The organism is Dyadobacter sp. HNCC25DJ187 (assembly GCF_056895255.1).
In genome coordinates this window covers 2,593,974-2,641,619 of the sequence record NZ_JBXHAT010000001.1, presented here as the reverse complement: position 1 = coordinate 2,641,619, position 47,646 = coordinate 2,593,974, and the positions used below count along the sequence as shown (strand labels likewise).

Annotated in this window: 42 protein-coding genes (1 of these 42 cut by a window edge); 11 read left to right on the top strand and 31 right to left on the bottom strand. The window is 41.6% G+C overall.

What is annotated here, in order from left to right:
* Nucleotides 1-195: 195 nt before the first annotated feature.
* The 3 genes from AC1XUE_RS10990 to AC1XUE_RS10980 form a co-directional block, all read right to left on the bottom strand.
* Nucleotides 196-897: a 2-C-methyl-D-erythritol 4-phosphate cytidylyltransferase gene (locus AC1XUE_RS10990; protein ID WP_483355981.1), complete on the bottom strand. Its 702-nt coding sequence runs from the start codon at nucleotides 895-897 to the stop codon at nucleotides 196-198.
* 101 nt (nucleotides 898-998) lie between these two features.
* Nucleotides 999-2,048: a tRNA preQ1(34) S-adenosylmethionine ribosyltransferase-isomerase QueA gene (queA, locus tag AC1XUE_RS10985; protein WP_483355980.1), complete on the bottom strand. Its 1,050-nt coding sequence runs from the start codon at nucleotides 2,046-2,048 to the stop codon at nucleotides 999-1,001.
* Nucleotides 2,049-2,316: 268 nt separating this feature from the next.
* Nucleotides 2,317-3,822, bottom strand: a complete 1,506-nt coding sequence (locus AC1XUE_RS10980) for an acetyl-CoA carboxylase biotin carboxylase subunit (RefSeq protein ID WP_483355979.1) — start codon at nucleotides 3,820-3,822, stop codon at nucleotides 2,317-2,319.
* A 185-nt stretch (nucleotides 3,823-4,007) separates the two neighbouring features.
* On the opposite strand from AC1XUE_RS10980, the gene AC1XUE_RS10975 reads away from it, so the two are divergent.
* Nucleotides 4,008-5,282 (top strand): aminotransferase class I/II-fold pyridoxal phosphate-dependent enzyme, encoded by a 1,275-nt coding sequence (locus AC1XUE_RS10975; RefSeq protein WP_483355978.1) that lies wholly within the window; start codon nucleotides 4,008-4,010, stop codon nucleotides 5,280-5,282.
* A 259-nt stretch (nucleotides 5,283-5,541) separates the two neighbouring features.
* A complete protein-coding gene (locus AC1XUE_RS10970; RefSeq protein ID WP_131960147.1) occupies nucleotides 5,542-5,721 on the top strand; it encodes a histone H1 in 180 nt (59 codons plus the stop codon).
* A 60-nt stretch (nucleotides 5,722-5,781) separates the two neighbouring features.
* Here the strand turns inward: AC1XUE_RS10970 and AC1XUE_RS10965 are convergent, their stop codons facing one another.
* The 3 genes from AC1XUE_RS10965 to AC1XUE_RS10955 form a co-directional block, all read right to left on the bottom strand.
* Nucleotides 5,782-6,195 carry a MaoC family dehydratase gene (locus AC1XUE_RS10965; RefSeq protein WP_483355977.1) on the bottom strand — a complete coding sequence of 138 codons (414 nt, stop codon included), beginning with the start codon at nucleotides 6,193-6,195 and terminating at the stop codon, nucleotides 5,782-5,784.
* Nucleotides 6,196-6,322: 127 nt separating this feature from the next.
* Nucleotides 6,323-6,703 (bottom strand): HPF/RaiA family ribosome-associated protein, encoded by a 381-nt coding sequence (locus AC1XUE_RS10960; protein WP_483355976.1) that lies wholly within the window; start codon nucleotides 6,701-6,703, stop codon nucleotides 6,323-6,325.
* 228 nt (nucleotides 6,704-6,931) lie between these two features.
* The gene (locus tag AC1XUE_RS10955; protein ID WP_483355975.1) at nucleotides 6,932-7,234 is read right to left on the bottom strand and encodes a DUF4286 family protein; all 303 of its coding nucleotides are present in this window, start codon (nucleotides 7,232-7,234) and stop codon (nucleotides 6,932-6,934) included.
* A 161-nt stretch (nucleotides 7,235-7,395) separates the two neighbouring features.
* Between AC1XUE_RS10955 and AC1XUE_RS10950 the strand changes: the two genes are divergently transcribed.
* Nucleotides 7,396-7,815, top strand: a complete 420-nt coding sequence (locus AC1XUE_RS10950) for a cytochrome B (protein ID WP_483355974.1) — start codon at nucleotides 7,396-7,398, stop codon at nucleotides 7,813-7,815.
* A gap of 113 nt (nucleotides 7,816-7,928) precedes the next feature.
* Here the strand turns inward: AC1XUE_RS10950 and cysM are convergent, their stop codons facing one another.
* The 13 genes from cysM to AC1XUE_RS10885 form a co-directional block, all read right to left on the bottom strand.
* Nucleotides 7,929-8,801 carry a cysteine synthase CysM gene (gene cysM / locus AC1XUE_RS10945; RefSeq protein ID WP_483355973.1) on the bottom strand — a complete coding sequence of 291 codons (873 nt, stop codon included), beginning with the start codon at nucleotides 8,799-8,801 and terminating at the stop codon, nucleotides 7,929-7,931.
* Between the two features lie 195 nt (nucleotides 8,802-8,996).
* Entirely contained in the window at nucleotides 8,997-10,250 is a 1,254-nt protein-coding gene (locus AC1XUE_RS10940; RefSeq protein ID WP_483355972.1) for an alpha/beta hydrolase family protein, read from the bottom strand.
* 46 nt (nucleotides 10,251-10,296) lie between these two features.
* A complete protein-coding gene (locus tag AC1XUE_RS10935) occupies nucleotides 10,297-11,037 on the bottom strand; it encodes an alpha/beta fold hydrolase (protein WP_483355971.1) in 741 nt (246 codons plus the stop codon).
* Between the two features lie 179 nt (nucleotides 11,038-11,216).
* Nucleotides 11,217-12,935 carry an AMP-binding protein gene (locus AC1XUE_RS10930; protein ID WP_483355970.1) on the bottom strand — a complete coding sequence of 573 codons (1,719 nt, stop codon included), beginning with the start codon at nucleotides 12,933-12,935 and terminating at the stop codon, nucleotides 11,217-11,219.
* 119 nt (nucleotides 12,936-13,054) lie between these two features.
* Nucleotides 13,055-13,573 (bottom strand): GNAT family N-acetyltransferase, encoded by a 519-nt coding sequence (locus AC1XUE_RS10925; RefSeq protein ID WP_483355969.1) that lies wholly within the window; start codon nucleotides 13,571-13,573, stop codon nucleotides 13,055-13,057.
* Nucleotides 13,574-13,619: 46 nt separating this feature from the next.
* On the bottom strand, nucleotides 13,620-15,014 hold the full coding sequence (locus tag AC1XUE_RS10920) for a hypothetical protein (RefSeq protein WP_483355968.1): 1,395 nt from the start codon (nucleotides 15,012-15,014) through the stop codon (nucleotides 13,620-13,622).
* A gap of 39 nt (nucleotides 15,015-15,053) precedes the next feature.
* Nucleotides 15,054-16,166, bottom strand: a complete 1,113-nt coding sequence (locus AC1XUE_RS10915) for a hypothetical protein (protein WP_483355967.1) — start codon at nucleotides 16,164-16,166, stop codon at nucleotides 15,054-15,056.
* Nucleotides 16,167-16,321: 155 nt separating this feature from the next.
* Nucleotides 16,322-16,951: a hypothetical protein gene (locus AC1XUE_RS10910; RefSeq protein ID WP_483355966.1), complete on the bottom strand. Its 630-nt coding sequence runs from the start codon at nucleotides 16,949-16,951 to the stop codon at nucleotides 16,322-16,324.
* Nucleotides 16,915-17,472, bottom strand: a complete 558-nt coding sequence (locus tag AC1XUE_RS10905; protein ID WP_483355965.1) for a thermonuclease family protein — start codon at nucleotides 17,470-17,472, stop codon at nucleotides 16,915-16,917. The genes AC1XUE_RS10910 and AC1XUE_RS10905 overlap by 37 nt, the downstream gene beginning before the upstream one ends.
* A 71-nt stretch (nucleotides 17,473-17,543) precedes the next feature.
* Nucleotides 17,544-17,945 (bottom strand): hypothetical protein, encoded by a 402-nt coding sequence (locus tag AC1XUE_RS10900; protein ID WP_483355964.1) that lies wholly within the window; start codon nucleotides 17,943-17,945, stop codon nucleotides 17,544-17,546.
* A 35-nt stretch (nucleotides 17,946-17,980) separates the two neighbouring features.
* Nucleotides 17,981-19,213, bottom strand: a complete 1,233-nt coding sequence (locus tag AC1XUE_RS10895; RefSeq protein WP_483355963.1) for a sulfite oxidase — start codon at nucleotides 19,211-19,213, stop codon at nucleotides 17,981-17,983.
* 209 nt (nucleotides 19,214-19,422) lie between these two features.
* Nucleotides 19,423-20,214 carry a ferritin-like domain-containing protein gene (locus AC1XUE_RS10890; RefSeq protein WP_483355962.1) on the bottom strand — a complete coding sequence of 264 codons (792 nt, stop codon included), beginning with the start codon at nucleotides 20,212-20,214 and terminating at the stop codon, nucleotides 19,423-19,425.
* Between the two features lie 28 nt (nucleotides 20,215-20,242).
* Nucleotides 20,243-20,968 (bottom strand): ferritin-like domain-containing protein, encoded by a 726-nt coding sequence (locus tag AC1XUE_RS10885; protein WP_483355961.1) that lies wholly within the window; start codon nucleotides 20,966-20,968, stop codon nucleotides 20,243-20,245.
* Between the two features lie 702 nt (nucleotides 20,969-21,670).
* Here AC1XUE_RS10885 and AC1XUE_RS10880 point away from each other — a divergent pair.
* Both AC1XUE_RS10880 and AC1XUE_RS10875 read left to right on the top strand, forming a co-directional pair.
* Nucleotides 21,671-21,976 carry a hypothetical protein gene (locus tag AC1XUE_RS10880; protein ID WP_483355960.1) on the top strand — a complete coding sequence of 102 codons (306 nt, stop codon included), beginning with the start codon at nucleotides 21,671-21,673 and terminating at the stop codon, nucleotides 21,974-21,976.
* Between the two features lie 133 nt (nucleotides 21,977-22,109).
* A complete protein-coding gene (locus AC1XUE_RS10875; RefSeq protein WP_483355959.1) occupies nucleotides 22,110-23,486 on the top strand; it encodes a sigma-54-dependent transcriptional regulator in 1,377 nt (458 codons plus the stop codon).
* Here the strand turns inward: AC1XUE_RS10875 and AC1XUE_RS10870 are convergent.
* The 8 genes from AC1XUE_RS10870 to AC1XUE_RS10835 form a co-directional block, all read right to left on the bottom strand.
* Complete coding sequence (locus AC1XUE_RS10870; RefSeq protein WP_483355958.1) at nucleotides 23,474-26,020, bottom strand: ATP-binding protein; 2,547 nt, start codon at nucleotides 26,018-26,020, stop codon at nucleotides 23,474-23,476. The two genes, AC1XUE_RS10875 and AC1XUE_RS10870, sit on opposite strands and share 13 nt — an antisense overlap.
* A 59-nt stretch (nucleotides 26,021-26,079) precedes the next feature.
* Complete coding sequence (locus AC1XUE_RS10865; RefSeq protein WP_483355957.1) at nucleotides 26,080-26,502, bottom strand: type II toxin-antitoxin system VapC family toxin; 423 nt, start codon at nucleotides 26,500-26,502, stop codon at nucleotides 26,080-26,082.
* Nucleotides 26,481-26,696, bottom strand: a complete 216-nt coding sequence (locus tag AC1XUE_RS10860; RefSeq protein WP_483355956.1) for a hypothetical protein — start codon at nucleotides 26,694-26,696, stop codon at nucleotides 26,481-26,483. The genes AC1XUE_RS10865 and AC1XUE_RS10860 overlap by 22 nt, the downstream gene beginning before the upstream one ends.
* 132 nt (nucleotides 26,697-26,828) lie before the next feature.
* Nucleotides 26,829-28,775: a c-type cytochrome gene (locus AC1XUE_RS10855; RefSeq protein ID WP_483355955.1), complete on the bottom strand. Its 1,947-nt coding sequence runs from the start codon at nucleotides 28,773-28,775 to the stop codon at nucleotides 26,829-26,831.
* Between the two features lie 55 nt (nucleotides 28,776-28,830).
* Nucleotides 28,831-30,681 (bottom strand): 3-keto-alpha-glucoside-1,2-lyase-like domain-containing protein, encoded by a 1,851-nt coding sequence (locus AC1XUE_RS10850; RefSeq protein ID WP_483355954.1) that lies wholly within the window; start codon nucleotides 30,679-30,681, stop codon nucleotides 28,831-28,833.
* 218 nt (nucleotides 30,682-30,899) lie between these two features.
* Nucleotides 30,900-32,546 (bottom strand): RagB/SusD family nutrient uptake outer membrane protein, encoded by a 1,647-nt coding sequence (locus AC1XUE_RS10845; protein WP_483355953.1) that lies wholly within the window; start codon nucleotides 32,544-32,546, stop codon nucleotides 30,900-30,902.
* An 11-nt stretch (nucleotides 32,547-32,557) separates the two neighbouring features.
* Nucleotides 32,558-35,635 carry a SusC/RagA family TonB-linked outer membrane protein gene (locus AC1XUE_RS10840; RefSeq protein WP_483355952.1) on the bottom strand — a complete coding sequence of 1,026 codons (3,078 nt, stop codon included), beginning with the start codon at nucleotides 35,633-35,635 and terminating at the stop codon, nucleotides 32,558-32,560.
* 349 nt (nucleotides 35,636-35,984) lie between these two features.
* Nucleotides 35,985-37,046 carry a LacI family DNA-binding transcriptional regulator gene (locus tag AC1XUE_RS10835; RefSeq protein ID WP_483355951.1) on the bottom strand — a complete coding sequence of 354 codons (1,062 nt, stop codon included), beginning with the start codon at nucleotides 37,044-37,046 and terminating at the stop codon, nucleotides 35,985-35,987.
* 332 nt (nucleotides 37,047-37,378) lie between these two features.
* Here AC1XUE_RS10835 and AC1XUE_RS10830 point away from each other — a divergent pair, with 332 nt between their 5' ends.
* The 4 genes from AC1XUE_RS10830 to glgP all read left to right on the top strand — a co-directional run bounded on the left by AC1XUE_RS10830 (nucleotide 37,379) and on the right by glgP (nucleotide 41,791).
* Nucleotides 37,379-38,143 (top strand): 3-keto-disaccharide hydrolase, encoded by a 765-nt coding sequence (locus AC1XUE_RS10830; protein WP_483355950.1) that lies wholly within the window; start codon nucleotides 37,379-37,381, stop codon nucleotides 38,141-38,143.
* A gap of 126 nt (nucleotides 38,144-38,269) precedes the next feature.
* A complete protein-coding gene (locus AC1XUE_RS10825; RefSeq protein ID WP_483355949.1) occupies nucleotides 38,270-38,836 on the top strand; it encodes a hypothetical protein in 567 nt (188 codons plus the stop codon).
* Nucleotides 38,837-38,929: 93 nt separating this feature from the next.
* Nucleotides 38,930-39,997 carry a hypothetical protein gene (locus AC1XUE_RS10820; protein ID WP_483355948.1) on the top strand — a complete coding sequence of 356 codons (1,068 nt, stop codon included), beginning with the start codon at nucleotides 38,930-38,932 and terminating at the stop codon, nucleotides 39,995-39,997.
* Between the two features lie 147 nt (nucleotides 39,998-40,144).
* Nucleotides 40,145-41,791, top strand: coding sequence for an alpha-glucan family phosphorylase (gene glgP, locus AC1XUE_RS10815; RefSeq protein ID WP_483355947.1), 1,647 nt, complete (start codon nucleotides 40,145-40,147; stop codon nucleotides 41,789-41,791).
* Between the two features lie 47 nt (nucleotides 41,792-41,838).
* On the opposite strand, the gene AC1XUE_RS10810 is transcribed toward glgP, so the two are convergent.
* From AC1XUE_RS10810 to AC1XUE_RS10795, 4 genes are all read right to left on the bottom strand, one after another.
* Entirely contained in the window at nucleotides 41,839-42,741 is a 903-nt protein-coding gene (locus AC1XUE_RS10810) for an SDR family oxidoreductase (protein WP_483355946.1), read from the bottom strand.
* A gap of 28 nt (nucleotides 42,742-42,769) precedes the next feature.
* Entirely contained in the window at nucleotides 42,770-43,477 is a 708-nt protein-coding gene (locus AC1XUE_RS10805; RefSeq protein WP_483355945.1) for a peptidylprolyl isomerase, read from the bottom strand.
* Between the two features lie 61 nt (nucleotides 43,478-43,538).
* On the bottom strand, nucleotides 43,539-44,162 hold the full coding sequence (locus AC1XUE_RS10800) for a hypothetical protein (protein WP_483355944.1): 624 nt from the start codon (nucleotides 44,160-44,162) through the stop codon (nucleotides 43,539-43,541).
* A 202-nt stretch (nucleotides 44,163-44,364) separates the two neighbouring features.
* On the bottom strand, nucleotides 44,365-45,792 hold the full coding sequence (locus AC1XUE_RS10795; protein WP_483355943.1) for a BamA/TamA family outer membrane protein: 1,428 nt from the start codon (nucleotides 45,790-45,792) through the stop codon (nucleotides 44,365-44,367).
* A gap of 237 nt (nucleotides 45,793-46,029) precedes the next feature.
* Here AC1XUE_RS10795 and AC1XUE_RS10790 point away from each other — a divergent pair, with 237 nt between their 5' ends.
* Nucleotides 46,030-46,212 carry a hypothetical protein gene (locus tag AC1XUE_RS10790; RefSeq protein WP_483355942.1) on the top strand — a complete coding sequence of 61 codons (183 nt, stop codon included), beginning with the start codon at nucleotides 46,030-46,032 and terminating at the stop codon, nucleotides 46,210-46,212.
* 149 nt (nucleotides 46,213-46,361) lie between these two features.
* On the top strand, nucleotides 46,362-47,646 hold the 5' end (the start) of the coding sequence (locus tag AC1XUE_RS10785) for a SusC/RagA family TonB-linked outer membrane protein (protein WP_483355941.1). 2,027 nt of this gene lie beyond the right edge of the window; the window shows 1,285 of its 3,312 coding nt (coding positions 1-1,285); it begins with the start codon at nucleotides 46,362-46,364; its stop codon lies beyond the right edge, outside the window.

The following is a 47,646-nucleotide window of genomic DNA, read 5'->3' as shown; positions in this document are numbered from 1 at the left end:
TAGGACTTTCACGCGCCGCGTTGGCTTTATACAAATCTTCCCAAACCGCCCCCGTCGTGTGCAACTTCAACCAAACAGAGAAGTTACATACGACGGGGGCAGATGGGGATCGCGCTACAAAAAGATGACACTCTCTTTTTTGTTTTGACGATTCGCCGGGCTGAAGGAGACTAAGAAATGGTCTTTTATGTAATACTATTTTAAAACAGCTACATTCTGATTTTGATCAGGTAAATACATGGCTGCCCATTGTAAATCCTCTGGCGTGGTGATTTTGATGTTTTCATATGATCCGTCTATCAGCTTGACGGTGTATCCTGCTGATTCCAGTACACTGGCACAATCTGTAAACTGAGTATTATAAGGTTGTGAAAATGCATTTCTCATCCAGTCCGAGCGAAATGTCTGAGGAGTTTGTATCAACCGAAGAGACGAACGATCCAAGGCTTTATTAAGCCCCGTTTCGGTGTTAACTATTCTGACAGAATCTTTAACAAGAACCGAAGCAATAGCAGTTCCGTGTATTGCTGCTGTTTTAAAGCCCTCTGAGATAATTTCGCAGGTAATCACGGGTCTTACTCCATCATGAACAGAAATCAATGCTTCTTTATTAGAAATGGATAAAAGACCATTTCGTACTGAATGAAATCTTGTTTCTCCTCCCTTGACAATTTGATGTTTGATCTCAAATCTATACTTCCGGCATAATTCTTCCCAGAAATTGATTTGCTGCTCAGGTAGAACAAGGATAATATGGATATCCGATGCGTAGTTTCTAAATGCCTTTAACGTGTGCATTAAAATTGGCAGCCCATTTACAGCGATAAATTGTTTTGGTATCTCGCTTTTCATGCGGCTACCATTACCCCCCGCAACGAGAATGACAAATTCCTTCATTATTATAAGTAGTATAAATATAAAAATCGCTTACCGATCAATTTTCCATAGAGGATGAACTGAATTCGATAAGCGACAAAAATATGTTATTTCCAAACTAATCAGATAATTAGCATAGCATCACCGTATGTGAAGAACTTATACTTTTCTTTTATTGCAAGTTCATATGCCTTCATGACAAGATCAAATCCACCAAATGCACATGCAGACATCAGCAATATGGATTCTGGTAGTTGGAAATTTGAGAGCATAGCATTGGCTATTTTGAAGTCGTAGGGTGGAAACACGAATTTATCGGTCCATCCTTCCACTGCTTTTAAATGTCCGCTTGCTGAAACCGATGATTCAATTGCTTTTAAAGATGTGGTTCCTACTGCGCAAACGCGTTTCTTAGCATCGATCGATGCATTGACGATATCTGCGCTAGTCTGGGTTATCTTATAGTTTTCAGAATCGGTTTTGTGTTTAGTAAGATCTTCTACATCTACTGTACGGAATGTACCAAGACCTACGTGAAGCGTCACAGGAGCAAAGTTAATACCTTTAATCTCCAGCCTTTTCATCATGGCTTTGGTGAAGTGCAGACCGGCTGTCGGAGCGGCAACGGCGCCAACATTTTCAGCAAATATTGTTTGAAAACGATCTCTGTCAGCACTCTCTACTTTACGGCGGGATATAATTTCGGGTGGAAGTGGCGTCTCACCAAGTTCATCCACTAATTTCATGAATTCGTCATTATTGCCATCGTAAAGAAAGCGGATCGTTCTTCCACGTGAAGTGGTGTTATCTATTACTTCAGCTACCAGATCACTATCGCCAAAATAAAGTTTGTTTCCAACACGAATCTTGCGAGCAGGATCAACCAGAACATCCCATAAACGCATTTCACGGTTAAGTTCACGAAGCAAGAATACTTCGATTTTGGCACCTGTCTTTTCTTTTTGACCGTATAAACGGGCAGGGAACACTTTGGTATCATTAATAGCCATCACATCACCGTCATCAAAATAATTGATCAGGTCTGCAAACATTTTGTGTTCGATTTCTCCTGTTTTACGATGTACTACCATTAAGCGGGATTCGCCACGGTCTGAAGGATGAAGTGCAATAAGGCTTTGAGGTAAGTCAAATTTAAATTCGGATAGCTTCATAGATGCTTAGTCAGTGAAAGTCGATAACTGTGATGACATTGAGTTGATCGCAATCAGACAGTATATTGGTTAAATTTTTTATAATCTTTTCTGAAAATCATGCCCGGATTAACTCACAATGCTGTTATAACAAAGAACAAAAGCAGTAAGGAATACTTACTAACAATAGCTCCTTTTATTAAAAGGGCGTAGCTACCGGAATTTGCAAAAAATTAAGATTGCGAAATTAGGTAAGTTTACCAAAGAATCCTAGGGAATGAGCGCCTTTTTAGGTATCGTACCGACGATTTTTCCATGGTGAACGCTGCGATATGGTAACTGTAACTTTTTGCGGTTCAACAAGTACAGGTGACTTTTCATGAAGCATTGCCGCGAATAGCGCTGCGAGCGCATCTTGTTCAAAATGCTGGTTTTCGGGAAGATCTTCAGGTTTGAAGTAATTGGTAACAAAATTAGTATCAAATGTACCGTTTTGAAACGATTCATGTTGCATCACGAATTTGCAAAAACCAAGCGTAGTTTTAACACCGAAAATTTGATATTCATCAATGGCACGTATCATTTTATCAAGAGCCTCCTTTCTGGTTGCACCGAAAGTAATCAGTTTGGCTATCATGGGATCGTAAAACAGAGGGATGTCCATGCCTTGTTCAAATCCATCGTCTACTCTAACTCCGTTTCCTTGTGGTAATTTATAGGTTTTCAGGTTTCCAACGTCCGGCAGAAAGCCATTTTGAGGATCTTCAGCATAAACTCTTGCTTCAATAGCATGCCCACGGATTGAAAGTTCTTCCTGCTTTAATGTAAGGTGGTTGCCTTCAGCTATAGCAATCATCTGTTTTACCAGGTCAACCCCGGTTATCTGTTCGGTAACAGGATGTTCGACTTGCAGACGTGTATTCATTTCCAGGAAATAGTAATTCTGCTGTTCATCCAGTATAAATTCAACTGTACCAGCACCATAATAATTACAGGCTCTGGCAACATGAATAGCACACTTTCCCATTGCTTCCCTGATTTCAGGAGTAATAGAAATGGAAGGAGCCTCTTCTATCACTTTTTGGTGGCGTCTTTGAATAGAACATTCCCGTTCAAACAAGTGAATAATGTTTCCATGATGATCTCCGAGAATTTGTATTTCTATATGTTTCGGAGAAGTAATATATTTTTCTAGGAAAACAGAGCCGTCGCCAAATGATGAATGGGCTTCACTAACAGCTCTTTCCATTTGCTCATTGAATTCATCTTCGCATTTAACGATCCGCATCCCTTTACCTCCTCCACCCGCACTGGCTTTAATCAGTACAGGATAACCGATAGATGCAGCCAGTTCTTTAGATGCTGTAATGTCGGTAATAGCACTTGAACTTCCGGGTACCATTGGTACGTCGTACTTTGCCGCAGCTTGCTTTGCGGCTAGTTTACTTCCCATTATTTCAATTGATTCTGGAGAAGGGCCGATAAATATAATTCCTGCCTGAATCACTTCCCTGGCAAAGTCAGCATTTTCAGATAGGAAACCATATCCCGGATGGATTGCATCCACATATAAATCTTTACATACAGATATAATTTTATCGCCACGCAAATAGGATTCAGATGACGGCCCTTCGCCTATACAAACTGCTTCGTCGGCATACCTTACGTGTGGCGATTTTCGATCTGCTTCGCTATAGATCGCAACGGTACATATGCCCATTTCGCGGGCAGACCGCATTATTCTCAATGCTATTTCTCCACGGTTAGCAACTAGTATTTTCTGAATAGAGCGCATGCTAAAGATTGGGTTGAGAATATGAAATTCGGAAAATATACAATACCAGGGTTCTATTTTATTGCTATTTTCTCAATTTACAAAGTGCTTGAAGACGAAGGGATTATTAAGGTAATGTAATTTTTTTTATTTTTGCATTTATCTAACATATATAATAATAAGGTACTCATATAAATTAGAAGCGAGTGGATATTTTTGAGAAACTGCATAACAACTCAGGGCCAATCGGTAATCCGGCTAAAGAGCTGAAAAGCCATCATTATTTTTCATTTCCAATGTTGGAAGGAGAACTGGGTCCTCGGATGCGTTTTATGGGACGGGAAGTGCTAAACTGGAGTCTGAATAATTATCTTGGGTTGGCTAACCATCCTGAGGTAAGAAAAGCGGATGCAGATGCTGCTGCCAAGTGGGGATTGGCCTATCCTATGGGTGCAAGAATGATGTCAGGTAATTCGACTCAACATGAAGAATTTGAGAAAGAATTAGCGGAGTTTGTTGGTAAAAAGGATGCATTTCTTCTGAATTATGGATACCAGGGGATTATGTCTGCGATTGAATGTATCTGTGACCACCGTGATGTAATCGTTTATGACGCGGAATCTCATGCATGTATCATAGACGGTATCAGGTTACATAAGGCTAAACTTGGAGAATATTACAAGTTCAACCATAATGATATGGATAGCCTGGAAAAAAATCTGAAACGTGCAACCAAGCTTGCCAACGAAAAAGGCGGTGGTGTTCTGGTGATTACTGAGGGTGTGTTCGGAATGTCTGGTAAAGTGGGTAATCTCAAAGCGATTGTGGAACTGAAGCAGAAATATGAATTCCGCCTGATGGTTGACGATGCACACGGATTTGGAACGATGGGAGAAACCGGTGCCGGAGTAGGTGAGCTTTTAGGCGTACAAAAAGAAATAGATCTGTATTTCTCAACCTTTGCTAAGTCTATGGCTGCTATCGGTGCATTTATTGCTGCCGATGACCCGCAAATCATCATGTACTTAAAATATAACATGCGTTCTCAGACTTATGCAAAGGCTTTACCGATGCCTTACGTTGAAGCAGGACGCAAAAGACTTGAGCTATTAAAAGCGAATCCTGAGCTGAGAGCAAAGCTCTGGGAGAATGTAAATGCGATGCAGAATGGTTTGAGAAGCAGAGGGTTTAATATAGGTACGACAGAATCTCCTGTAACTCCTGTTTTCCTTCACAGTGAAGGTGGGGTACCTGAGGTAACCAGGATGGTGCGCGATCTTCGTGAAAACATGGGTGTATTTTGCTCTATCGTAGTTTATCCTGTAGTACCTAAGGGACAGATTATGCTGAGAATTATCCCGACAGCTGCTCACACATTGGATGATGTTGAATATACATTGAATGCCTTCACAACTTTAGCAGAAAAACTTAAAAATCGGGTTTATCAATCTGATGAAGTTAACCAGGAAGTAGTAGAATAGATAAAAAGGCATTTTTAAGGTTCCAGAGGGCATTTTTTTATAAAATGCCCTCTTTTTTTATGACATAATATAAAATATTTATTTCTCATAAAATGCTGATTTATAAACATTTATCTACTATGCTGAGAATAAATTGGACTTTAAAGCTCTTTTTTTTTGTTTTTTGAGTTGGAGTAAAACTTTTAATTATTAAATTTCGGTCTAAACATGTGTTTTTAGCTTGTTTAGGGCATTTTTTAACTAAAAAAACAGATAAGACATGGCACGATTTGATGAAGTAAAAGATCTGATTCTTTCTTTAGAAGGAGATTTCGATAAGTTTTACAACAAAGAGAATCAGGCAGCTGGAACTCGCGTTCGTAAAGGCATGCAGGATTTGAAAACTTTGGCTCAAGAAATTCGTTCAGAAGTTCAAAACAAAAAGAACGCAGCTGAGTAATTGAAAGGCACACGAAAGAAATTAAGAACCCGGTCCCATTGAGCCGGGTTTTTTATTTGCCTAGAATTTTTGGTCATTAATCATCGTTGCAATACCTCGTGTAACTACTTTTTTTGTGTTAATGTCCACAATATCAGTCGCAATTTCTGCGATGTGTTTTTCGGGTTGTATTGATTTTATTGTAAATACTGCCTTGTATTCTGTATCTACGTACATCGGACGGAGAAATTCAACGGTTTGCTTGAGATAAATAGATCCGAAGCCCGGAAACTGTGTGCCTAACACCTTGGTGAATACAGTTGCTCCTAACATACCATGAATAATGGGTCGCTTAAAATTAGTAGTTGCAGCGTAGGCTGCATCCAGGTGAAGCGGATTGTTGTCACCGGTAAGTTCCGCAAAACGAATTACCTGGTCTTGTGTGAAGCTGAAAAAATGTTCAAATGAGGCATTGATAACTGGCTCGATATCCATTACAATAATATAAGTTATAGTTAATTGGTCAAAATTCGGTTAAATAGGAGAACTACACAACCGGTAGTTGCATAAAAAAAGAAGCTGCGTTTGAGCGCAGCTTCTTTTTAAGATTTTTCTATAAAATCTATTCTTCTATATCCTCAGCAATAAGAGCAATTTCGCCGTCGTCTTCGACAGTGCCATCAAGAGGCTTGTTTACACGTGCATTACTACGCTTATTCTTGAATTTTTTAACCTGCATTTTGAGTGTATCAACAGCAAGGTCAGTAGCTTCTTCGAATGTGGTTCCTTTTTCCGTTACAAACATAGTACCGCCTGGTACATATAGTTTTACTTCAAGGAGTTTTGTATGTGTTTTGGCGCTTTCGCTTTTGTCCAGTTTTAAAAATACCTCACCACTTGTGATCTTATCATAAAATGTGTCCAGTTTATCCAGCTTCTGCTGTATAAAAGACAACAATTTAGGATCAGCGTCAAAGTGAATTGCTTGCATCTGCAGTCTCATAAGCACTTAGGTTTAAGGTAAAACATTACTTTGTACCAAACGTCATATCGTTTAACTCTAACGATCCTCAAATATATCCGACTCAGGAAAAAGTACAAATGCGCCGTTTTCTGAGCTAATCTGATAACGAATGGTTAACTAAATAAAGACAATTAATCCCTTAATGTCAAGCCAAAAACAAGGTTTATTATAATTTATTTCAGATCGTTTCTAATATCTTCATTATCCTTATGCTTCTTCCAGCAGTGTCCGGAATGATACATATTGTCCATTGAAAAGTTCATGATGTTTGTTCTGAAGACCGGCTTGGTGGTGAGTCTGATAAGCGAGGAAATCTTCCATAGTTCTGAAAGAAAACTGAGAAGTGTACGTAGATCCTTCGTTCTCTATCTCGGTAAGTAATCGAAGCAGTTTTATTTCTGTAGGTAAGCCTGTAGCTATGATTTCAGGTATATGTGTTTCCTTCATATAGGAAAGCCATTCTTTTTCAGCTGCGTAGCTGATGTTAACTGTGATATTGAAAATGATCATTGGAGACATGTTTTATCGATACTTTTTACAAATATCGTAATTAATCCTGACTGCTCAGAAATCTATATTTTAGTCTGATGTGGAAGTGTAAATATTTTGGATAAGGTCGTTTCAGCGTTACCTTTGCCCATATTACAAATTCACCGTAACTTGTTTTTTCTATGAATATTCTACTACGTGCCCACTCCGGCCTGCGTTATGTTGTGTTGGCATTGCTTCTCGCCGCTATTTTCGCAGCCTATTCCAACTGGAAGAGTAATAAGCAGGGCGACAGCAAGATTTATCTTTTTGCATTGATTGCTACACATACCCAATTACTTATTGGTCTTGCATTGTATTTCATGAGCCCAAAAGTGAACTTCAGCCTGATTAGTGAAAAGGTTTTCCGATTCTATTCTATTGAACACGTTTTCATGATGCTCATTGCTATCGTATTGATTACTGTAGGAAGAGTTCGTTCCAAGAAAGTGGAAGGTGCAGATAAGCATAGAACGGTGCTTTATTTTTATGCTTTGGCGCTGATCATCATTTTAGCTGCGATTCCGTGGCCATTTCGTAATTTGGGATCTGGTTGGTTCTGAACGAAAACCAAGCCTATATAAATCAAAGAATGGCCATCAGGATATCAACCTGATAGCCATTCTTATTTATACAGCTTAATTCGGTACAACTTTATTCAAAGTGATACAGATGGTCAGCTGAAAAGATCGCTGGATAAATACCTGTCTCCGCGGTCACATACGATAAATACAATCACACCGGATTTAATCTCTTTGGCCAGTTGCACTGCAGCCCAAGCCGCTCCACCACTACTCATTCCTGCAAAAACAGCCTCCTGATTAGCAAGGGCCCGGGTTGTGTTAACTGCGTTAGCTTCTGTCACCTCAATGACTCTGTCTACGCGATGGCTGTCAAATATTTTCGGTAGATATTCCTCTGGCCACTTCCTGATTCCAGGTATGCTTGCACCATCTGTTGGCTGGCAACCGACAATCTGAATTTCAGGATTCTGTTCTTTCAGAAAACGAGAAACGCCCATGATGGTACCGGTTGTTCCCATAGATGATACAAAATGGGTAATTTCATGGTTGGTGTCCCTCCATATTTCGGGTCCTGTTGTGTTGTAATGTGCTTTCCAGTTATCAGGATTTGCAAACTGGTTGAGCATCAGATAACCATTTTTAGAAGCTTTGTCTTCCGCATAATCCCGTGCCCCTTCCATGGTTTCGGTAAGCGTCACTTTAGCGCCAAAAGCTTCCATAGTCAGTACCCGTTCGCGGGTAGAATTCTGAGGCATAATCAGCTCAATTTCTACATTAAAAAGGCGGGCAATCATAGCCAAGGCAATGCCAGTATTACCGCTGGTAGCCTCAATCAATTTGGTTCCTTCTTTTATTTCACCGCGATCCAATGCTCCTTTGATCATGCTATACGCCGCCCTGTCTTTCACGCTCCCTCCGGGATTGTTACCTTCCAGTTTGCCATATAATTTTACATGAGGATTCGGATTTATATTTTTTAATTCAACAAGCGGTGTATTGCCGACCAGTTCAAGAAGTGATGACATTTTTTAATTGGAGAAAAGTACATTGATTTGTTTGACTGCATACCTGAAGCAGAGCGGCTTATGCCAATCTGAATTTCAATTAACATCGCAGGCTACACTGTTTTCCTGATCCTTCAACAAAAATGAAATCACATGATATTTGCAAAAACATATTTACTCTATTTGTTTACTGGGTAACAAATATAGGGATAGTATTTAGTTGGTGGAAACAAAGAAGGTAAATGTTCCTAACAGATAAGGGGTGATAGAAGTGACATGGGTTCCCTTATCAATCGTAATCAACTCTACGTTAGTTGCACCAAGTCCTTTCATTGCATTAGCAGCATTCACTGAGTTAAAATAAAACACAAGCGGATCCTCATTACCATGATACAATTTTGTAGGTGTTTTCGGTTTCCAGTTGTACACATTGTTATCCGCAACAGCATTGATAAATGCTGCGTCAGTACCGTCGTTTAGCGCTTTTTTAAAGTCGTCGGTGAGGATGGTATTGAAGCTTCTGTCAATTACTATTTTAGACGGATCTCCGTTGGCTGCTGCAATCTGAGTAGCCCAAGGCTCCTTGAAATAGTAAGTGGCAGGTTTGTTAAGTTTATAAATGCGGTCGTAAGTAAGTAAAACCCACAGATACAATTTGTTATAGGCGGAAGTTCCGTGTGTAGTATTATTCACGATCTCTTTCATAAAAGCTGTTTTATCATAGGCGCCTGCACCACAGCTTGATGCTATCAAATTAAATTCAGAAGGAGCTTCCTCCTCTATTTTCTTTTGCAGCGACATCGTTGCGTATCCTCCTTCCGAATAGCCGCCGATATACAGTTTTTCATTCCATTTTACTTCATTCTGACGAGCAATAAATTCTCTCGAAGCCCTTAGCATATCAAGTGAAGCCGAAGCCAGACTCGCACGGTGTTCATACGGATGTGGTAAATTACCGGATGCTCCATAACCGATATAATCAGGATAGGAAATAATGTAGCCCACAGCCCCAAACAGCGTTCCCATGGTAGCACTTTCTGTACCGGCTCCGAAATTAGAAGGAGCTTCAGCATCAGTAGTGATCGTTCCGTGTTGAATACTGATCATCGATACCGGCTGATCTGTATCGGGAATGATCAAGGCACCAGATGCGGTGATCTCCTGTCCGTCGGTGTTCTTTGTTTTGTAGGTAAGTTTATAAACCTGAACACCATTTTTCACATATAATGCTGCAAATGCTTTTAATCGAGGATCATTGGAGCCTGCGTTCTGAATGACTGTTTCTTTGGAAATAGTAGTAACCAGAGAGGAGCTTACAAGGTATTGATCTTCTTCCGGATTTGTTGATTCGTCCTTATCACAGGATGCCAGAAAAAGCAGGAAGAAAACGAATAACAGAGGAATTTTAGATTTTAGCGGATTCGGGAAATGTTTTCGCATGACGTTCAAATAGAATGAGTTGGTATTCATTCATTACTAACGAATACCAACTCATTTTAGGTCAATAAAATAGGACTTATAAGGAGGAAATTTTATTCATATACCAGCTGATCATTCTTGAAGTAGCATCAGGACGTTCTACCATGCCCATGTGACCAGCTTCCGCCAGGATAAATGGGTAACTTTGTTTAGGGTATTCAGACAAAGCAATAGAGCTCTCAAATTCAATAAGCTTATCCTGCATACCAAAGATAAATAATACCGGAAACGGCATTTGAGCTAATATAGATGTGCGGTCCGGTCGTTGGATCATCGCTGTCATACCTGCGATAAGAGCCTTAGCCGGTAGTTTGCCATAGCGTTCACTGTGTGCGCGCACCTTATCAGGAAACAATTCCTTAAACCTATCCCCGAACATATTTGGTGTGGTATTCTTGATATATGCTTCCGTACCGTAATTTTTTAACAATTCGATGCTTTGCAAGCGCTGCTGCTTTTTGGCTTCATCGTCTTCGTATGCTGTAGAATGAACCAGTCCGAAACCTTCCAGCATTTCGGGATACTTCTCAGCGAAAGCCAGCGCGATATATCCACCCATTGAATGTCCTATCAGGGTCAGTTTTGTAATACCGGCACTGGTAAGAAAGCGGTGAAGTTCTTCGGCATATTCTTCAACAGTCTGCGATGAAGTGTAAAGAGAAAGGTTCGGCCTGACTATCGTAAAGTAATCATTGAGCGTTGCATCCAGATAGTCCCAAATGGTATCATCCATGCCATGCCCATGCAACAGAACCAGTGTTTTTTTGTATAAATTCATAGTTTTTAACTTTCAAAGTTGAGGAATTGTTTTACTTAATTTATTCAATCCTTATTCTAAAATAGGGGTTTTAGTTGAGATGGTCACATTTTCCGTGTAGAAAAGTGATTATGTATATAAACAAAAGATGCCTGCCAGAGTGTTCCGACAGGCATCTTTAAGGCACAAAATCAGAGCCATTATTTAGCTGATTTTGCTAGTTCTTCATCCCTTAGGGCGCGCCGTAATATTTTTCCTACATTGGTTTTAGGAAGCTCCTCTCGGAATTCAATCTGTTTTGGACATTTATAAGCGGTCAGATTTTCTTTGCTAAAAGTTTTTACCTGTTGCTCTGTAAGCGCAGGATCTTTTTTTACGATAAACACTTTTACCATTTCTCCGGTTTTATCATCCGGAATACCTACACATGCTACTTCAAGTACACCCGGACATTGCGCTATTACCCCTTCGATCTCATTAGGATAAACATTGAATCCAGAGACCAAAATCATATCTTTCTTCCTATCTACGATCTTGAAGAAACCATCCGTATCTTCTATCCCTATATCCCCTGTTCTGAACCAACGACCACTTTCATCTTCAAAGATTACTTTCGCTGTTTCATCCGGGCGATTGTAATAACCGAGCATAATCTGAGGCCCTTTAGCACATATTTCTCCTTTTTGTCCCGGTTCTACCCATTTATCATCATCCCCGAGAATCCGCATCACGGTGCTGGGGATGGGTATGCCAATTGTTCCGTTTCGATGTTTACCATTTAATGGACTTACAGAAAGTACAGGTGAGGTTTCAGATAGTCCATATCCTTCCACAAGCACACAACCTGTGATCTCTTCCCATTTGGTTGCCACTACTTTTTGCAGCGCCATACCTCCGGCAATAGATATTTTAAGTCCACTAAAATCAATATTTTTGAAATCAGGATTATTCAACAGACCATTAAACAGTGTATTAAGTCCCGGAAAAATATTGACCTTATATTTTTTCAGCTCCTTTACAAATGCCGGAATGTCACGAGGATTAGTGATCAGTACATTCAGTGCTCCCCATTTGATTCCGCAAAGTGCATTGATTGTCATCGCGAAAATGTGATACAATGGCAGGGCTGCAACCATACTCATGGGGCCTTCATGATCAGAGTTTTTCATCTTGGACATGAGCCATTCGTTAATAGCCTCTACATTAGCGATCAGGTTTCGATGGGTAAGCATGGCTCCCTTGGATACACCTGTTGTTCCTCCGGTATATTGAACAAATGCAATATCGATCCCTGAGACATTGGGTCGCTGATAAGTAACTCCTTTTCCTTCATTGAGCGCTGTATTCAATGACGTCACCTTGGGCAGGTGATAAGTAGGAACCATTTTCTTGATATATTTTACAACTGCATTGACAATGATTTTCTTTGGGAATCCCAATAAATCACCAATTTCTGTAACAATAATATGTTCAATGCCTGTTTCAGATATGATCCTTTCCAGATTTGACGCAAAATTGGCCATAATCACGATGGCTTTTGCACCTGAATCATTGAATTGATGAAGCATCTCCCGCGGGGTATACAGCGGGTTGGTGTTCACGATGACCAGTCCTGCTCGAAGGGCGCCGAACATGACCACAGGATACTGCAATACATTCGGCATCTGAATTACAATACGATCTCCTTTTTTCAAACCAATACTTTGAAGGTAGGCGGCAAAATTTCCTGATAATTCGTCCAGCCGCCCGAAGGTGATTGTCTTGTCCATATTTGTATACGCCGGATTATCAGGGAAGTTTCTGAAACTGATCTCCATCAAATCCAGCAAAGACGTATAAGCATCAGGATTAATATCATACGGTATGCCGTCCGGATAATGTGTAAGCCATGGATATGTATCTTTTGATATGGAATTCATAATGCGGTAAGGGTATTAGTTGAGAATGCTAATCATTAAACAATAATTTAATATAAAAAATTATTAAACGAATACAATTGAATTCTGAAAAATATTAGACCACGCAGGCTGATATTTCCTTAAACCACTTTTGATTTTTTTACTTCCCAACGCCACAAAAGCCCTTCTTCCGGGTCATCTACATCCTCAGTCTGATGAAAACCAACCTTCTGTAAAATGCTTCCTGACGCATTTTCTTCTGCGAGTGTATGGGCAATTATTTTATGTACGCCACTTTTGGAGAAAGCGTTCTGTACCAGTCCGCGGGCAGTTTCTGTTCCCAGGCCTTTCGCTCTGTGTGACGGAATAATTTCGTATCCGATTTCGACTGTGCCGGTAGAATCTGGTTCACCTTTGTATCCGCAAGAGCCAATCAGAAGGTTATCGGGGACGTGTATAATAAGGTAAACCCACCAGTCGCGTAAAGGTGGGTGGTCTTTCCAGCGCTGATAAGATGGGGTGAATGTATCTCTGAATTCGGTCCATTTTTTGGGGACGTTTACACCCATCACTCTGGCGAGGGTGCTGTTGCCCATTTTGATGGCATCGAATAAAGTATCGTCACAAACGACTATTCTTAAATTGGGGGTCAAAATCATGGATGTTGCTTTGGTATTATAATCCTGACCCCCAAGTTAGGTAAAATCATTGTGAGTTGTTTTCATCAAAGCGATCTGTTATCGCTTTGCGGATGGCCTGATGCGGCCTCATGCCTGTACTTTTGGTTCTGGTAACGGCTCTATCCGACGTTGCATTCGACTTGGCTTTCAGGGCCAGGTCAGATACGGTCATATGCCTGTTACGCCAGGAATCATATTCCTCCTGATTCATGACGTCTCGTGTAACCTGCCCACGTCCGTAGCCATCAGCAAACGAATTTCTGCGACTGTCAGTAAGCGACTGACGACGGTCATTTTCGAGAACTGCAATTTCATTAAGCAGTGATTTTTCTTCCTGTTTTAATTCGTCGAGAGATACAAGAATCGCCAGGTCATTTTCCAGAATATTTTTTTGAGCAAGATGTTCCGTTAATGTTTGCTGTAAAGGCTCCATGTGTTTCACAATCCGTTTGCGACGTCGACGCAATCGCCATAGCTTCGGATCGATCTGAAGCCATCGGTACCAGAATCCCTGTAAAACCGGCAGTGCCATGCCAAGTGAAACCGCGCCGGCTATAGCAAACAGAACACCACTTAAGACAAACGATAATAATGCCCACGGACTGTTGACCAAATCCATATTGAGCTGATCTGAATTCCTGAGTGCCTGCTCAATCTTATTGGTAAGTTCCGGACTGTTAATAGGTGCACCTGTCATGGGGTCGACAGCATTAAGCTGAAGATTTTTAACTGACTTATTGATGGCCTCTTTCAATTTGTCAGTACGGTATGCTTCATAGCGGAACCAGCCCAAAACAATCAATGTAACGATTGCAAAAATGGACAGTGTCAGTTTGAAAGTAGCGTACCGCGATTTTGCTTTAGGATTTTCTCCCGAATGAAATGGTTCTTCTATCAGTCGGTCGTACGCGGGCTTTAGCAATATAGAAAGCATAGCAAGACCTATTGCAAACGCCCAAGCCTCGTTAGAGTTCCTGATATTGAGGGCATAAGCAACAATTTCATGAGAGATGATCAGATCACCTGCCACAAATGAAATACCGGCTGCCAGGAATATCAGACCTGCGATTAAAGAGTAGGACGGAGCTTTCGATGTACGTTTTTCTTTAAGCTCCTCAGTTTCGTTATCAATTTTGCTTATAGTATCTTCAAAGTCTTTCAACTTTCTGGCACTGCTATTCAGCCCCATCGTTTCTGTCTGGAGCTTGTCGAAAGACGACTTATGTTTTAGTAAGGTTTCCTGCTGTTTTCCACGCAATTCACTCAGCCGCTGTTGCTTCTGACTGATTTGATCGGATGTCCATGCATGTGCCACATTACTTGCAAGATATTTTTCGTACGTCTCTCGTTCAAGACCTTCGATACCACTGGAGTAACCATGTTGGTAATCTCCATTTTGGTTGGGATTTTGCTCGTCCATATCTTTTAAATGTTATAAAGTCTGAGTGAAATGAAAGATTTACTGATCGCCTTTCCTGATGTAGTTTAACTGTCTGCCGGATAACTGCCCTTTCATGCGGCGAGCCAGAAAAAATTCGCTTTCAAACAATTTAATAAGCATATCGCGTCTTGCATAAATACGGTCACGCTCAGTTTCCGATGCACCTAGTTCTCTTACGGCCTGCCATTTTTTTACACGTAGTGCATCTCGCTCCTCCTGCAGTATAAGCATTTCATTTTCAGATTTGTGGCTTTCTTCTTCGCGTTGTTTTTTTTCCTTGATAGGGTCAAGCCAAGCTTTGAAATCTGAGCGAAGAGCAGTGATATTACTCAGGAAGAGCTTTCCTGCAAAAAGGAAGAGGAAGAAAATAAATACGAATAGAGATGCAGCTTGCAACCAACCTTGCGATTGATACACCTGTGCAAAAACAAATAGTGATGCAGCAAATGGTAAGCCAGTTTCTTCCAGTAACGACCGCCAGGTTACTTTCGAATCCTTGTCATGGAAGATGGAGATTCGTCCGAAAAGGCTGAACATACCAGCCAGGAAGACACCCATAGCAATCCAGGAGCTTTCCGCAAAAGCAGGACGAAGTGATTCACGAATAAGGAAAAAATTACCTATACACATAACTGCACTCAATGTAAGTCCTATCAGTGTACGCGGAAGATGATGTTCCCGGATGTTATCGGCTGTGAGCACAGTATCTGACTTGGCTGTAAGTGTTTCGATACGTTCCGTTTTTTGACCGATAAAAAGATTAAATTCCTGAATACGTTCATTGTGCTGTTCAATGTCGCCGAGCGGACCGGCTGCCAGGTGCACGAAGTATTTATGAATGATATCTGTTTTTTCGGTTGGATCTGATTCAGAAAGTCCAAACAATACACCTTCATCACGGAGTGTATCTTCGTCCTCGAGCCAGTATGGAATAAGGACTTCGCTTCCTGGTTGAGATGAAAGCTCAGTCCCCGGTGCTTCCGTAAGCAAAACAGGCTGCTGGGATGATACGGGCTGTAAAGGGGTTTCGGATTGGATTATACTTTCGTTAGCGACAGGCTTATTGTCGTCATATTGTTTTTCATCAGATGGTGATGAACGGAACAGATTTCTGATGGATTCTTTGGACATGGCCATATGTTTTCATGGATTAGCCTGCGATTATCCATCAAAACACGGAACTTAACCAGATTATTGTGATGATCGGTTATAAAAATACGTAACCGACTCTGCAAGAATGGCTATCACACTATTCCAGTTAGTATAATGATATGCGATCTTTACTTTCAGAACATGGCCTTAAGTGCCTGCCATAACTTCTTTTTGAGCTCACGGTCTGCCTCAATCGTAGCCAACGGATCGGCCAACAGGCACCATACACCATTAATTTGTTTTGGCGTATAGGGAGTTAGTAGTAAATCCAGATTAAGCCGTGCCGGAGGTACACCAAAAGAGATGAAGCGTCCTGTCTTCTTGTGTGAGATCACCTTACTCGCATCGGTAGGAGGTAAAAAGCTGATGTTAATTAAATCAGCCTGACTTATTGAATATTTAACAGCCTTTAAAATATTATCAAGAAAAACAGATTCTGTCTCCGGCATTTCTTGCTGCGTGGGGCGCTCAGTAAGAATCATGATTTGGTGCCTTAGTTCCGGAAGCTCGTGAAGTTGAGCAGGAGCGGCTGCGACCTGTATGGGTGTTACCGTTGGGGTATTCTTAAGTGCAGGGGCCGGATTTCGCTGCGTTACAGGCATCTCTTCAGAAACAGAAACTACTTTTTCCACTACTGTTTCCTGCTGAAAAGTCTCCAACTGAAATAGTATATCGTTTTGAAAAAGAAGCTGATAAAATGCCTGTGAACTCATGTAATTTTTAGAAATCAAAGTTTTCCCAAATTTACCCCGTGCAGACTCCATATCCCAATTTTTTTCTTTTGAGCCTGCGTTTCCAGATTGGCATATTCGGTACTGCTGCTATACTTCTTATAATGAACTGCCAAACCTTCTTTGACAAGTTCCTTATTTAATACCTTACCATCCGGCAGCACGACCTCACCAAGCAATCTTCCGTATTTATCAAAGTTCCCGGCATGACGGATCTGTACTTTTTTTCTAAAGCATTTATCCGAGGTAAACTGCTTTGCGATTTTATAATAGGGCTTTCCGCGTTCGGGAGAATTCACATGTAAAAGCCGTATTCTAAGTGGTAAGCCATTTCTGCGTCCCGCTTTCTTATTGGTATAGATGAATTTTAATTCAATCGTATCTCCATCTTGTATTCCAATAACCTCAGCCTTTAAATGAGCCGGTAGTACACTACTCTTCTGAATCGGTTGCTGGCGTGTTATCTGTTTAAAAGATGCCAGAATTAAAAAAGAAGAAAGAAGAAGAAGGTTACAGACTGATAACCTGATTGATGTATGCAAGGAAAACTTCACGCGAACTATTTCATAACAATTGAGATACGAAGATATGACTTAGAGCTGACGTGGGCTTATGAAACAGTCTATTATTTTACATCAAGTTTATACCATTTAATATCTTGCAAAGGCTGTCGGCGCGCAAATGTCTGAGTAGGAGCATAGTATTTTTCAAGGTAATCGAGCACATGTTTTTCGGTTTCGCCAAGATCCCACAAGTTGTGATTAGCCTGCATCCAACGTATTTTCTGTTTCCAGCCGTCGCGTGTGAAATGGTTGGCAATAATAAGTTTGGAAGAGTGGCAGCTCGTGCATTGCGCTTTAACCATATATAGGTCTTTGTCAACGATCAAACCTGTCTCAGAATCTTTTTTCAACGTATCCGAAAAAGCAATAACTTTTTTGATGTTTGCTGTCTCTGACGAACTATCTGCATTCCGGCTTCCGGCGATAGCACAAAGTGCTGTCAGCAATACCATTATTATTTTCATCCTTACTTATGTCAAAATGGTTTTATCCTTCTCAATTATACCGCCATCACCGCAATTCTTTCACAGGCATTATTAAGGTAGCCACCAGGATTCCATGCTGGTATTACCATTGGCTGGGCTGCACCTTTTTCATCTGTGGCACGTACCCAAACTTCGTAATAGCCTTTTACCGGAAGTTTTATTCGAGTATTCCAATGTTGCCAGGCAAGCCGGTTAGCAGGTGCTTCAAGGGTGCATTTCTGCCAGGTTGCACCAAAGTCTACTGATATATCCACTTGCTTTACCGACAAATCGCCAGCCCACGCATGTCCGCGCAGGGCAATTTCACTTCCTACAGGAATTTGTGCACCGGTTTTAGGATAAGTAATCATCGATTTTACCGGCATGGATTCAATGATTCTGAAATATTCGTCAGTCTGAGGTACGTCAGTTCCCGGTTGAACGGGTGATTTCGGTAATTTATAGCTGTGACCGTCCATTTTAGCACCGTCGTGTACCTTATTTCTGACAGATATCCGGTTGAGCCATTTACCTGAAACGGAAGCGGGCCATCCTCCAATTACGAGTCGTAACGGATATCCGTGAAATTCGGGAATGTCCTTGCCATTCAATTGCCAGGCAATCAATGTTTCATCTTCAAGGGCCTTCTTCATGGGTACTCCTCTGGAAATAGCTTCTTTTTTAGGATCTTTGCTCAGGTGTATATCGCTGCCATGGTAACCTATATATACAGCATCAGGTTTAATACCTACATCATTCAATATATCTTTCAAGCGAACGCCGGTCCATTGCGCGCAGTGCACAGCGCCTTGTCCCCACGCATTACCTGAAGTCTGAGGTTGGAATCCGGATCTTCCGTTGCCACCGCATTCCAGCACGAGCTGATAAGTATATTGTTTGAATTTTTTTTTCAGATCTGCAAGTGTATAAGTTTTAGGTGCTTTTACGGATTCTCCGTCAATTGTCAATATCCAGTTTTTTACGTCTATCTTTTCCGGTACAAGCCCGTTATTTCTGATAAACATTTTTTCAACAGGTGTGATACGATCATCCAGCAAATCAATGGGTGCTTCTACATTCCAGGGACGGTCTCCCTGTACAATCATCTCCGTTGCTTTGCCTTTGAGTGCATCTTTTTCATCCCAAAGGATTGGGATATATCTTTTAGGAAGTTTGTCAGCGAATACGATTTCAGTACCAAGGGCAGTTGCAATTGCAGCAAGACTTGATTTTTTCAGAAAACCTCGTCTGTCAAATGACAATTTCATATTTCAGGATTCAGATAGTTCAAATTGAATAGCAGGTACAAGTAATAAGATTGCCCGTTGATAAGCAAATTTTAAATTCATTCATCCTGAAACGTACAAGGGCCACCCGTTAGAGTGGCCCTTGTGATATAATAACATGACAGTAGTTCAGGATTTCCTAAATATGCCAGGTGTATATAGGTGTGTCAGAGGAAGGTTAGCGGTAATGACTACATTTTAATAAATGGTCCGGCTATAGCAAGTACCTGTTCTTTTGTAAGAACTTCATCAAATGCTTCTGAAATAGCGGCATCCGATTTTCCTGCCAATCCTTTCAGATTTACTCCACCTTGTGTAAGGTTATCTTCACCATTGTATACAGCCTGTACCAACGGAATTGGAGACATATTTCCTGTAATCCAACCTTTAGTGGATGGAGAAGCGTTTTCAACTGCAAAGATACGTCTAACCTGAGCCGCGTGACGTGCTTCCACAGAGTGTACCTGCAAAGCAACTTTAAGAATTCCCGGATCTTTCATCAGTGCTCCAGCCTGTCCCTTGTATGCACGTACACCAGTATCTTCAAGTGCAGTTGCAACAGTAATAAACGTTTTGAAGTTGCTGAATGTATCAGTCAATTTGCCGCCGTAAGTCCAGTCAAACTGAAGGTTCATTGCACCAACTGCTTTTACCAGGTAAGCAACGTGCTGGCTTTCATGCTTTCCTATTTGTGCAATTGAAGCTTTGTATTTGTCAGGAATAAGTCCTGAAGCTTTCAAACCTTCTTTGTAAAATGCATCTTCCAAATATTCCAGTGTAAGAGCGAATTTAAGCACGTCAACAGCTGCTGCTGATTGAGCGTAAGCTTTATTCACGATAGTAGCAAATGCCATAGGAGCAGCTGCAGCAGCAAGCGTACTGCCTACGCGGTTCATAAAGTAACGGCGGGAAGCGTGTTCCAGGCGACCTACAGCATCACCATCAATTTTTTGTAGATCGTCAATTATTTTGAAAATATCCATTGTTTCTGAAATTGAAGTTGTGTCTTAATTATTTACCTACGTTAGCACCCGTCACATTTGTTTTCAGGAACGGTTTCACTGCTGCCAGGATTACTGCAGGATCAATCGCTTTGTCCAGACCGTCTGCATCTACTACATCATCTCCGGCAAAGTCAGCCGTATTTTGCTTCAACAAATCACGTATTACAGATGCATGACGCGCTTCAACAGAAACAATTTTACCAGCCAATACCAGGTAATCTGCTGTTTTGATCAGATTACCAGCACCATTGTAAGCAGCCACACCAGTGTCTTCAAACAATTTGGCAGCACCTAATACCGAATCTCTGTTTTTGAAATTGATAGTAGAAAAGTTTACTTCCAGCGCAGGAATAATAGCGGTTGGAGCCGCTGCTGTCAGCGCTGCTTTAAAGAAATCTCTGTGAATAATTTCGTGATCGCGGATGTCGGTTAAGATAGTTCTCTCAACATCTGTCATAGCGTCATAAGGTGTTTCAATGACCTGTATGTAGAATGCCGCTTCCAGCTGTTCCAGGGCATATGCATAATTAAGAACACCAACGTCACCTGATCCCAGATCAACTGTGCCACCTGCACCCGGAGTCGGCTCGTGGTCTTTTGTACATGCAACCATCGCTGCCCCTATCGACGTGGCGATACCTGCAGACATAAGGAAGGAGCGTCTATCTACTTTTGATGACACTTTTTGTCCTTCGTTATCTGAATTTGTGTTTGTACCAGCTACTCTTTCCATAACAATAAAAAGGTTTATGTTTTCCTTCGCCCATCGAAAGACAATCTGCGGAAACATACGGCCTTTTATTTCACTTGGATTGAATCCTTATAAGAAGTAAATAAGTAACCGTTGCTGTTTTATCGTTGACGTGTATAGATATTATCGTATTCAAATGTCTATAAATCAGATATTTGTGAGTATATTGTACAGGATGAATTTTTTTTAAAATAGAGCAACAGGTTGTAAGATTAGCTTAAAAAGTGTAATAATATCGGGGTTTTGATAATCATTAAACTGTACTTAAAAAGGACCTGCCAGAGGTCCTTTTTAAGTACATTAATTAACGTTGAGTAAAATTACCGGACAATACCGATTCGAAGATGTAGAAAACCAACCATAAATATAATTTGTGGTATTTATTATAATTTAGTTTCAAAGTAATTCTACAAATATATGAAATCTTATTCTCCAAGCAACGTTTCGACATAATTTTAAATTTTCGTCAAATTCCACTTAAGGATGTATAGTTTAAGAATGGTACATAATTCCGCAGACTGTTGAGCAGCAGCTTCAGTTAATTGTTTATAGTCAAATAATTTAATAAGTTAAGTTGTTGATTTATAGCTGATTGGTTAATGTAAATAGAATGGCATTGTATTATTATAGTCCTACATCAACACGGTTTTACACATATTATATCACTAGCTAAATTTAATTATTATGAAAAAGTTAATCATATCAGCATTCGCTGTTTCTCTTATATCATTTGGATCAGTTCAGGCTAATCATGTGATACCCGAAAATGTAGTCATTACCGTTACACAGGAAAAGGTGGCGGTTAAGCCCGAAGACTTACCTGAGGCAGTCAAAACTGCGCTTGCAGGTGATGCTTATTCTGGGTGGGAGGTTACGGGAGCTTTTCTTGTAACAAAAGCGGATAATTCACAACACTTCGAAATTGGAGTGAAAAAAGGTGATGAAACTGCAACCGTTAATCTGGATAAAGACGGCAAAAAAGTAGAGTAAGCGCTAAAAATTTGTCCAAATGTGTGATGGAAAAAAAGCCGGAGATTATTTCTCCGGCTTTTTGCTGTTAGATTTTATAATTTTACATTTTTCCGGATCGTTAAGACATATAATTTTTAGATAATTACAGAACATGGCTCATTTGCTCCTTCTTGAAGACGACACCACTTTTTCTAAACTGCTCAATTCCTTTCTTGGTAAACATGGCCATCAGGTGAAGGTGTGTTCGACGTTGAAGGAGGCGAAAGTTGCTTTCAGGACAAGTCTGGATGATCATGAGCATTTTGATGTATTGATGCTGGATTACCGTTTACCAGATGGTAATTCGGTAGATTTTTTGAAACAGTTGCGGAGTGAAGGAGTTCGTATCCCGGCTTTTATTATGACCAGCTTTCATGATGTACGAACAGCAGTGAATGCAATGCAAAGCGGTGCTTTCGATTACATTACTAAGCCGGTGCATCCTGAAGAGTTATTAATGGTATTGGGTGAAGCTTTGCAAAAGTCTGCCAAACCCTCAGTGGCTCACGCGCCTGTATCTGCCAGGGCTTCCAAAAAGTCGGATCAACTGAGTACAGATTTTATTGAAGGAAGAAGTAAGATTTCAAAACAGCTTTACGAGTACGTCAGACTTGTTGCTCCTACAGATATGTCCGTAATCGTGCTTGGAGAGAGCGGAACGGGGAAGGAACATGTTGCTAAATCGATTCACAGACTCAGCAAGCGGAATAAAGGTCCTTTTGTGGCTATTGATTGCGGGTCGCTGTCGAAAGATCTGGCGGCAAGTGAATTGTTTGGACACAAGAAAGGTGCATTCACCGGTGCGCTGATGGATAAGATCGGGCAGTTTGAAGCTGCAGACGGCGGTACGCTTTTTCTGGATGAGATAGGAAATCTTGGATATGATGTGCAGATCAAGCTATTGAGAGCTTTACAGGAGCGTATTATTGTTCCAATCGGAAGTACACAACCTGTGAAAGTGGATGTAAGATTGATAGCAGCAACCAATGAAGACTTGATTACAAGTTCTGCGAATGGGGATTTTCGGGAGGACTTATACCATAGGCTTAATGAATTTAAAATTGAAGTGCCGCCTTTGAGGAGACGAGGAGAAGATCTGCCTATGTTTATACAGCATTTTGTTGATAAGGCTAACGAGGAATTAGATCGTAATGTAAAATCTCTTTCCAAAGAGGTTATGGATGTATTTGAAAAATATGACTGGCCCGGAAACTTGCGTGAACTCAGCAATGTGATCAAAAGGCTGGTCCTGCTTTCTAAAGAAGAAATAGCTCCACTTAGTGCGCTGCCTGCTGAGATGATAACTTCACTGGAAGAAGCACCGAAATCAACAGGCTCTGACTTGAAAGCACTTCAGGAAACCCATGAAAAGGAGATGATCGAAAAGGTGTTACAAGAAGTACGTTATAATAAAAGTAAGGCTGCGAAGCTACTCAACATTGATAGAAAGACTTTGTATTACAAAATAGAAAAGTATCATATAGAATAGGACAAAGCTTTTTGCTCAACCTGCTCAATGAGATTAGCTGCTCTTGCAATCAGATTGCTGATGTCGGGGGCAGCTATTGCTTTTTTATCTTCCCGTAATGCTATTTCGTATTGTCTGAAAATACTTGCTATTTCGCTGGCTCCTATCTGACCCGTACGACCAGCCATTCTGTGCATCAGTTCATGAATATCATCGGTCTGCTCCATTTCTATCATATGCTGCAAACCGGCAATGTCTTTTCTGGAATCGCTTACAAACTGATCCAAAATTTCACGAATCAAACCGTCATCTCCGAATGTCATTTCAGATAGAACGGTCAAATCAAATTCAGCTGGCTCATGAATAGCTCTGACAGGTTTAGGAGACTTTTTCAAGCTCGATTTCTCTAATAGTTCAAGCAGCTGATTGGAATGAAATGGTTTCATTAATATTCCATCAAAGCCCATATTAAGAATCTTACTGCGTTCCTCTGGCAGAGCCTGTGCTGTGAGTACATAAAATCTGACGTCTCCGGATGCTCTTTCACGAAGCCGGGCACATAATTCAGCTCCATTAATTCCTGGCATACGCATATCCGTAAGTACAAATTTTACATCCTCATCCCAAGTGTGTGCCAGTGCTTCTTCGCCGGACGAAAAGCAAACGTGCTCTACATGATGCATGTCTAATACGGATGAACACCATTTCAGGATAAATGCGTCGTCATCTACCAACCACACTTTGTCAGGTATATGGTACGTCTTACTGGCTTTGTGGTCTTCTGATGCAGTCATACCTTCGGCTTTGGTAAATACAATAGAAGAGGAAAAGACCGTGCCCTTTCCGGGTTGGCTTTGTGCAACGATTGTTCCGCCCATCCCTTCAACCAGGGACTTTACAATGCTAAGACCTAGCCCTGTTCCTCCATAACGACGTGAAATAGATGGATCGGCTTGTTCAAACTGATTAAAGACACGTGCAGCCTGTTCTTCGGACATGCCAATACCTGTATCACTTATTTTAAGAGATACCATAATTCCGTCGCTGGTTTCTCTGCAAGATGCCAGCAAACTTACTTTTCCTTCATGTGTGAATTTGATGGCATTTGTAAGCAGATTGTAGAGTATCTGGCGTAATCTGAATGGATCTCCATTCAAAAAAGTCTGCTCAGGAATTGAATTGTCCAGTGTAAGTGTCAGCTCTTTTTCCTGGGCCATTGGCAGTAACATCTGAATTACCTCATTAAGAAGAGGTGTAATGGCAAAAGTGCGTTCTTCAAAGGTAAACTGATCTGAGATGATACGGCTATAGTCAAGCACTTCGTTGACGAGATACAGCAGGTGTTCTGAGGCAGTATGTAGATTATTCAGATCCTGCTCCTTGGGTTTTATGTCTTTTTTTAGTGCTTCGGTGTAACCGATAATAGATTGCAGCGGTGTACGGATTTCATGGCTCATATTGGATAGAAAACGCTGTTTGGCCATATTGTGATATTCAGCCTCTTCTTTTGCTTCTTCCAGTTCTGCTCTGTATTTATTGCTTTTGGTGATATCTGTAAAGATAAGATAAGCGAGTAAGGCAGTGAGACAAAAGAAGCCAAGCATCACCCATTCAAGCCTGTCGATACTGGCTGTAGCCATTTTCTGAGACTGATTACTATCTCTGTCGGCTTGTCTCATTACTTCATTTTCAACCTCTTGCATCACCCTGATCAGCTGTGTAACTAACGAACTTCCAGCCAATGATAATTCCTGTTCTTTATCTATGAAGCTCGTTGTCCGTTTCTTCTGAGATTTTTCTATTGCGTGTACCGCCTCGCCCACAATTTCAATCATGCTGTCTTTAGGAGCGACTTTGAGCGTATCCACTTCAACATTTACCTCTTGCTTTTGAACAATCTTCGCAGGTACGGTAGCGGGTTCTTTTTTATTTTTTTTCGAGCTAAATACTCTTCCGAAAAAGCCTTTTTTATCCTCTTCGCTTTCTTGCTTTTTGAACGGGTCGGGAACTTCAGTATAGGTTGTGGTAGTGGTAGTACGTTTTTCTGTTTTTACGACTGTACTGTCTGTCTTCCTTTTATTCGTAGTGATCAGTCCTGAGATACTTTTGACTTCATCTGCGAGATCCTGGTTACTAACTAATTTCGATTTTACCTTGATATAAGTGCTAAATAATTTTTCTCTTTCCGCTAAAATCCTTTTCATGGAATCAATGCGGATAATTTGCATAGGATCGTCAATGCTGAGTAAACTGAGGGTGTCAAGGGTTGCCATCAATTCACGGGATTGCACTATAAATTGTTCCTTTTTCTCATCTCCGGAAAGAGATCTCTCATTTTGAAGGTGATCAAGCTGTAGGATATTTTTAAATACCTTATTTACCAATCGAAGTTTATCATTGGGTGTAGACAAAACTTCCAGTTTGGTAAGCATACTATCAAAGGCCAGCTTGGTAATCACCCACGATGTCCCCAGAGCAATGGCTGCAACAAGGAAACCGAGCAGGACTTTACCTTTGACAGAACCGGTAAAAGAGGTATGGCGAATGGGGGACATGCTTGTTTTAGTATGGCATTAGAAACGAAATTTAGGAATAAAATTGCGTTCATATGAGTTTACCGGATCAAAGACGCAACAACATTAGCTTGTTGCAGCTTATGAGGATCAAGCGTAGTTAAAGCAGTAATGTTCCTGAAATCTCCTGTATTGCGCATTATAAGGATTCTGTTGTGAACGATGGCTGTAGCAGCAATGATGGCATCGGGAAGTTTAACTTTATAATTTTTACGGAGTGAAATCGTGGTCTCAGCTACTTCTGTTGTCAATTCAAAAATATAGCAATCATTGACAAGATCTGTAAGAATTTGGTAATGTTGCATCGAAGTATTGAAACCAAGCAGTTCGATTTTAGATATAACAGAAATACATGGGACAATATCTATTACCTGGTCAAGGAATTCCATTCCGGTATCAGGGAGCTTTCTGCTGAGGTAATCAATCAGCCCGTTGGTGTCAATTAAATAGCGGGCTTGTTCCATTCATTCCGGCTCTGTGTTATGTAATGCTGAAGTTCGTCGGCAATATCAGAAGGGATTTTTCCCGCATATTTTTCAGATAGTTTCTGTTTTGAATCCACAGGCTTTGTTAATACAGTCAGCATATGCAGATCTTCCAGCTCCTCTAAAAGCTTGTATGCTTTAGCATCATTTATTTGAACCAGGACAGTTTCCATAATTAATCATCCGGGATTGGTACAAATCAAATTTACATAAAATTGGTCAAAAAGATACGATCAGGATTACTCATAATGAAAAAGGCTGCCTCAATCTCTGAAGCAGCCTTTTTCATTATCTTGGATTTTATTCTATTTCGCAAGGGAGTTAATCCAGGCAGCGATTTTAGCTGCATCTGCTTTCGGCACTTGTGGCATAGGCGCCATTGGTGTCGCATAATCCGGCCAGTTTTCAGGCTTAGGATTATAGATCAGATCAACAATCTTTTCATTGGAATATTTACGTTTGGCAACATCCATATAAGATGGTCCAACTACCTTTTTGTCCACAGTGTGGCAAGCCAGACATGTGTTTTTAGAAAGTATCGGTTTGATTTGTTCCCAAGTCGGAGCTTTCGCTGCAGCTGCTACTGCTTTTTCAGGTGTTTTACCTTTACCGTCCGGAGAAACGTGTTCTTTAACAGGAGCTTTTTCTACTGCCGCCTGTGCTTTTCCTGAACGTGTTGTTTTCAGATCAGCTTCCTTCAGTTTCTCCCCGTCAGGAATGTTGTTCAAAGTGTAGTATGCATCAGGGTGAACAAGAGACCATGAATTGGTTTCTGCACGCACACCTTCGAGCTGGATTTTGTGAACATAATACTGACGCAGCCCGTCTACTACAAGACGAACTTTTTTGCCGTCAGCAGACACTTTTACACCTTTGATTTTAAGCTCTTCAGTGTTTACAGGAGGACTTCCGTATACAGGGAAGTGTTTGTACAGATAGCTGCTTACATTGTATGAGTCAAGATCTTCAGCAGATTTGCGATCAACCGGCATCGTGAATTCGATTTCAAAACCATCAGGCATTGCCTTCACAGTATACATTTCGAAAGGCATTTTGCCATTCCAAACCAGACGTTGCAGTCCTTGGTTCGCATCTCCGGCTGATCCCCACCCACGGTTGGTTTCTCCTACATACATGCTTCCGTCTTTGTCGAAAGCCATACGCAATACACCCGACTGGAAGCCGCTGCGGAAACCGATTGAAGCTCCCTGGTATTCACCTTTTACTTTTTCAAGTACCACACGCATAATGTTACTTTGTCCCTGATCACCAACAAAGATCTGACCTGTGAAAGGACCAAAATCTCCGCCGGTATTATCAGCTATAAGTTCAGCGGTAGACACACCATGTACACCGTAAGGAAGCCAAACTGCCGGCAGTCTTACCATATCATACTTTTCTTTCAGCTGGTAAAGAAATTCCGGTTTTTCGTCAACGATGTTTTCCGGCTTGATTGCACGATCCTGCGCATTACGCTTTTGACGGTTGTCGCGTTCAGCAAAGAATTGTTTTTCTGTCAGTTTAACAGGCGAGTTAGGAAGGCCTGCCCATTTTAAGCCAGCCGGATGCCCCATAAAATCACCTTTCTTTACCTGGAATATACCACCTGTTCCCATCCAGTCACCCTGGTTGTCGGTATAGAACAATTCACCATTGATCATGCTGATGCCAGCCGGGGAACGTACACCTGTTGCGTATGGCTCATACTTACCATCGTTAGTGATGTGGAAAATCCATCCACGACCAGGCACGCGGCTTTCACCCCTCCACCATTCTTCGTCACCAAAAGCCACGTTTCCACTTACAAAAAAGCTGCCATCCGGTGCCAGTTTAGGACCGAAAGAGTATTCGTGGTAGTGTCCTGAAAGAGGCCATGCATATACAGTTTCATATACGTCCGCCTTTCCATCTCCGTTTTTGTCAACAAGCTTGGTTAGTTCACCACGCTGTGCGCAATAAAGTGCGCCCTCTTTGTAAGCAAGTCCCAGAATCTCATGAAGTCCGGTAGCGAACTTTCTGAAGTGTGGTCTGCTGCTGGTGGGGTTTTCAACGATCCATACTTCACCCCGGCGTGTAGATATAGCAAGAGATCCGTTCGGCAAAGTGGTTAATCCACCTACTTCGAGGATGATCCCTTCAGGTATTGAAGGTGTCACGATTTTGTAAAAATCCTCTTCTTTCGGCGACTCCTGAGCATGTACTATGCTCAGTGTGGAAAGGAGAAAGAATGCTATTTGAGCAATTTTTTTCATTTTATATATGCTTAATAATCTGTTAGCTTTCGACTATCAGTTTTGAATGATTTTATCAGAAAAGGATGGAATACTTTACTTCTCCGTTGCTTACAGGGATTAGTAATTCCTGCTGGCCGTCAGCTGTTCTTACTTCACTCTTCGCTTTTTTGTCAGCAAGCTGTATGTAATAGGATCTGCCATTAACAGCATAAAGTCCGTCTGAAATTTTTTCAATAGACGTTCCGTTTGCAACACGGGCAACTAAACCACTCACTGGATTGCTCACCTTGATAATTCTCTCGAAATACTGGTTGTTTACCACAGAAACGTAGTCTGTTACAGGAGAACCAAATGCAGTATATTGGAAAGTAGGGATATCTGTTTCGTCGAGTACATATCCTTTCGGACGGTAACCGCTGCCCGTAGTGTCTGCCACCCACTTAGATTGGCCGTTGATTTTACCAAGTGTCATGTCATTACCCAATAATGTTACACTTCCACGTGGTCTTGATGAACCATCGCCGCGGTTGTGCCACATGGGTGTAGCATCAAGAAAATCTCCACGCCATACCTGAAGAACCGCTCCTTTGTCAAGATCGTAGGTGTAGTGCAGGTTAGAAGGGCTTCCTACGTTTACAGCGTGTACTACGCGTGTACGTTTTGATTTAGGATCTTTTACGAAATCCATAAAGCTGCGTAGAACCGTATTGGTTTCGGCAGATACCAGAATTGGATCGGTTCCTTTAGCGCTGGTAGCAGAACTTTTAGAAGCATAAGAAACTTCTCTGAAGCCAGGCCCACTAACCCAAAGTCCCAAGGCAGGCTTTAACCAGCCATCTCTTTTATTGTTATAGATTTCGATGGTGTGGTCACCTGCTTTCAGATTAACTGTGCCGGTTCTATACTCATTTACATTTTTCCATTCCATTCCGAACAGGTCTTTGCCGTCGATTCGTAAACGTGAGTTACCTGCGGCCTGTAACCGGAAAGTATATTCACCCGCTGCCGGTACATTGTATTTTCCAGCGTACACATATGTGTAGTTATTATTTTCTTTCAGGATTTCCCATGTAAGTGCGGATGTAGTACCAGTTTCAGCCGGCTTATGTTTTGAAAGGTCGTCTGTTTCCAATAATCCACCGTAGTAAATTTTGTAATTCAGGTCTGATAACGTTCCCGGCTTTTTATCAAAATTATTGATCTTGATGTTTTTGATAGCTAATGAACCGTGGTCACCCTGGAAACGAAGAGGTCCCATTGCTACATCTTCCGCCGTAAGTGATCCGCGTGTGGGCCCGCTTACTTCTACATTTTCATGGATGGTAACACCGTTTAATACGACAGAAAGAAATACGGCATTAGCCACCTTTTTCCCGTTTGCATCAAATCGAGGGGCCTGATAGGATATTTTGATATTTTGCCATAGTCCCGGCGCTTTTGCTACATTATAGCGAGGCGCATAACCTTCGTAACCTTTTTCACCCTCGGGCTTGGCATCGTTCCAGCGCTCATATATGCCACCGCAGTCATTATACTTGGCTGTTTTTTTACCCCAGCTATCAAACAGCTGAACTTCATAATTGCCTTGCAAATAGATACCTGAATTCGATCCCTTTGCCAACATGAAATCCATTTCAATGTCCAGATCTCCGTGCTTCATATTGGAGATCAGTTCATACTGCGTACCATATTTGCCTTTTTCATGGATACAAGCCAAAACACCTTTACCGGCTGTTGTGGTCAATACATTCTCTTTGGTAATGTCAACTTTTGCGTCGCCCACAATCTTCCAGTTGTCAGATTTTGTGGTGAATGCTTTCAGGTCATCAAGAGGAATAGGTTGCTGCGCATAGGCCAACGGTACAGTCAGTACGGTCAATCCCATCGTCAGCAAGGATAAAAAATGTTTACTTAGTTTAAACATACAGTAGGTAAGCTTATTGGTTATAAATTAAAGCGGAACAAATTACGATATAAGATTTCGGAAAATTACTTTCTGGCAAATGATAATATCGTTGAATAATATAATTTTTAAGAACGTAAAGGCTACAGAAGCAGGGATTAACAAAATCCAACGACGGAACTGTGTAGAAGCCGTCGCTGGATGAGTCAGAAAAATTAAGTGTAAGGAATAGTAAATTCTTAGTTGTACCCCGGATTTTGATCCAGATTTGTATTCAGTGTGATCTGACGACGAGGTATTGGATAAAGTTTTTTGTAAGCCTCTGTTGGTTTGTGATCCCACCAGGTGGCTGTAGTAAATTTATCAAAGCGGATCAGGTCATCACGACGGAAACCTTCGAAGATAAATTCGCGTCCACGCTCAGCCAGGAATTCATCCATTGTAAGCGTTGAAGTAGTATATTTCTCTGCGGTCCACGAATTGGTTGCAAATGCACGTTGTTTCACCTGATTTACAAGTTCAACAGCTTCTGCAGTAGCAACTTTACCATTTTTGCGCATCATGGCTTCTGCTTTCGCGAACATCACCCACGACAGACGGTAAATCGCCCAGTCGCACCCATTGTAGTTCGGATCGTCAAGTGCTCCCAATTTATATTTATTGAAACGAACACCGCTGTTCTCTTCTCCTTGTGTCATATCGGATGGAAGCGTTGCAGGGTCCTGACCTGGCCGAAGTGTTTTGTTTTTACGGATATTATCAACGAATACCAGTGGTTGCTGATCATATTCATTACCACCAGTTGCAAGTACAGGCTTTGTCGGGTCTGCGTATTGGTATTGTGTACCTTCAAGAATCCACTCTGATTTACGCTTGTCTGTATCCTTGAATGTTGTGTACACGCCTGGAATTACAACCACGCCGTCGTTTCCGTTACGTGCGCCTCCATAAATGAAGCGCTGTTGGAAATGGAAGAAATCACCGGGCCATTGAGGCTGGAAATTAGCCTTCTTGAATTCATATGCCAATTGGAAAAGGATCTCTTTCGACTGGAAGTTGGCAGGTTTGTAAGTATCTGTAAGATTTACATCCAAGGCAGGCGCACCGTTCAGTCCACCCGCTTCTCCGGCGATCAACTTGTTCGCAGCAGCAATACAGTCATCCCAACGGGCAGTACCAGTCCAGGTTTCTGCATTCAGGTACAATTCAACAAGCATAGCATATCCTCCGGCCTGCGTCATACGGCCTATCATCGCCTGAGACAGCTTTGGAGCAGCATTGATGTTATCAAGAATCTCTTTTTCGATAAACTTAAAAACCTCTGCGCGCGGCTGGGTGGGAGGGCTTACCGGATCTCCTACTTTGCTTACGGTAGGAATATTTCCATAAAGGCTCATCAGCTTGATGTAATGGAAAGCACGCAACAATTTAAGCTCAGCAATGTAAGCTGCTTTTTCTGTCTCCGTGATGCCCATGGCAGCGGGTGTCCGTGCTTCCAATGCTTCAATCGGGTCAGTGCAGAGTCCAAGTCCCCACCACATTAATCTCCATGCACCCCAAACCACATCGTCATCGGCAGTCCACGTATGGTAGTGCAAACGGAACCACTTTCCGCCATCTTGTCCGTGGCGACCTTTCACTGGCCATGCAAGCTGGTCAGCAGAAAGTTCGTTAAGTCGCCACCAGCCATCTTGTCCCGGAGTAGCCCAGGCATTAGCATGTGTATAGGGGCGAAGCACTGCAGATAGTACTTCGTTTTTATTGTTGTAAAAATTGTCTGTAACTAACTGATCATAAATATTCTCGTTCAGATCAGTACAGGCAGTGGTTGCAAGCAGAGGCAATGCTACAGCTGCAATTTTAAATGCTTTCTTAAAATTGATCATTGTTAATACTATTAAAAGCCAAAACTAAGTCCTACCAGGAATGAACGGGTGTTCGGATAAGCGCTGCGGCCATCGATACCCAGGCGACGCTGTGCGTCATCTTCTCTTCCCAAGCCTGTATCATTTACAAAGTCAGGGTCATTACCTGTGTATTTGGTGAATGTAGCGAGATTGGCACCCGTGGCATATACCCTCAGATTACGGATAATATCAGATTTCAGCTTGAAATTGTAGCTTAATGTGATCTCATCCAGCTTCAGGAAGCTTCCTGATTCCAGGTAGTAGTCAGAGTACTGATACGTATCGTTCAGGTTCGCATGCTTTCCAAAAGCGCTGTTAAGCAGGTTGTTTGGAAGAGATACCTTATTACCATAGGAAAGATCCATGGTATTTAGGATGTCGTAATCAAAGCGCCCTCTCATAAATACACGCAGACTCAGATTTTTATAAGAAAAATTGTTGGTTAAGGATGCGTTGAACTTAGGAATTGCATTACCAATGACAGACAAGTCAGATACATTCGGATCGGCCGAATTATTGATCTGGTCAAATCTTACTTTGTCCCCGTTTCGGTTGAAGAACAGCCATTTTCCATCATCTGTAAATCCGGCAAAGCGCTTTCCGTAGAAATTACCCAACTGGCCGCCTTGTTCAATGCGAATCGCTTCTCCCAATGCTCCAAAACCACCAATGCTGCTGGTTGAGATGGCTTCCACTTTGTAAACATCATTGGAAAGATCATCCGCAATGTTTTTTACATAACTACCGGTTGCATCGATCGTCCAGCTGAAATCTTTGGACTGAACAGCCACAGCATTCAATGTCAGTTCCACCCCTCGGTTGGATATAGATCCCACGTTGGTATAGATGGTTTCCCGAACAAACGGAGGTAACTGCGATGTATAGTTGTAGAGTAAGTCGCTGGTTACACGCTTAAATACATCTAAAGATCCGCTCAGCCTTTTGTTGAGTACGGTAAAGTCTGCACCAACGTTGTATTCGCTTTTACGCTCCCATTTCAGGTTGGGGTTGGGGTTACGGTTAGGTCCATAAGTTTGTCTCCATTCTCCATCCGGATTGATGTAAACACCACCTGTTCCTAGTGTTACCAGAGATGAATAGTTCGCAATGTCCTGGTTGCCCGTCACACCGTATCCTGCTCTCAGTTTCAGGTTGTTTACGAAACTTACACCTTCCATGAATTTTTCCTTGCTGATGTTCCATCCAACAGAAGCTGCAGGGAAATTACCCCATTTATTGTTCGCTCCAAATCGTGAAGAACCTTCATGGCGCAAGATGAGAGACACCATGTATTTGTCCATGAAAGAGTAATTGGCACGACCGAAAAAAGCGATCAGTGTATTGTCAAACTTTCCACTTTTCATATTGGCTTTCCCGGTTACTAGCTGACTACCGGCCTCAAGGTTGTTTTCTTCAAAAATGTCGTTCACAAAACCGTAATTACTGGCTTCAAAACTTTCCTCAACACCGTACTGGTAACTGTAGCCTCCCACTGCATTAATGGTATGGTTTCTTCCGAATGTTCTATCAAAAGATATTGTTGGTTCAAGCGTATAGTTATTGCTCAGTAAAGTATATCTTTTGGCATACCCTCCATTAGGGTAAATGTCATTCTCCTTTGAAAACTCGGATTGCAGAGATCGATATTCTCCATCAACCCAACTGTTACGCTGTACCGCTCCGAAAATAGAAGCCTGCAGGCCCGGAAGAATCTCAAGGCCAAATTTTGCATCGGCTGAAGTAGTCTGCTGCTGGCGACGATTGGTTTCCTGTTCTAAACGAGCCACTTCGTTGGTACTGGTTTGCTCGAAATAGTAAGATCCATCCGGATTGTAGAAAGACAAAGTCGGGTTTCTGATCAAAGAACCTTCCCATCCACCACCACCTAAGCGATTTGCATTATTGAAGTTAGTGGCAAGATTCAGCTGTGCAGTCAGCTTATCTTTCAAACCTGTCTGCATTACTGTTAAACGTCCACCATATTGTTTACGGCCATTTTCTTTGGCTATTCCCTGCAGATCCTGGTAGTAAAGGCTGGCGCGATAGGTCGTACCCTTGGCTCCACCCGACAGCGCAAGGTTATGGTTTTGGGTAAGATTACCATGATTGATCAGCGCATCGTATGCATCAGTGGTATTGCCGTAGTCGGCGCTTGCAGGAATGATTCCTTCGGCAATCCGGGCACGGAACTGATCCGCATTCATGAAATCAGGACGATTGCGTACAAATTCCTTTCTGAAATAGGTATTGTAATCGAATTTTGCACCGCCGGCTTGTCCTTTTTTAGTAGTTACCAAAATTACACCACCATTTGCACGTGTTCCATAAATAGCTGCTGCAGAACCATCTTTCAATACACTGATTGATTCAACGTCATCCTGTTGCAACAGATCCAGATTTCCACCGGGAATACCGTCAATGACAACAAGAGGGGAGAGACCACCTGTAAGCGAGGTCACACCACGAAGCTGCATGGATACACCAGAGTTCGGATTGGATCCGCTTCTGTTAATGTTCAGACCTGCCACTTTACCCTGGATCAGATCCATTGCATTTCTAGCTCCGGAATTATTGAAATTGGCCGATGTAATGTTTGAAATTGCAGAGGTTGTTCTTTCTCTCGTTTGAGAGCCATAACCCACTACCACCACTTCTTCAAGAAGTTTTGCATTTTCCACAAGGTCAATATCAATGACAGACTGATTGCCAACCGTCACCTCTTGTGTGATGCTTCCCACGAAGGAGAAGATAAGAATATCCTGAGGGCTGTTGACAGTAATCGTATAATTACCATCTACATCTGTCGTAACCCCTTTGGAAGTTCCTTTGATAATGACGGATACACCAGGAAGTGTAGATTTATCCTTTGCACTGACTACACGTCCTTTCACCACAATATCTTCAGCTGAAATGTTGCGGGAGATAGAAGGAGTGTTTGAAATCTTGCCCGTATCAGCGAGGATTACATCAGGCGAAAGGCTGATGGCAAGGGTTAATGAGCCCAGGCATAGCATCCTTAGCTTTCCGACGCTTGTTCTGCGACGGTCAGAAGGTATTTTTCGTTTCATAAAGGTTATTATAGGTTAATTATCAGGTATTAGCTAAAACGATTTAGCCAGATAAGCATAAGGCTTTGTAAATCAATACACTTAATGGCTGGTATAAAAGGTTGGGGTAGGAACAGTCAAATTCATGATGAAACGATTTCTTGGTAAAGTTCTAATTTTATATTGATAAACTAAAACGATTTAGCTTTTGGCTTATTGTTAAATAATTTATTAAAAATTTATAACTTTTCTCGTATTATTTGGGAAATTGGATATTCCTGATTGAAGTATAACAAGTATATACCGTCTTAGAAAGAGATTAGAGGAATTCCGGTGCCAAGGTAAAGCCATTCGTAGTATTATGCAAATATTATTTGAAAAATGCATGTTCCTTTTTTACTGTCGCAGGGGCAGAAGACTCCCGGATAATAAGCTTGGCGGGTAATGTGATCTGGTGTATCCTTTGATCATTCTCCTCCAGCGCGTTGAGCATAAGTCTGATGATTTCCTTTGAAATCACCTGGACCGGCTGCTCTACGGCAGTGATAGTGGGAGAATAGAACCGAAACAGGTCCTGATCATCAAATGAAACAACGGCTATGTCGTTTGGGATCTGTAGGTTAAGGTTTTTGAGGGCTTGCAATCCCCAGCCTCCAATATAATTGGTTGAAAAGAAAAGGGCATCCATTTCAGGATAAGCATGAAGAAATGAAGTGATTTCCTGTACATTTTGCTCGGTACTCTGATGAAAACCAAGTTTTTTAATAAACGTACCAAACCCATGTTCATCAATAGCCTTCTGATAGCCGGCAAGTCGATCGGTCATCTGTGTCTGGTTGGAATCCAGGGTAACAAAGCCGATATTCTTATATCCATTAGAGATAAGGTGAGTGATGGCTTCATGCGTACTGTTCAGGTTTTCTATGACCACCTGATTGCAGTTGAGACCGGGAAGCCCTCTGTCGATAAGTACAATAGGAATTCCATCATTGATGAGTGACTGAATTTCTTCTTCGATGCCTTCCGGTGGGGTAATGATGTAACCGTCAATAAGGCGATCCTGAAATAATCGAATTAATTCAACTGCTTTTTCCTTTTTGTTTTCTGTGCTGCAGTAAATAATACGGTAGCCTCTGTTGTGGGCTTCTTCTTCGATATAGCGCGCTACTTTGGCAAAAAGCAGATTATTGGAAATGTCTTCTACCATCAGGCAAATGATCTTAGACTTACCAGTCCTTAAACCCTGAGCCATCATGTTGGGTTTGAAGTTTATCCGTTCGACAAACTCAAGTACTTTTTGTGTGAGCGCATCACTGATTCTTTTCTCTTTTGCTTTTCCGTTAAGTATAAAAGACACAGTGGTGATAGATATGCCAAGTTCTCTTCCGATATCCCGTATCGAAATTTTTTTATTCCTCTTGCCAGGTTGCATTGTATGCTTTAGGATGATATAATTTAAAAGTTGCCAGAAAAGGTTTTGAAGTGAACCCAACCAATTGTAAGTCACTACAATAAACCGGGTGGCAATATACACATTCCTCTGCTTAAAGATATACGTCTTCCTTTTGCGGACTAACCAGGATTTATCGTAAGACAATTTATATTTTTAGATTATACAATTAAAATACAATTTAAGAAATGTAAATTTGGCTTCGAACAGCTAATTTTCTGTTTCCTGGTGGTACATGTTAATATTCAGAGTAAGTAAATCATCCTTCGATGAGGTCTTATATAGTTTGTATTAAAAAGCCGATTAAATAATCTATGAAAAAAGTTACAATGATTGCCGCTGCTCTTCTGACAGCAGCAGTGGCCCAAGCCCAGCTACAACCTTCGAAGCAAACACCTGAATCAAGCGAACTATGGAGCCCGGTCCCAAGGGTTATTGTTCCCGGGAAAGCTAACTCTGCTGTATCCGGCTTCACGGCACCTTCTGATGCTATTGTTTTGTTTGACGGGAGAAACCTGGATAATTGGGTTTCTGCGAAGCAGGGTAATCCCGCTGCTCCATGGACCGTTGCAGATGGTGCTATGACTGTTGCTCCGAAGTCAGGAGATATTCAAACCAAACAAACATTTGGAGATTACCAGCTTCACATAGAGTGGAGAACGCCTGCCAAGGTAGATGGAAACGGTCAGGGTAGAGGAAATAGTGGGATCTTCATGCAGGGTATTTATGAGTTGCAGGTGCTGGACAGTTATAACAATCCAACCTACTCTAATGGACAGGCAGGTTCCATATACAAACAAACTATGCCGCTGGTAAACGCAACGATTGGTCCCGGAGAATGGCAGACTTACGACGTGATTTATACAGCACCACATTTCAATAAGGATGGGCAAATGACCATTCCGCCTTATATCACAGTAATTCATAATGGCGTTTTAGTGCAAAACCATACTGCCATTCAGGGAACTACGCCTTATGTCGGACAGCCAACCATCGAGCCTCACGGACGTGGCCCGATCAAATTACAGGATCACAACAACACCACAAGTTTCCGGAATATCTGGATCCGTGAGCTATAATTCAATGACAGAGTAAAGTTTGAAAGACGTTACTCAGGTATAATATTTAAAAGACTTAAATGATGGTGGACATCGTTTAAGTCTTTTTTATTTTTAAGTTGTAGCTGTTTGTAAACCGGATTATGTATGCAAGAGATTGAGCCTTATTACAATTGGGAAAAACACTATGTAGCAAGCCATGACGATCGCTCTCCGTTTTATGGTAGAACCTATAATCTGGACTATTTCGAGAATGCAATCTATGGCTACTACATTCATCCGCTATGGGATCATATTGGCTCAGAAACACTATATGTGAAAATCCTTTTTGCGGACTATGTTAAGAAATACGTAATTATCGAGATGTTCGGAGAATGGAACGATACATTGCATAACGACATCATGTTCTTCAAAAGACAGGTCATAGATCCCTTACTGGAAGAAGGAATTAATCAATTTATCCTCATGGGTGAGAATGTGCTGGACTTTCATGGGGCAGAGGATGACTATTATGCGGAATGGTTTGATGATGTGGAAGATGGCTGGATTGCAGCGGTCAATTTCAGAGAACACGTAGAGCAGCAGTGGAAAAAATTCAGGCTTGATTATTACATCAATTTTGGTGGAACGCTACAGTTGAATAACTGGCGCACCTTACAGCCGGATCCGTTTTATGAACTTGTTAAAAAATTGATCATTAGAAGGTTAGCGTAAGGAAAAAGTGTCGCATTGCTTGCAGCACTCGTAACTCCTTTGTAGCTTACATTTTCATCCGTTCTTATCCAAAACACCTAAACATTGTCTCCGATGGCTACACCAAACGACCTGATACCTGAAAACGAGAATGAATCGCCGGACAGTAAATCACAAGCTCAGAAAGCAATTGTTTCCAATGAAGAAGAGATACTGATAAGAGCATCCGATCTGAAAGAAGAAGTAACAACCGTTGATGAGACCAAGGAAAGAATAGACAGTAGAAATGACAATTTTTCTGAAGCAAAAGAGAAGGCAGAGGAAAAGTTGGCTGAGGTGGAGGCAGTCATTGTAAATAACGCGGAGGAAGTAGGGGAATCAGCCGTCGAACTGAAAGAGCATGTAGCAGATCAGGTACAGGCTGACTTTCAGTATAAGAAGGATGAAGTGAAGACGGATATAGCAGGGGTACAGGATGAGTGGGCGGCGAAAGCTGATGAAGCAGAGTATGTTGTTGAAGATACAGTGGACGATGTAAAATCATCCGTTGTAGAAGTAAAAGAACAGGCAACGGAAAAGGCGCATGACTTGAAAGCTTCAATTGCAGATAGCGCGGATGAGGTACAGAATGAAATCAGTCATAAGGCGGAGGATTTAAAAGAAGCTGCGGTAGATAAGAAAGAAGAAGTCGCAGCCGCGGCTGACGCAAAGGTGGAAGCGGTGGCAGACGCGGTAGAGCATGTGAAGACAGAGACTGCTGAAAAGGCAGATCGTGTTGCGTCTGGAATTTCAGAAAAAGCAAGTCAGCTTCAGAATGAGGTAGAGTTGAATATTGCTGCAGGTAAAGTCAAAGCTCAGGAAATAGCTGCAGACCTTTCTGATAAAGCAGAAGATCTGAGAGCCGTAGCAACAGAGAAATTAAACGAAGCCAGGGGGAAAGTGCGGGAGTTAAGAGCAGAGGCCTCTGAAGAATTTGCGGATTTAAGAGAAGATGCGGAAGAAGCACTGGAAGAAGCCAAAGAGATTGCTGCTGAAAAACTAGCTGAGGCGCAGGTCAAAGCAAATGAGCTGAGAGCAAAGGCCGAAGTAGAGATAGCAGAACTCAGAGAGGTGGCAAGCGAAAAATATGAAGAGACCAAAACAAAAGCAAAAGGATTTTGGGCCAGGCTTTTTGGGAAATAAAAGGGAATATGAACATCTAAGCACCTGTTTGAACACTCATTCAGGTGCTTTTTATTTTTGATAGTCAGATACTTACATGGTATAGTTTTATTAAATATAGTTTTAGTAAATTCAATCACATACAGTTTCTCCCAAACTTATTATTATATGCCACAATCAGCCTTCGCTATACCTTATAAGCATCCAGTCAAAGCGGATAAGAATTACAAAAAATCTGTTGCCTATTTTTCCATGGAGTTTGCAGTTGACCAATCACTGAAAATATACTCAGGTGGATTGGGTTTTCTTGCAGGTTCGCACATGCGAAGTGTGTATACGCTGAAACAGAATCTGATTGGTATCGGCATGCTTTGGAAATACGGCTATTATGATCAGGATCGAAATATGGATGGCAGTATGGAGCCAAGGTTCAGAGAAAAAATGTATCATTTCTTACAGGATACAAACATTCGTTTTCAGATACCAATTCTTGGAAAGCAGGTTTGGGTGACAGCCTATTACCTGGCACCGGACGTGTTCCGGTCTGCACCATTATTTTTGCTTACAACAGATACGGAGGGCAATGATGCTGAAACAAGGGCAATCAGTTATTCACTGTATGATGCTGACGCTACCATGAAAGTAGCACAATGCATGATACTTGGAATAGGAGGAGCGCGCTTGCTGGAAGAATTAAAATATGAACCGGAAGTATATCATCTCAATGAAGCACATGCTGTTTCTGCTCTTTTTTCTTTGTATAACAAATTTGGAAATGTTGAAGATGTAAAGAAACGGACCGTATTCACCACGCATACGCCAGAAGAGGCTGGTAACGAAAAGCATAATATGAAGTTTCTGGATGGATTAGGGTTCTTCTCCGGACTCACCCCTGATGTTGTAAAAAAGATCAGTGGTAGTACAGGAGATATTTTTAATCATTCACTTGCTGCGTTGTCTATGAGCCGGAAGGCGAATGGCGTTTCGAAATTACATGGTGAAGTTTCACGAAATATGTGGAAGTCATTTCCTGGTATAGCCGAGATTGGGCACATTACCAATGCGCAGAATAATGCCTATTGGGTTGACAAAACACTGGAAGATGCAAGGCTGGAGAGCGATAGCGGTAAAATTGCCGAAAGGAAAAAGGAGCTAAAAAAAGTTTTGTTCAAAACCATAGCGGACCAATGCGGTAAACTATTTGATCCAAATGTATTAACAGTTGTTTGGGCCAGACGTTTTGCTGCTTATAAAAGGCCGGATATGCTGGTATGGGATATGAAGCGTTTTACAAAAATTTTGAAAAATGCTTCTCAACCCATTCAGGTGATTTGGGCGGGCAAGCCTTATCCCAAGGACGAAGGAGCCATTAGTACTTTTAATCACCTGTATTACCTCAGTCACCATTTTCCGAACATGGCTGTGCTAACAGGATATGAATTGGCATTATCCAAATTATTAAAAGACGGTTCAGACATATGGCTTAATACACCAGTGGTAACAAGGGAAGCTTCCGGTACCAGTGGTATGACGGCTGCCATGAATGCATCGCTGAATTTGTCCACATTTGATGGCTGGATCTGTGAATTTGCCCGTGACGGAGAAAATGCTTTCATTTTACCAGTTGCAAAAGGGGAAGACATCAATAAACAGGATTCGCAAAATCTGCTCAACATGCTGGAAAAAACTGTGATTCCAACCTATTATAAAAATCAGGCAAAATGGGGAGACATGGTATTGACCAGTATGAATGATGTGAGTGAGACATTCAGCTCAGACAGAATGGCGAGGGAGTATTACGGGAAGTTGTATTGATAATGGTATTCGTCTATCAGCATTAGCCAAACGCTGATAGACGAAACTTAAATCTGCCCTTCCAGAATCCCAATCCCCTGCACAAATGAATGTGGTTCATAACCCAATACTTCTCTTGACCTGGTCAGATCAAAACCTGTCCGTGGAGGACGGCGTGCGGGTTGGGTGAAAGAAGATGCATCGGTAGGCGATATCAGTGATTTGTCCAGACCGAAGTATTCGGCAGCCATAATGGCCATTTCGTAAGGTGTCAGAAAATCCTTTCCTGAAATGTGGAAAATGCCTTCTGCTTCTTTTTCTGCAATCAGATAACAACCTGTAGCCAGGTCTTCTGCCAATGTCGGAGTCCTGAACTGATCTGTTACCACTTTGATAGATTTATTTTCTTCCAGTGATTTTTTCACCCAAAGAATGATATTGCTCCGGCTCATGTCATGCGCAATGCCATAAACGAGGACTGTTCTTGCAATGCTCCAGCGTAGCCCTGAACCCATTACTGCTTTTTCCGCGGCGTATTTACTCCATCCATAAAAGCTTACCGGATTCGGTGCATCTTCTTCTTTGTATGGGCCAGCCGCTCCGTCGAATACAAAGTCAGTTGAAAGATGTTCGAAAAAAACATTGTATTTGCGGCATGCCTCGATCAGGTATTCTACTGCGGTAACATTAAGCTTCCAGCAAGCTTCTTTTTCAGCTTCACACTGATCCACATTGGTCATAGCGGCAGTATGAATAATCACATCCGGAAGTGTTGTGGCAATCACAGTGTCAATTTCATCCGGATTGGTAATATCCATTTCCTGGTATTGGTAACCCGTATTATAAGGCAGCCGGTTATTACCAACTGATGTAGCTATGACAGCTACATCAGGTTTAGTAATCAATAAGTTCACCAATTTTTGGCCAAGTAGCCCGTTAGAGCCGGTGATGAGGATTTTTTTCTTAGTCAAGATGGGGCTCGTTTGGACAGAAAGAATTTCAGGATGCGTATTTCCAGCCGTATTTTCTTGTTATTTTTTTCTTCTTAAGTTTCTTCACTGAAACTTTCATAGCGATATTTTTCTCAGGACGATCACGTTCATCACGTGGAAATGAAGTGATCTTATCTATGACATCTATTCCGTCAATCACCTGTCCGAATACGGTATAGGAACCATCCAGGTGAGGAGCCCCGCCAATGCTTTCGTATACAGATTTTTGTTCATCCGATATTTTGCGGGCTGCTCTCGCTGCTTGTTTGGCCAGTTCAGCTTTATTCCATTTCCTACCCTGAACCAGATAGAACTGGCATCCGCTTGATTCCTTCGCTGGATTGTTATCCCGGGCGGCGGCCAAAGCGCCTTTCTGATGAAATAATTTAGAATTGAATTCAGCAGGAATTTTATATCCGTTATCTCCCTTACCGAGCATTTTACCGGCTTCTGCATCTTTGGATTCGGGATCACCGCCTTGCACCATAAAACCTTCAATCACGCGGTGAAAAAGCAGACCGTCGTAAAACTTGTCTTTGGCAAGCTTTATAAAGTTTGCTTTATGTTTTGGTGTTTCGTCAAACAGGATCACCTGCATGGTGCCCTGGTCAGTTTTGATAGTGATCAGTTCGTCTTTCTTTGATTTTTTCTGAGCAAATACCTCTGTTGAAAAAAGGCATATCAGTCCTAAAAAAGCTAACTTTTGGTTTTTCATATTGTCAATTAATAGTAAGAAACGATGTATCTGATCGTCAAAAAAGCAGATCAGATACATTTTATTTAGTGGCTAGAACAGCAGCTCCAGCCGGGAAAAATTCAAATTTTAGTCCATAATCTTTTCCTGAAGAAACATCTTCCATATTTACACGTACCGAATTTTTGTTCCACGTAACCACTTTGCCTTCCTCTTTGGGAGCGGCGTATTTCTCGGAAAAATGGCTTTTTCCTGCATTCCATAATTGTTTGGTAGCATCGGCACTATTCAGGTAAACATCCACTCTTATGCTTTCTACTTTTTTGTCTTTGTTAATGAAATATTGCACATCCATGGTTTCAAGCTGAGGAGTTTCCATGGTATAGCCCAGATGATCGGGCATTTCCTCAAACATCTCAAAAGTTTCTGTAGCTTTCACTTTATTTACAGGATCTCCAAACGAAACACCTCTAATTATACTTCCTTCTGCCGGAGTTGTTCCCAGCATCGTTTTAAGTAATGCAGACTGGTTGCTGTTTAGTTCCGATTGTGAAGGATCAGGCAACGTGGCAGAGTCTGTCGCCGGGGTATCTGTTTCCTGCTGCGTTTTGGTGTTACAAGCGCTAATTGCAGTTGAAACAAGACATACAAACAGTATTTTTTTGAAGAAAGAAGTGTATTTCATTTTTGTAAAAGGTGTGTTCATGGAACTGATATAAGTTAGAGTTTAAAATGTGTGCCTGCGCTAATGATTAGCAAAACAACCATATGCTACAAATTTAAATAGATTGATCTATTTTTACCTATCTGAGACGTTCGAAATGTACATAGGTTTCAGTGTATAGCAATATTTAGCGGAGAAAATATAAGAGCCGGCAAGTAAATAGGATGGGGCATCTTTGCAACTTTTAAAATTCACGTGCAAGATTAAAAAAGAACCTGCGGTCTCCTTCTGCATTGATGTTGACATTGAAACGGGCAACAATATTGTAAAATGTAACAACGTCCAGCCCTGTACCTGCTCCGTAAAGCATCGTGTTGCCAAGTCGTGTTCGGCTGAGTTCCGGAGCGTTGTTGCGCACATAGCCTGCATCAGCAAAAGTATTGATATATACAGCCAATGGAAGTGTATTGAATTGTTTTATCGGTACCCATGGAAAATGTTTACGGATAGAAAAAAGCCTGTACTTTATTTCACTTTTAATTAATCCATAACTTTGACCATCAACCACATAAAGTTCGTATCCCCGAACCAGATCGTTCCGGTAACCGAGTCCGATGGTCTGCAGATAAGGCTGTCGACCCGGAACGGATAGCCTGGTTCTTACTCCTGTGTTAGCATACCAGTTTTTTCCCAAAGAAAAATACTTACGATAAGAACCATAGAGGTATCCCATATTCACGTCATCCGTAGGAAGCAGTCCGATTTTGGAAAGCTGAATTCCGGCACTTTGTCCTAATAAGGGATATTGCGTATTATCACGCTTGTCATAAGAGAATGAATAGGTCAGCTGAAAGTATCTCTGAGCAGTTCTTCCATCCAGCATGTAAGCAGGATTCAGCCTGGCAATTGTATCTGAAATGTTAGACGTGCTCCATCGTAAATCTACACTGTGGAAGGTGTAATATTTATTTCTTCTCGTGAGAGCTACGTAGGTGTAAAACCTTTCTCTGTTTTTACGCTCACTACTCAGATAATCCAGCTTATCCATCCATGTGCGGTAAGCCATGGTCTTGTTCAGGGAATAAGATGCTCCAACTGTGATCCCTGTTTTCTGAGCTTTATCTAAATAGGGAAGTGAGTAGGCCATTTCGAATTTGGGAATAAAGCCGAATTCGGTGATCAGCCGCAGACGGTCGCCGCGGCCGGTAACATTCCCATAGCTGACATATGCACCATAAATGGTGCGGCTAAGATCCCTGTTTCGGTCGTACCACCATTCGTTGAAGTTTCTGTCAGCCAGTTGAAAAACCGGCAATGCAATCAAATACCAGCGTTCCTTAATCAATACCTTTACATCTGTGCGCACAGAGTCCGCATTAAGCTGAGGAAGCATATCTACGGTTACAAAAAGATTAGTATTGATGATTTTCCTGCGATCTATTTCAAGTAATTCATTCAGGTTTGTTGCCGCCACAGTATCTCCGGTCCTTACCGCCATTTCTCTAAGGATGATTGGCGATCGTGTTTTGTGATTCCCTTCGATGATGATATCACCGATTACAATCGGCGAAGTAGGAGCGGTGGTTTGTGCGCTGACAGTTGCGGGCAGGTACACGTATAAAAGTATAGCAGAAAGTATATAATGTAATAAAGATTTTACCGGTTTGCACATATTTTACACCTGATCTTTCCTGGATTGTGATTCAATGATTTCCACCGAATTATAGCAAAAGTAAGGCATTATCGGGTTTTGTTAAGTACCCGATTTGAAAATATAGAAGTGTTTGTATGTGAATCAGCAGACTATTTTTGAAATATGAACGAAATATTAAGTTTCTAAAAATCGAAGACATACAATAGTCTTTTGCAAATCACATAGAGTATCATACACAACTAAACACCTAACGATATGTCAGTTACCCGGGCCGAATATCTAATCGACAGGCTGATCAGCAATAATCTTTCTGCTGATGAGTTGCAGGAGTTGCTGAACGGAGTAAGTAACGAGGACGAACAGCAGAAGATATCTGATGTTCTTGAGACATATTTTAACCGGCTTTTACAGGAGAACGAGGAGAAGAAAGCAAAATAACCAACATTATCAAACAGCAGAAAGGTTACTTATAAATTCCCACTAATCATGAAAAACTATGGATCGAACAATTACAACCATCACTTTATTATCGCGAAGGCAGCTATAAATATCCCTCAATTAGTATTTATCAATCATTCAGAAGAATTATGAAATCAATTTTACTTAGAAAAATCGCCATGCGATGTTTTCTTATAATGGTGGCACCTGCAGGAATGGTAGTACCTGCCTTTGCAGGAAACGTGGGTAATCATGCTAAAGCAGTAATGCGTATTACCGGGAAAGTTACTTCAGCAGTTGACGGATCATCCATGCCCGGTGTGAATGTGCTTGTTAAAGGAACGCAGGCCGGTACCACTACCGATGCAAACGGGAACTATGTGCTCGAAGTGTCAGAGAACAATGCAACACTGGTTTTCTCCTACATCGGTTTCAATAGTATTGAAGTGAAAGTAGGAAGCAAAGTTGAAATAGATGTAACCATGCAGGAAGATGTTGCCACGCTGGACGAGGCAGTAGTAACAGCATTGGGAATTAGCCGTGAGAAAAAATCGCTGGGTTATTCTATTGGAAGTGTAGCTGGTAAAGACATCGTAAATGTGCCTCAGGAAAATGTGGTGAATGCATTGTCCGGACGTGTGGCTGGGGTGACTGTGAACCAGACCAGTGGCGCAGGATCATCTGTAAGTATTGTAATCCGTGGTGCGAAATCATTGAGTAACGACAATCAGCCTCTGTTTGTAATTGACGGTGTGCCGGTTTCTAACGGGCTGAATAATATTCGATCAATGGGCGACCGTAATAATGTTGATTATGGTAATGCCATTTCTGATATCAACCCTGATGATGTAGAAAGTATGACGGTTCTGAAGGGACCAAGTGCTGCTGCATTATATGGATCCCGTGCCGGAAACGGGGTCATCCTGATCACCACAAAAAGTGGGAAAAAAGGGAAAGGCTTAGGCGTATCTTTCTCGACAAGTAATGTTTTTGAGAAGCCTTATGAATACCTGGATCTGCATTACAAATATGCGAATGGTGACCGTAACAATGCTTTGAGCGAAACATCCAGTTATTGGGGTGGACCTCAGCTGGATGTCGGCAATACGGCTGTGCAATGGAACAGTCCGGTTGGGCCTGATGGAAATAAAATTCCTACTGAGCTACGTTCCTATAAGGACAATATGAAAAACTTCCTACGCACAGGTGTAACTTCCACGAACAACGTAGCACTTTCTGGTTCTAATGATAAAGCAACTTTTCGGGTATCGTATAATCTGATGAATAACAAAGGGTTAATTCCAAATTCGGATCTTAAAAAGAATGCTTTGTCGGCCAACGCTACTTATGAAGCAACTAAAAAAGTGAAACTGAGCACCAACCTCAACTTTGTTCGTTCTCAGTCCGATAACCGTCCATCTACTGCCAACAGGG

Bases quoted from the DNA above. Each gene is read 5' to 3' on its own strand.
- AC1XUE_RS10940 (WP_483355972.1), bottom strand. From the start codon at position 10,250: ATGAATACCAACTCATTCTATTTGAACGTCATGCGAAAACATTTCCCG.
- AC1XUE_RS10955 (WP_483355975.1), bottom strand. From the start codon at position 7,234: ATGATCATTTTCAATATCACAGTTAACATCAGCTACGCAGCTGAAAAA.
- AC1XUE_RS10795 (WP_483355943.1), bottom strand. From the start codon at position 45,792: ATGTGCAAACCGGTAAAATCTTTATTACATTATATACTTTCTGCTATA.
- AC1XUE_RS10860 (WP_483355956.1), bottom strand. From the start codon at position 26,696: ATGGAAACTGTCCTGGTTCAAATAAATGATGCTAAAGCATACAAGCTT.
- AC1XUE_RS10825 (WP_483355949.1), top strand. From the start codon at position 38,270: ATGCAAGAGATTGAGCCTTATTACAATTGGGAAAAACACTATGTAGCA.
- queA (WP_483355980.1), bottom strand. From the start codon at position 2,048: ATGAAGCTATCCGAATTTAAATTTGACTTACCTCAAAGCCTTATTGCA.
- AC1XUE_RS10865 (WP_483355957.1), bottom strand. From the start codon at position 26,502: ATGGAACAAGCCCGCTATTTAATTGACACCAACGGGCTGATTGATTAC.
- AC1XUE_RS10915 (WP_483355967.1), bottom strand. From the start codon at position 16,166: ATGTCCAAAGAATCCATCAGAAATCTGTTCCGTTCATCACCATCTGAT.
- AC1XUE_RS10900 (WP_483355964.1), bottom strand. From the start codon at position 17,945: ATGAAAATAATAATGGTATTGCTGACAGCACTTTGTGCTATCGCCGGA.
- AC1XUE_RS10895 (WP_483355963.1), bottom strand. From the start codon at position 19,213: ATGAAATTGTCATTTGACAGACGAGGTTTTCTGAAAAAATCAAGTCTT.
- AC1XUE_RS10850 (WP_483355954.1), bottom strand. From the start codon at position 30,681: ATGTTTAAACTAAGTAAACATTTTTTATCCTTGCTGACGATGGGATTG.
- AC1XUE_RS10835 (WP_483355951.1), bottom strand. From the start codon at position 37,046: ATGCAACCTGGCAAGAGGAATAAAAAAATTTCGATACGGGATATCGGA.
- AC1XUE_RS10805 (WP_483355945.1), bottom strand. From the start codon at position 43,477: ATGAAAAACCAAAAGTTAGCTTTTTTAGGACTGATATGCCTTTTTTCA.
- AC1XUE_RS10800 (WP_483355944.1), bottom strand. From the start codon at position 44,162: ATGAACACACCTTTTACAAAAATGAAATACACTTCTTTCTTCAAAAAA.
- AC1XUE_RS10855 (WP_483355955.1), bottom strand. From the start codon at position 28,775: ATGAAAAAAATTGCTCAAATAGCATTCTTTCTCCTTTCCACACTGAGC.
- AC1XUE_RS10920 (WP_483355968.1), bottom strand. From the start codon at position 15,014: ATGGACGAGCAAAATCCCAACCAAAATGGAGATTACCAACATGGTTAC.
- AC1XUE_RS10930 (WP_483355970.1), bottom strand. From the start codon at position 12,935: ATGAATTCCATATCAAAAGATACATATCCATGGCTTACACATTATCCG.
- AC1XUE_RS10880 (WP_483355960.1), top strand. From the start codon at position 21,671: ATGAAAAAGTTAATCATATCAGCATTCGCTGTTTCTCTTATATCATTT.
- AC1XUE_RS10965 (WP_483355977.1), bottom strand. From the start codon at position 6,195: ATGGATATCGAGCCAGTTATCAATGCCTCATTTGAACATTTTTTCAGC.
- AC1XUE_RS10885 (WP_483355961.1), bottom strand. From the start codon at position 20,968: ATGGAAAGAGTAGCTGGTACAAACACAAATTCAGATAACGAAGGACAA.
- AC1XUE_RS10960 (WP_483355976.1), bottom strand. From the start codon at position 6,703: ATGAGACTGCAGATGCAAGCAATTCACTTTGACGCTGATCCTAAATTG.
- AC1XUE_RS10950 (WP_483355974.1), top strand. From the start codon at position 7,396: ATGAATATTCTACTACGTGCCCACTCCGGCCTGCGTTATGTTGTGTTG.
- AC1XUE_RS10970 (WP_131960147.1), top strand. From the start codon at position 5,542: ATGGCACGATTTGATGAAGTAAAAGATCTGATTCTTTCTTTAGAAGGA.
- AC1XUE_RS10910 (WP_483355966.1), bottom strand. From the start codon at position 16,951: ATGGAGTCTGCACGGGGTAAATTTGGGAAAACTTTGATTTCTAAAAAT.
- AC1XUE_RS10890 (WP_483355962.1), bottom strand. From the start codon at position 20,214: ATGGATATTTTCAAAATAATTGACGATCTACAAAAAATTGATGGTGAT.
- cysM (WP_483355973.1), bottom strand. From the start codon at position 8,801: ATGTCATCACTTCTTGAACTGGTCGGCAATACACCGCTTGTTGAATTA.
- AC1XUE_RS10790 (WP_483355942.1), top strand. From the start codon at position 46,030: ATGTCAGTTACCCGGGCCGAATATCTAATCGACAGGCTGATCAGCAAT.
- glgP (WP_483355947.1), top strand. From the start codon at position 40,145: ATGCCACAATCAGCCTTCGCTATACCTTATAAGCATCCAGTCAAAGCG.
- AC1XUE_RS10935 (WP_483355971.1), bottom strand. From the start codon at position 11,037: ATGAATTTATACAAAAAAACACTGGTTCTGTTGCATGGGCATGGCATG.
- AC1XUE_RS10925 (WP_483355969.1), bottom strand. From the start codon at position 13,573: ATGATTTTGACCCCCAATTTAAGAATAGTCGTTTGTGACGATACTTTA.
- AC1XUE_RS10980 (WP_483355979.1), bottom strand. From the start codon at position 3,822: ATGCGCTCTATTCAGAAAATACTAGTTGCTAACCGTGGAGAAATAGCA.
- AC1XUE_RS10840 (WP_483355952.1), bottom strand. From the start codon at position 35,635: ATGAAACGAAAAATACCTTCTGACCGTCGCAGAACAAGCGTCGGAAAG.
- AC1XUE_RS10870 (WP_483355958.1), bottom strand. From the start codon at position 26,020: ATGTCCCCCATTCGCCATACCTCTTTTACCGGTTCTGTCAAAGGTAAA.
- AC1XUE_RS10820 (WP_483355948.1), top strand. From the start codon at position 38,930: ATGGCTACACCAAACGACCTGATACCTGAAAACGAGAATGAATCGCCG.
- AC1XUE_RS10845 (WP_483355953.1), bottom strand. From the start codon at position 32,546: ATGATCAATTTTAAGAAAGCATTTAAAATTGCAGCTGTAGCATTGCCT.
- AC1XUE_RS10875 (WP_483355959.1), top strand. From the start codon at position 22,110: ATGGCTCATTTGCTCCTTCTTGAAGACGACACCACTTTTTCTAAACTG.
- AC1XUE_RS10990 (WP_483355981.1), bottom strand. From the start codon at position 897: ATGAAGGAATTTGTCATTCTCGTTGCGGGGGGTAATGGTAGCCGCATG.
- AC1XUE_RS10830 (WP_483355950.1), top strand. From the start codon at position 37,379: ATGAAAAAAGTTACAATGATTGCCGCTGCTCTTCTGACAGCAGCAGTG.